Origin of the sequence: uncultured Aliiroseovarius sp. (genome assembly GCF_947497285.1) — a bacterium.
Classification (GTDB): domain Bacteria; phylum Pseudomonadota; class Alphaproteobacteria; order Rhodobacterales; family Rhodobacteraceae; genus Aliiroseovarius.
In genome coordinates this window covers 1-52,500 of record NZ_CANMFT010000004.1, presented here as the reverse complement: position 1 = coordinate 52,500, position 52,500 = coordinate 1, and the positions used below count along the sequence as shown (strand labels likewise).

The following is a 52,500-nucleotide window of genomic DNA, read 5'->3' as shown; positions in this document are numbered from 1 at the left end:
GCCAGCCCGAAGATCGTGTCATTGGCCTGTGCGATCACGTCATCTTCGTCCTTGAACTTGAACAGCGGCGCCATCGGGCCGAAAGTTTCGTCCGTGGCGACCTCCATATCACGCGTGGCGTTCTTGATGATCGTGGGTTCGAAAAACAACCCGCCTTTCTCGTGCTCCTTGCCGCCCAAAATGATCTCGCCGCCTTTCGACGTCGCGTCGGCCACGTGTTCGCGCACTTTTTGAACCGCGTCTTGCGAGATCAACGGGCCAAGGGCGATGCCTTCGTTCAGGCCGTCACCGACGGGCAGGGCGGACACGGCCTTGGCGAAGCGTTTGGCGAAATCGTCATAGACGCCTTCCTGCACATAAATCCGGTTGGCGCAGACGCAGGTCTGGCCGTTGTTGCGGAATTTGCAGGCGATGGCGCCCTCGACAGCAGCATCCAGATCGGCGTCGTCAAACACAATGAAGGGTGCGTTGCCGCCCAGCTCCATCGAGCATTTCAGCACCTGATCGGCAGCCTGACGCAGCAGGATGCGGCCAACATTGGTCGAGCCTGTGAAGGTCAGCTTGCGCACCAAGGGGTTCTCGCAGAATTCCTTGCCGATGTCCGAACTGCGCGAGCTTGGCACGATGTTGAAGACACCCGCCGGGATGCCCGCTCGGTCGGCCAGAACGGCCAGAGCCGTTGCCGACAATGGCGTTTCAGCCGCCGGACGACCCACGAAACCACAGCCAGCGGCCACAGCCGGGCCGCATTTGCGGGTGATCATCGCGTTGGGGAAGTTCCATGGCGTGATCGAGGCGACGACCCCGATCGGCTGACGGATCACCATCAGACGTTTGTCAGGTTGGTGGCCGGGGATGGTTTCGCCATAGATGCGCTTGGCCTCTTCGCCAAACCATTCGATGAAGCTGGCACCATAGGCGATTTCACCCGTGGCTTCCGCCAGCGGTTTGCCCATCTCGGCGGTCAGGATCGTGGCAAGGTCGCCCTGATTTTCCATCATCAGGTTGAACCATTTGCGCATGATGTTGGCGCGGTCTTTCGCCGTGCGCTTGGCCCATTCGCGGCCCGCCTTGTCGGCGCAATCAATGGCGCGCGCAACTTCGGCGCGGGACAGATCGGCCACTTTGGCAATCACGTCGCCGCGTGCGGGGTTCTTGACATCGAAGGTTGCGCCGTCATCGGCGTCGATCCATTCGCCGTTCACATAGGCGCGGGTTTCGACCAAGGACGGGTCTTTCAGCAAGCTTTTCAGCTCGGTTGCGTTGGCGGCCATTTTACTCTCCCATAGCTCATGTGTCGTTCGGGACTGGCCCGACCAAATCACAGGATATCTGTCATGAATCTCGACATAGCCTATGCGAACGCGGATTTCATCCCGAATGGGAAGGATTTTCCGACCAAATGGCAGAAAATGGCGGCCGACTTTCGGCGCACGCACAAGAATCTTCGGCTGGACGTGGCATATGGCGAAGAAGATGCGAAACGGTTCGATCTGGTTTTGCCGGAGACACCGCCCAAGGGGCTGGTTGTATTCGTTCACGGCGGTTATTGGATGGCGTTCGGTCGCCGCGACTGGACGCATTTGGCTGCGGGTGCGGTGGCGCGGGGGTATGCGGTGGCGCTTCCGTCTTATCCGCTGGCCCCTGAGGCGCGGATTGGCGAGATCACAAAGGCCGTCGCGTCGGCCATCGATGCCGCTGCTTCAGTGGTTGCAGGCCCAATCTATCTGTTAGGCCATTCCGCGGGCGGGCACCTAGTGGCGCGGATGAATTGCCTTGATGTGGACTTGGCGTGTCGCGACCGGATCGCGCGGATCATGCCGATCTCTCCGCTGAGTGATCTTCACCCGCTGATGCAGACCACGATGAACGAAACGCTTCACATTGACGAGGCGGAAGCGCAGGCGGAAAGCCCGGCCCTGAACGAAGGTCGCGCCGGCATTCCGACCACGGTCTGGGTGGGGGCAGACGAACGGCCCGCCTTTCTGGATCAAGCCCGCGATTTGGCGTTGGCGTGGCCAGAGGCCGATCTGGTCATCGCCCCTGACCGGCACCATTTCGACGTGATCGAACCGCTCAGCGACCCGGACAGCGACATGAACGCCGCGCTTTTGTGTTAAGCTCTAGCGGCCGAAATCTTCCAGCGCGCGGTGGTCGATGGTTTCAAGCACGGGGATCATCACGTCGGTGTCTGTGCCCTCGGCCTGGATCAGAATGCGCCCGTCGACGATGCCCGACAGCTCTCCGTCTTGGTTGAGGTATTTCATCCGCCCAACCCGTTCGAGCTTCACGCCCATCAGCCCGGCATTCGCCAGCATCCCTGACAGCGCGGTCACCATCGGGTTGTTTGCCATAATGGTGATCGAGAACTCCTCGGACCCATCCGAATAGGTCGCCTCGGCTCCGGCGCCACCGCCCAGCATGGCAAGGCCCGCGTTCATCTCGGTCGACACTTCGCGGGTCCAGCCGTCGGGTGCCTCGGGCAGGAACTTGGCAAGGTCTGCGGTTTTCATCGCCTGAAGCAATTGCTTTGCGTATTCAAGTTCTTCCAGCGTGTAGGTGATGTCGCCTTCTTCATAGGCTTTCAGGGCGCTTTGCAGCGTGTCGGTCACCTCGTCGGCAAGGGCGAGATTTGGGGCCAGCAATGTGGCCAGAGCAACGGCTTTGAACAAACGTTTCATAAGGTCCTCCTCAAGAAAATTTCTCGGTCCATGTGGGCAATGTGTCGTGTTTGGCGGGCGTTGCCGCGTAAACACCGCGGGCGATGGCACGGGCCAGACATGTGGCGGCGGCATGGCCCAGGCGCAGCGCATCAAAGCCTGCGTCGGGCAGGGCGCGTGCACCGGTGGCAGCGGCAAAGATCAGGTCTCCGTCAAAGGGCGTGTGGCTGGGATGGATCGCGCGCGCCATTCCGTCATGGGCGGCTGTGGCCAGCCGGGTGGCCTGCGCTTGAGTCAGGTCCGCATCGGTTGCGATGATTGCGATGGTGGTGTTTTCGCCCATGTGCGCCTCGGGGTGAGGTTCAATGGTTGGGTCATGCGTGCCTATACCGCGTGCGCCGAATTCACCGTTCATCTCCCACGGGGCCGCCCAGAAGGCAGGGCCGTCGCCCATTGTCACCGCGCCCAAAGCGTTTACGGCCACCAACGCGCCCACCGTTATGCCGCAGTCCAAAACCAGTGAGGCCGAGCCAAGCCCACCTTTTAGCCCGTCAACCGTCGCCCCGGTGCCCGCGCCGGTCGTGCCAAGCGCGAAGTTTGTGCTGGCAGCGTCTAGTGCTGCGCGCCCCAAAGCCTTGTAGGGGTTCTCCGCCCAGCCCTTATCGCCGCCGTTCAGAAGATCAAACAGGATTGCGCCCGGCACGATTGGCACCCGCTGGTCGCCCACCTGAAACCCGCGCCCCAGCGCGCGCAGCCCGTCCGCCACACCCGACGCTGCATCCAGCCCGAAGGCCGAACCGCCTGACAGAACCAGCGCATCGACCTGTTGCACCAGCTTGTCGGGCGCCAGCAGGGCGGTTTCCCGCGTGCCCGGCGCACCGCCCATGATATGAACGCCTGCCGTAAAGGGCGCATCGCCCACCAGCACGGTCGCGCCGGTTTTGATCACCTCGTCCTCGGCATTGCCGACCAGCAGGCCAGCGACATCAGTGATCAGGTTTCGGGGGCCGGGTTTCATCAGATGCACCGCCCGCCATCGACTTCCATCGCCACACCCGTGACCATCGACGCCTCATTCGAGCATAGGAAGCACGCCGCGTTGCCCATGTCCTCGGGGGTCGAGAACCGGCCCAGCGGGATGGTGGACAGGAATTTCGCGCGCATCTCGGGCGTGTCCTCGCCCATGAAGCTGGACAGAAGCGGCGTCTCGCCCGCCACGGGGCAAATCGCGTTGACGCGGATGCCATGCGGGGCCAGTTCGACCGCCATCGCCTTGGTCGCGGTGATCATCCAGCCTTTCGAGGCGTTATACCAATTCAGGTTCGGGCGCGGGCTGAGGCCAGCGGTCGAGGCGACATTCAAGATCGCGCCGGTGCCCGCCGCCTTCATCGACGGCACGAAATAACGGGCCATCAGGTAAACCGATTTGGCGTTGACGGCGAAGACGCGGTCGAACTCGCCCTCGTCAACCTCTTCCATCGGTTTGGGCAAATGGGTGATGCCCGCATTGTTCACGATAATGTCCACATGGCCCCAAAGCTCGTGTGCCGCACGCGCCATTTGGGCCACGCTGTCACCGCTGGAGACATCGACGTGATGGGCGACACCTTCCACCTCGGCAGCCACCGTGCGGGCCAGATCGTCGTTCAGGTCGGCGACCATCACGCGCGCACCCTCGGCTGCGAATTTGCCAACAATACCAGCGCCGAAGCCCGACGCCCCGCCGGTCACAATGGCCGTTTTCCCCTGAAGTCGCATCCGATCCCCCTTGGTTGATGAGTCAAGCTTGCGCCGATTTGGACGACGGTGCAAGTCAACCCGGCGTGGTATGCCACACCACCTGCTTCAGTCCTGCAAAGCGTGCAAATCTCTGAAGCTCGGCCTCAAGCTTTGCGTGACGAGCCACTGGCCATTGCACCCTTGGCTCAGGCCAGAACCCGACGATGCTCAACACCCCTGCCTTGCGGTCTGCCTTCAATTCAATCCGCCCGACGAAGCGGTCGCCTTCCAGCAGAGGATAGACGTAATACCCCCAGCGCCGCTTGGGCTTGGGGACGAACATTTCGTTGCGGTAATCGAAGCCGAACAGACGCTCCAACCGGGCGCGGTCGCGGATGGCCGGGTCGAACGGGTTCAGGATGCGCAGCCGCGTGGTGGGCGCGGGCAGGGTGGCGAGCCGCGTTTCGATGTCAGGATGGGCAAGTGCAGTGAGTTTGCCGCGATCGGCAGTTTCAATTTCGACCGGCACCAGTTCGGCGGCGTCACACCAGCTTTTCGCCTCACGTGCGCTCATCGCGTCCCAGAACCGACCCACCTCGCCGCTCGTGCCGAAGCTCAGCCGGTCCATCGCGGCAGAGCATAGCCAGTCGACGGCGTGAGCATCCTCGGCGGGCTCATGCGTGGGGAAAACCCGCGTGCCCAGATCATAGAACTTCACGAAATTCTTGCGGTGGCAGGTGGCAAGCTCTCCCGAATACCACATCTGATCCAGTGCTTTCTTGTGCGGCGGGCGCGCCCACATCTCTCGCTTTTCGACCTTGGTGTCGAAGGCGTGGGTGGACAATGCGCCCTCGGCTTCTATACGCTTGCGTATGTCGGCAATCTGCGCCTTGGCCAGCCCTGACTGATACCATTCATACCGCCCGACCTGCGCGCCCAGCCTGTCAAACTGCCGCCGCCAATAGGGCAGCACACGCCTGTCGATCAGGCTGGCGTCATGGGTGAAATGCTCGAAAACGTCGCGCTTGGCCAGCCGGTCCCAGATCATTCCTTCGCGGACGTTTTGATTGCGGCTCCACAGGATATGGTTGTGCGCGCGGGTCACGTTGCGGATCGTGTCGATCTGCACGAACCCCAAACGCCAAATGATCGCGTCAAGATCCAGCGCCCCGGTCGGCGTGTCGGACAGCGCGTTGGTCCACAGCCACAGGTGCCGCGCCTGCTTGTTCGAGAGTTTCAGCCGCGCGCCCATGTGTCACCCGTGCTTCGCGGCGATGGTTTTGAGTTGCGAGAAGCCGTAAAGCGCCTCGAACCCTTTTTCGCGCCCGTGCCCGGATTTTCCGACCCCGCCGAAGGGCAGTTCGACGCCACCGCCCGCGCCGTAATTGTTGATAAAAACCTGCCCCGCGCGCAGTCGTTTCGCCAGCCGCATCTGGCGCGCACCGTCAGCGGTCCAGATGCTGGCCACCAGCCCATAATCGGTGGAGTTCGCGATCTGCACGGCTTCTTCTTCGGTGTCGAACGGGATGATGACCTGCACCGGGCCGAACACCTCGTCGCGCGCCAGCGGGTGGTCTGGCGGCACATCGGCAAAAAGGGTTGGGGCCACGTAATGCCCACCTTCCGGCGCGTCTGTGATTTGCCCGCGTCCGGCCACGCGCAGGTCGCGGCCCTTCGCAAGAAACCCCTCGACGATTTCTTTCTGACGTGCCGAGATCAGGGGACCGACATTCAGATCGGCAGTCGCAGGCCCCACTTGCAAGGCGTCATAGGCCGCACCCATTCGCGCCACCACGTCATCATAGACGGCGCGCTGCACCAGCACCCGTGAACTGGCCGAGCAGGTCTGGCCCGCGTTCTGGATGCACGCGCCTACAAGAAACGGCAGGGCGGCATCAAGGTCGGCATCGTCGAACACGAGTTGAGGCGACTTGCCCCCAAGCTCCAGCGTCACGGGCACCACGTTTTGTGCGGCGGCGGCTTGCACCAAACCGCCCACGGGCACTGAGCCGGTGAAGCTGATATGCTGAACACCGGGATGGGCGGACAGGGCCGCACCCGCTTCCTCGCCCAACCCTGTGACGACGTTCAGCGCACCCTTGGGCAACCCTGCCTGTTCGGCCAGTCGCGCGAAGGCGAGCGCGGTCAGGCAGGCTTCCTCGGCGGGTTTCAACACGCAGGCGTTGCCCATCGCAAGCGCCGCCCCGACGGACCGTCCGATGATCTGCATCGGGTAGTTCCACGGCACGATATGGCCTGTGACGCCATGTGGTTCGCGCAGGGTATAGACGGTGTAGCCGTCCAGATAGGGGATGGTGTCGCCCATCACCTTGTCGGCGGCACCCCCATAGAATTCCATGTATCGCGCCAGAGCCACGGCGTCGTTCTTCGCTTGGGTCAGGGGCTTGCCCACATCGCGCGCCTCAAGCGCGGTCAACTCCTCCACGCGCGTTTCCACGAGCCGCCCGATCCGGGTCAGGATGCGCCCGCGTTCGGTTGCCGTCGTCCGGCCCCAATCGCCTTCCAACGCGGATTGCGCGGCGGTCACGGCGGCGTCGATTTCATTGGCAGCGCCGCGCCCGATTTGCGTGAAAACCTCGCCGGTCGAGGGGTCTTCGACGGGCAGGGTACGCTTGGTCTTGCGCCACGAACCGCCGATCAGGATCTCGGTCGGATCGAACCAAAGTTCTTTCATCTTAAGCCTCCTTCCACGCGGGCGGGATGACCGGCGCGGCGTTGACCAGGGTTTGCGTATAGGTGTGTTTGGGCGCGGCAAAGACGGCCTCGGTCGCGCCGTCCTCGACGATCTTGCCTGCCTTCATCACCAGCACCCGATCCGTGATCGAGCGCACGACGCCAAGGTCATGGCTGATGAACAGATAGCCCATCCCGTGACGCGCCTGAAGGTCTGCCAGCAGGTCGAGGATACCGGCGCGGATGGAGACATCGAGCGCCGACACAGCTTCGTCGAGGATGATTAGCTCGGGTCGCAAGATCAGGGCGCGGGCAATAGCGATGCGCTGACGCTGCCCACCGGAAAACTCGTGCGGATAGCGGGTCATGGTGTCAGCGTCCAAGCCGACCTCGGCCAGCGCATCGCGCACGCGGTCCCGCCAGTCTCCGGGGCGGCTTCCCAGCAGGTGAAAGGGCTCGGCGACCAGCCGTTCGACGGTCCAGCGGGGGTTGAAGCTGCCGTAAGGGTCTTGAAACACCACTTGCAGCCCGGCTCGGCGGGCGTGTGGCATGTCGGGCGCGATGGGCGTGCCATTCAGAAGGATCTCTCCGCCTTGCAGCGGTTCCAGACCCAGAATGGCGCGGCTGAGTGTCGATTTCCCGCAGCCACTTTCGCCGACTAGCCCAAGGCTTTCGCCCTTGTTCAACGTAAAACCGACCCCATCCACCGCGCGAAATTGCGGGGTCGGGCCAAACAGGTGCGTGCGAGGCAAGGGGTAGTCACGCACCGCGCTGCGCACCTCTAGCAGCGGGGTGTCTTGCGGGATGGCCTGACCGTCGGGCACATGACCGGAGGCATCCAGCAGTTGCCGGGTATATGGGTGCGACATGGTGCGAAACAGGGTTTCGGTTTCGCCCTGCTCGACGATTTCACCTTTGCGCATGACGGCGACGTGGTCGGCCATGCCGGCCACCACGGCTAGGTCGTGGGTGATCAGCAAAAGCCCCATGCCATCTTCGGCGACGAGTTCCTTCAGCAGATCAAGAATCTGCGCTTGTGTGGTCACGTCCAGCGCGGTGGTGGGTTCATCCGCGATCAGCAGATCGGGATGCAGCGCGATGGCCATGGCGATGCAAACCCGCTGCCGCTGCCCGCCCGACAGCTCGTGCGGATAGCGATCCAGTGGAAAACGGTCTTGCGGCAGGCCCACGCGGGCGAGTTTTTCGGCAGCGATGCGGTTGGCGTCGCTCCTGTTGGCGCGGCCATGGATCAACAGCGTCTCGGCCACCTGATCGCCGATGGTCTTGACCGGGTTCAGCGCCGTCATCGGTTCTTGAAAGATCATCGAGATGCGACGCCCGCGAATGTCGCACATCGCGTCTTCGTCCAGCGTCGTAAGGTCCGTGTCGTCCAGCCATATCTGGCCGGATGTGGTCATGCCGCGCGGCAACAGCCCCATCAGGGCCAGTGCCGTCATCGACTTGCCCGACCCGCTTTCGCCCACCAGCCCGACCACCTGACCGGGCGCAATCGTCAGGTCCACATCGCGCAGGATCGGAACGCCGTGGATGGACAGGGCAAGGTCTTCGATGCGGATCATGCGCGTGCCCTTCTGATCCGGGGATCAAGCAGGTCACGCAGACCGTCGCCCATAAGGTTCAGGCCCAGCACCATCGCAACGATGGCCAGCCCCGGCGCCAAGGCGAGGCGCGGGGTGGCATAGATCATCGTCTGTGCATCTGCCAGCATTCGCCCCCAACTGGGGGTCGGCGGCTGGGCGCCAAGGCCAACATAGCTCAGCCCCGCCTCGGCCAGAATGCCCAATGAAAACTGGATGGTGCCCTGCACGATCAGAAGGTTCGCGATGTTAGGTAGCACGTGTTCAAGGCTGATCCGCGCCCTGCTCTTGCCTGCGACACGCGCGGCCATGATGAAGTCTTGTGTCCAGATCGTCAGCGCACCACCGCGTGCGACACGTGCAAACACGGGGATGTTGAAAATGCCGATGGCGATGATCGCGTTGGTCGCCGACGGGCCGAAGGTCGCGGTGATCAGGATGGCGATGACCAGCGAGGGGAAGGCAAAGACCAAATCGTTGCCGCGCATGATCACCTCATCCAGCAACCCGCCCCGATGGGCGGCGGCCGTCAGACCCAAAGGCACGCCAAGCCCCATGCCGATGCCAACGGCCAGAACGGCGACGGCGATCGAGATGCGCCCGCCCTCCATCAGCATCGACACAAGGTCACGCCCGAAATGATCGGTGCCCAATAGATGCGTGGTCGACGGCGGTCTAAGCTTGGCGGCAATGTCCAAATTGGTGACGTCGTATGGGGTCCAGAGAAAGGACAACAGCGCAGCACCCAGAAAGACCGTGCTAAGGCACGCACCGATGATCAGTTGTGCGGGCAACCGGGTCATTAAGGACGCCTCCTGAGCCGCGGATCCACCAGCGCATAGGTGACATCGACCAGGAAGGTCACAAGGATCACCGCAAAGACCAACAGCATCACCACGCTTTCCACCACCACGAGGTCGCGCTGGGTGATGGCCTGAAAAATCAGTCGCCCAAGTCCGGGCAGGAAAAAGACGTTCTCGATAATGATCGCGCCGGCCAGAAGGAAACTGAATTGCAGCCCGATGATGGTCAGAACCGGGATCAGCGCGTTGCGTAGGGCGTGGCGGCGCGTGGCCTGTGCGACAGACAGCCCCTTGGCACGCGCGGTGCGGATATAGTCCTGATGCAACACGTCCAACAAGGACGACCGCATCACACGCGCCAGAATAGAGGCCTGCGGCAGCGCCAACGCAATGGCGGGCAGCGTCAGCGCCTTTAGGCCCGGGGCGACTCCATCGTCCCATCCCACAAAGCCACCCGCTGAAAACCAGCGCAGTTGAATGGCGAAGACCACGACCAGCAGCATCGCAAACCAGAAGTTGGGGATCGCGATGCCAAGCTGAGTGACCCCCATGATCGCGAAATCGGATGGTCGCCCGCGTCGCGCAGCGGCGATCATACCAACCGGGATCGCAATAACCGTCGACAGGATCAGCGCATAAAGCGCCAGCGGAAGCGAAACCTGTAACCGTTCCAGAACCAGATCGGTGACCGGCACGCGATAGGTGTAAGAGGTGCCAAAGTCCCCCGTCACCATGCCCCCGACCCACCCCAGATACCGCACAGGCAACGATCCGTTCAGCCCCAGATCCTCGCGCAGGGCGGCCACCGTTTCAGGCTGAGCGTTCAGGCCCAGCATAAACGAGGCCGGATCGCCGGGGATCACCTCGATCATGGCGAAAATCACCAGCGAGGCGACCACAAGGCTGAGGCCAAGCGACAAAGCGCGGGTCAGGACATAACGCAACATGGTCGCGAGCGTAGACGGGGGGTGGCGCGTCGGAAAGAGGTAATCGGTCCTGCGACGCTGTTAGATTTTCACCTCAACGCCGGGCAGGTTCAACGCCTTCATGAGCTCGCGCAACTCTTGGCGCGCCGCCACGTTCGAGATGTTCATCTGTCCCAGCACACCGATATCACGCAGATCTAACAGGGTCAGGCCACGCGGAAACAGTTCGCGGAAAATGACACGCTCGTTGAAGCCGGGGGCCACGCGAAATCCGATGCGTTTGGACAGGTCTTCGACCGCATCCCCCATTTTCTTTTTGTTGTGCATCATTTGCGCACCCAGACGGTTGCGCACGACGATCCAGTCGATGGGTTTTAGCCCCGCTTTGGCGCGCAGCTGGCGCGCGTTCCACACCATCTCGGAATAGACCGAGGGGCCCCGGACCTTGTTGGTGTCCGGGTCGATATGGGCCAAAAGATCGAAATCGACGAAGCTGTCATTGAGCGGCGTGATCAGCGTGTCGGCCAGTGAATGGGCCACTTGGCTCAGGCGCGTGTGCGAACCTGGGCAGTCGATCAAGATGAAATCGCAATCGGATTCAAGCGCCGCGACGGCCATCGAAAGACGCCGGTCATAGGGGTTTTCGCCCGGCTTCAGGCCAGATGGGTCCACCTCGGGCAGGTCGTGATATTCGGGCGTTGGCAGGGTGGTGCCTTCACGCTCCATCGTGATCGTGCGGTTTTGGATGAACCGCCCGAACGTCTTTTGACGCAGGTCCAGGTCCAGCACCCCAACCTTATGCCCCAAGCGCGACAAGGCTGTCGCGACATGCATGGACACGGTGGATTTGCCGGCCCCACCCTTTTCGTTTCCAACCACGATAATATGCGCCACGCCTGTATCCCCGACTGTTTGAGCAGCTTGTTATGGCGGGGACTATATGACCGATGCCGCGCGGTGGGAAGATGTTCTGCGCATTGAAATCAGGGTTGAGTCTTCAGTGCCATAGCGTTGTTTCGTGCCGTTTGCATGCTGGCGGGGTCATTTGGATGCCGGAACCCACGCGAACGCCCGGTCAAGGACGTCTGGCGCATTTTGCGTAACGGGCATTCCATGAGCCATCACAAGGGCGCGCGGCCGCCAAGATTTTATCTTGCGCACCGACTGGCGAAGTGCGGCTTTGTCACGAAATGCCATACGAAACTTTCGTGGAACCGCAGGCTCGCGCCCTGTCATCAGATCAAGGCGGGCAACAATTGCGCGCCAACCTGAATACCAGTCCTTTGGCAACTGTTGAAGAAGGTCGGTAAACAGCACGGTGCCGCTTGGGCGATGGAAAAAGACGACCTCGGTCGTGATCGCATTTCCGGCTATCACGACCTGATCCATGTGGTGCGCCCAAGCGGGGTCCGGTGTGTCTGTCAACTCGCCCGCGAACGCAATATCGGCTCGTTTCGCGGCTAGCCCGGGCGCCGCAAATGCTGTTGTTTCCGGAAAGGACGCGATCCAGTCCTGCAAATACATATGATGCAACGTGTTCGGTGCAACAAGATATCTGACAGTCCCAAGTGCGCTGAGGTCACGACGTAAGCCATCTGTCAGCGCGATCGGCGACCAAACGAACAGATCGCTTTCGTTCAACCTGATCAAGACCATCCGCGTCGGGTAATGAAACCCGGCGGCCGCGGTGATGGAAGGGCCGCCTACGAGCCAAATCTCTGGTCCAAACGGTGAGATCATCTGCGCCCTATCTTCGTCCTGTTGCCCGCAAGGCTAGGGGCGCAGATGCGGTCCTGCAACGAAAAACGCCGCCCCAGCGGAACGGCGTTTTCCTGTTTCGAAAGAGGCGTGGCTTAGAAGCCGAAGCCTTCGTATTTCGATTTGAACTTCGACACGCGGCCGCCGGTGTCCAGAAGGCGCGAGCTGCCGCCGTTCCATGCCGGGTGGGCCGAAGGGTCGATATCCAGCGACATGGTGTCGCCTTCCTTGCCCCAGGTCGATTTCATTTGCACGATCGTGCCATCGGTCATTTTGACGTCGATCATGTGGTATTCGGGATGAAGATCCTTTTTCATGGTGACGCTCCTCAGGCTTTCTTGGGCTTGTATGTGCTGTCTTCGGCGATACGGGCCGATTTACCGCGACGCGAACGCAGGTAATACAGTTTGGCACGACGCACGCGGCCACGGCGGACCACGGTGATGTTGTCGATGTTGGTCGAGTGCAGGGGGAATACGCGTTCCACGCCCTCACCGAAAGAAATCTTGCGAACGGTAAACGATCCGGCAATGCCTTCGCCGTTCTTGCGGCTGATGCAAACGCCTTCGTAGTTCTGCACACGGGTGCGCGAACCCTCGGTTACCTTGAAGCCGACACGGATGGTGTCACCGGCTTTGAAGTCGGGGATTTCATTCCCCAGGGCGGCAACTTGTTCCGCCTCGATCTGTGCGATCAGGTCCATCTGATCTTCTCCTATCATTGCTTGCGGTTGGTCCGCAAAGTTTGCTGCCGTCCAAGAGCTCCGTGTCTTCACCGGGTCCGCATATCGCGCCCGCAGGAGGTCGTCCGTCGTTTCTTCTTCAGCTTTTCGAAGGGCCTGTTGATGCAGAAGAAAACACCCGCCCAAAAGAAAAACGCCCGCGCGACTCGGAAGAGTGGCAGACGGGCGGTGTATAGGGGGTTTGAAGAAGGCAATCAAGGGTGCAAAGCACCGGGTGCAGCAACTTCGGTCGGGTTGCGAACACAGCGCCCAACGCGCCGTCGTGATGGTCAGTCAAGGGCGGCGCGACGCCAATGCTTGAAGGGTTTGATCCATTTCAAAGACTGTTTGCACCATTTGTGATGGACTTGAAAAGCACAAACGCACGTGCCGGGCAGTTATGTCCGCGCACAGCGCGTCACCCACGCGGAGTTGACCCATGGTAGACGCACACCCAGAAACCGCGGTCCCGATCGTTCCCGGTTACGCAATTTGGCCCTTCCTGTTGATTGCGTTTGGACTGGCTTGGGGGTTGGTCGCTGCCCTGATCTTGTTCACCGACACCATCACCCAACTGTTTGGCGAGGTCAGCGCAACGCATCCGCTGTTCATTCTTGCTGTCTATTCCCCGGCCATAGCGGCCTTCGCAATCGTCAGTTGGTATGGCGGATGGAGGGGGCTCAAACGCTTCTTGTCGCGCCTTCTGCTGTGGCGAGTTTCGTTGGGATGGTATGCGGTTGTCATCCTCGTAATCCCGTTGATTTTCATGGCGGGATCGCTGCTCAAGGGTAACCTGTTCACCGCGCCGTTGCCATTCACCTCGTTCAGCGCGGCGCTAAGCGCGATGGCCTTCATGTTGATCCTTGGCCCGATCGAGGAGTTTGGTTGGCGTGGCTTGGCCTTGCCGTTGCTGCAGCGCCGCTTGGCGCCGATATGGGCTGGGCTTGTTTTGGGGGCGATCTGGGCGGTGTGGCATGTGCCGGCGTTCTTTCTGGGCGGCACACCACAGAGCGCCTGGGGCATCATGCCATTCCTGATCGGATCGGTGGCGGTCAGCCTGATCCTGACGGCTTTGTTCAATGCGTCACGGGGCAGTATCTTGTTGGCGGCGCTGTTCCATTTCCAACTCAACAACCCGCTTTGGCCCGATGCGCAGCCCTATGACACGGTCTTTTTCGTCTTCGCGGCCGCAATTGTCGTCTGGGTGCAGCGCGACACGATGTTTGCCCGTGGCCAGGCTATCACCCGGGTGATCCCTGCGCCCTGAGGGCGCCGAGACCGGGTTAGCGCTGCGGGGATGGAAACCGGATTTGCGTGACGTCCACAACGAAGAACGGAAAATAGTCATCGGTGCCGAAATGGTTGCCCGCTTCGACATGGGTTGGCAGGCGAAACCCCGCAACGTCTGTAAACGACGAAAGGTATCCGCCGAAGGGCTGCAGGCGAAAGACCTTGTCGGGATTTGCGTTGCTCCATCGTGCAAAGCTGACATGCAGGGGTTGGCCATCATCGGCCACCACAATTTCCACGGTCTGCGCCAAGCTGCCATGGCGCAATGTGGCGCGGGCCGTGTCTTTGCTGACCGCTTCCCACGTGACACCGGGACCGGGCAAGAAGGTTGCGGGTGACCAGAAAAGCGCTTCGGCGGCATAGCGCCCAAACGCGGATCGCTTGTGGTCCGCATCGCCGCCCAGCCGCGCCACGGGGACCACGCCACCAACCCAGAAACGGGTCCATTTGGCGCTATCTGACCCAGATACGCGCATCACAGCGGACTTGGCTGACATCGACCAGATAAATCCCTCGGGGGCGGCCAACACCTGCTGGGCCGTCATCGCCATGTAATTGGGGGCCTCTTTTGTGCCGAGGCTGAATTTCCCCGCCATCTCAAGCTCGACCACGCGATTAAGGGGGGTTCCGTCGGCGATCGAAAACAGGAAGAACCGGCGCGCGGGGTCGGGCAGGTCTGCGACCATGTCAAAGGAAAACCGGGGTGGCGCGCTGGGTTGGAAGGCACGCAGGCGCGCTTGCTCGGCTCGATCCGCAATCCGGTCAAGCTGGCGCCATCCAATCATCGTCGCCAGCGCCAATCCAATGGCGACGGAAACCCAGAAGAACGTCATCTGCATGCGAACCTCGATATCTTGCAGGGCAGTTTTGCGTTTTGCACTCTACGGCGTTTGATAGCTCCTGCATCCGTCATGTTGAATGACATGGCTCAAGTGGGCAGCCGGGGGTTTTCTGTTCACGCCATTGCGCGGCCCCGGAACGCAAAGAAGCTGCGCCATGACGATGACGCAGCTTCCCATGCTTTGATGTCCGTGAGTGGTGTTTGGTCAGGTCAGGACGTAAGGCGCCCCAAAATCAAAGCGAGCGGATCGGAAGGTCGGCAGGTGACGTTTCAAGCCAACCTCAGGGCGCGGGGTGCACATCGCGCGTTTCTTTTGCTCCAATATGGTCAGAGCCTTGATGCGGTTCTGTTTCGCCAGAGTCTGCAGGTTCATGTCGTCCACCTTTCTTGCCGTGTTCCGGTCAGTGAAGAGATCAAGTCTTGTAAATCAGTGTGTCGCGAAAAGAGACTAATGAACGGCGGGTCGTGTTTGGCGGGGTCTTTCTGGTTGGCAACGCCGTCGGATAAGTGAGATCAAATGTCGATAACTCACCGTTGCACGCCTAAAAAAAGACACAAATTCACCTTTCTCGGTTCCCCAGAAATGGCGAGTGAAACCTAGACTTAAGTGTTGTTTTTCAGAGGTTTGGGAAACAGTAGGGCGGAAAAGCGTAGACAGTTACACTTTTCGAAACAAAGCTCGCTGCGAAGCCGCCCGCCCGACGCCATCAGCCCTTAGACGAGTCATCCGATTTGAATGCGTTTTGCAGTGCTTTCCAAAGGTCCGGGCGCCGATCTTTGGTGATCTTTTCGCTCATCTCGCGCCGCCATTTGGCAATCTTGCCGTGATGGCCCGAGGTCAGAACCTCGGGAATTTCACGCCCACGCCAGCTGGCAGGGCGGGTGTATTGCGGGTGCTCCAGCAATCCGGCTGAAAAGCTTTCCTCCTCGGTCGAGGTCTCGTTGCCAAGAACGCCGGGCAGCAGGCGCACGGTGGCGTCCAGCATGGCTTGGGCGGCAATTTCGCCGCCGGTCAGAACAAAATCGCCAAGGCTGACTTCTTCGATCTGGTATTCTTCCAACACCCGTTCATCCACGCCTTCAAAGCGACCGCACAGAATGGTCATGCCTGCACCAGCGGCAAATCGATGTGCCATGGCCTGTGTCAGCGGTTTGCCACGTGGCGACATATAAATGATCGGCCATTTCGTGCGATCTTGCGGCACACCAGCTTGCGCCATGTCGATCGCTCGCGCCAACACGTCGGCGCGCAACACCATGCCCGCGCCGCCCCCTGCGGGGGTGTCATCCACGTTGCGATGCCGGCCTTCCCCAAACGGGCGCAGGTCGATGGGGTCCAACCCCCAAAGCCCGTCTTTCAACGCCCGCCCGGTCAGGCTTTCGCCCAGAACACCGGGGAAGGCTGCGGGGAAAAGCGTGATGACTTTCGCCGTCCAAACCCCGGCAAAACGCGGCCTGTCCGTTATCAACTCGCGTGGCTTCAAAGAGGCAGAGACGCTTAGCCGGCCATGAGATTTTGGTGTATCAGACATCAGCGGTCTTTCCTTGCAAGCATCTCGTTTTTCATGTGGCGCAACGTATGCTTGGATTTGCCAGAGCGGTTCAATTCAAGAAATGCGGCCTCCAGTTCGGGGGGCTGGCCTTCGTTGGCGCGCGCCGCCCGCGGCAGTGTGGCGCAGGTCGCAGCATCCACACCGGCAAGTTCAAGAATTGCCGCCGCTGGCCCGTTGTGGTGAGTGCCATAGCTCTCCATCGCGCGGATATGCGTGGTGCAGCCGTCAAGCGCCGAGGCAATGCGCTTGGCCTCCTCCTCCAGATCAATCAGGTTTGGAAATCCCGCTCGAAACTCTTCGAATTCTACGCGCAGGTGGATCGAGCGCAGAAGATGTCCATAAACGCTGCGGATCCATGCCTCGCGTTCGCGGGTGGTGAACAGAAACTCGATCCTGACGTCAGGGCCAAAGCGTTCGCGCAGCAACTGTATCACTGTGCGGCACAGCGGTATGCCGGCGGTCTTGAAATCCTTGATGGTGCGCCTGCGCCACGTCCGGTGGCCGGGCATCACACCGCAAAAGGTTTCGCGCGACAATACGATCGTGTCGGCGTCGGGGATGTCGTCCAGAAAGGCGTGAAACGCCGCGCGAAATTTCGCCATGCGCCATGGAAACGGGCGTTGGGCAAAAACCCGCGCCCGCGCGCCTGCGCTTTTGAAATCATTCTGTCCGTAATAGGCGAAGAACGGAGCAAAGCGCGCGCGATTTTGGGCCAGATAGGATTGCAAACTGGTGGTGCCCGTCTTGTGAAACCCAGCATGCACGATCACGCGCGTCATTCGGGAAACACGCCTTCGGGCGGATCCGCGATGATCCGACCCGCTGCCAGATCGACGGTCGGCACGGCCTCTAGCGTGAAGGGCAGCAGTGCGCCGGTTTTCAGGCCGGGGCCTTGCACTTCCAGCACGTCACTTGCGCCATGGTTGTGAACGGCCGAAACCCGGCCAAGCGCGCGCCCGCCGGTGTCCAGAACGGTCAGGCCGATCAGGTCCGCATGATAGTATTCGTCATCCGGCAGCGTGGGCAGTGCGTCGCGGTCGGCAAAAAGTCTGACACCTTTCAGGGCGTCGGCATCCTCTTTCGTGCGCACGCCGTCGATCCGGGCGGCAAAGCCGTTTTTTATCGGGCGGTCGAGCACGAGGACGAATGGGCGCGCGCCGTCTTCTGACCAAAGAGGGCCATAATCTCCGATGGCTTCGGGGTCGGCACAGAAGCTTTTGACACGCACCTCGCCTTTGACGCCAAAAGCGCCTGCAATCGCGCCCACGCAAATTCGGTCGTCGCTCATTTCCCACCTATGCAAATGCCCCGATCCACAGCGCCGCCACGATCAAGGCAGCGATCCGTCATCGAGTTTCGTTCAAACAGCAACCCGGCCAGAAAGCCGGCGCCAACAATCAAGATCAACCGAAAGGGGCGAAAAAGCAAACCCATGGCACAGCTCCCTCGCGGACCCTAGCGTGTTTCAACGGGAAGCGCGCCGCGCCGCGTTTCCCAGCCTGAAAGCTCAAGCTCCGGGCGGTCGTCAACACTGTCCGGCCAGCCCAGACAAAAATAGCCAATCAACTGCCAGCCCTTGGGCACGTCAAGGTCGCGGCAAAGCCGGTCAGGGTCAAGGATCGACACCCAGCCCAGCCCAAGGCCACGCGCGCGAACGGCAAGCCAGAACAGCATGATGGCAGACACCACCGAATAGCGCCGCATCTCGGGCATGGTGCCCGCGCCCAAGCCTGCGCCCTTGTCGGTCGCCTCGTCGCAGAACACCGCCAATTGGACGGGGGCATCCTGCATTCCTGACAGCTTCAACCCGGCATAGAGCTTGGCCTTGTTGCCGGAATAACCACGCAAAGCGTCGTCGTTGGCGGCCGAGAAGTTGTCCAGCGCCGCGGCGCGGGCCGCATCGCTTTCGACGCGGATCACCCGCCATGGTTCCGACAGCCCCACCGACGGGGCCAGCAAAAACGCGTCGAGGCACTCTTGCAAGAGCGCCTCGTCCACAGGATCTGGGCGAAAGCGGCGCACATCGCGCCGCCAACGCATCAGATCTTTAAGATCCGACTGAAACGCCTTGGAAAAGGTGTGCATGTCAGATCAGCCCTGACCCGGATTTATTCTTCCGCAGTCGCTTCTTCGGCAGGTGCTTCGGCGGGCGCTTCTGCAGGGGCAGCAGCAGCTTCAGCAGCGGCAGCGGCCTTGTCAGCTTTTTCCTGCACGCGGTCTTTGGCTTTCTGACCCGGCTCACCTTTTTTAAGGTTTGCACGGTCTTTCTTGGCCAGCACACCAGCAGCTTCCAGGAAGCGCGACACACGGTCAGTCGGCTGCGCGCCTTGGTCCAACCAATACTGAATGCGTTCCATGTCCAGCTTCACACGCTCTTCCGAATCTTTCGGCAGCAGCGGGTTATAGGTGCCCAGCTTTTCGATGAAGCGGCCATCGCGCGGCATGCGCGAGTCGGTTGCAACAACGCGGTAGAAGGGACGTTTTTTCGAGCCACCACGGGCAAGACGAATTTTCATAGCCATGAGAGTTTTCCTTTTTTCTAGCTATTTGAGCGGGGCAGGGCCCCAATCATTCTTGGTGTTTCTTGTGATGCCTGATGACCTCGTCGATGACGAAGTTCAGGAATTTCTTGGCGAATTCGGGGTCCAGATTGGCGCGGCGCGCCAGGTCTTCCAGACGTTCGATCTGTTGGGCTTCGCGCGTCGGGTCCGACGGGGGCAGGTCGTGTTCGGCTTTAAGTTTGCCCACCGCTTGCGTGTGTTTGAACCGCTCGCCCAGCGTGTAGACAAGGATCGCGTCCAGCCGGTCGATCGACTGACGATGGTCATTCAAAAGCTCTGCGGCGCGGGTTGCTGCGTCGGTCATGCGTAAGCCTCCGGTGTGCCGTCTGCGTCGGGCGCGGGGTGGCGCCAAACGTCATAGCTGTCGTCTTCGTCCTCAAATCGCGGAGCGTTTGCGTCGATCACGCAGCCCAAACGTTTGGCCAGCGCGGCAGAGCGGGCATTGTCGTGATCCACGTAGCTGACGAAGCTTTGGATGTCGGTATGGCTGTAAGCCCAGTTGATGGCAGCCACGGCGGCCTCGTGGGCATACCCCTTACCCTCATGCGAATCCGACCAAAGCGACCATGCGATCTCGGGCTCGGGCCAGCCTTCGGGGCACCACGGGCCAACCCAACCGATGGGGGTTCCGTCTGCTTTGTCAGTCGCGATGAAAGGGCCATAGTCTCTTATCACCCAATGACCAATGGAGTGACCAAAGGCGCGCCAGATTGTGCGTCGCGTGTTGTCGCTCTTGGGTCCGCCGCCTACAAATTCCGCACGTGGGTTTTCCATCAGGAAATTGCGAAACGCGTCCCAATCGCCAGCTTCTGGCGGGCGCAGCACAAGGCGCGGTGTGGTGATATGATCGAAGGGCAGTTTCACGACCGGCTTACTTCTTCTTCCCAAAGCCGGACAGGCCGGGGGGCAATCCGCCACCGCCCAGACCGGGCAGACCACCCTTGGCGCCCAGTTGCTTGGCCGCTGCTTCCAGCGCTTTGGGGTCCATCGACGACGGGTCCATGCCGCCCATGTCCGGCATCCCGCCGCCCTTGCCGAACATGCCGGACATGGCTTGTTTCAGCATCTTGCCTTTGCCCATCTTGCCCATCTTTTTCATCATGTCGCCCATCTGGCGCTGCATTTTCAGAAGCTTGTTCAGCTCGGACACTTCCATGCCAGCGCCTTTGGCAATGCGCTTCTTGCGGCTGGCTTGCAGAATCTGAGGGTTGGCGCGTTCGCGCTTGGTCATCGACTGGATGAGCGCAATCTGCTGTTTCAGTACCTTGTCGTCCATGCCTGCGGCTTCGGCCTGTTTGGCCATCTTGTTCATGCCGGGCATCATTCCCATGATCCCTTGCATGCCGCCCATCTTTATCATCTGTTCCAGCTGCATCTTCAGGTCGTTCATGTTGAACTGACCCTTCTGGAAGCGCTTCATCATCCGCTCGGCCTGTTCGGCCTCGATGGTTTCCTGCGCCTTCTCGACCAGCGAAACGATATCGCCCATGCCAAGGATGCGACCGGCGATCCGCTCAGGCTCGAACGTTTCAAGCGCGTCCATCTTTTCGCCAAGGCCGACATATTTGATCGGCTTGCCGGTGACGGCGCGCATCGACAGGGCAGCACCGCCGCGTCCGTCGCCATCCATCCGGGTCAGAACGACGCCAGAAATGCCGACCTTGTCGTCGAATTCCTGCGCAACTTCGACGGCGACCTGACCGGTCAGACCATCGACCACCAGAAGCGTTTCGCGCGGGGTGACGACTTTCGAGACCTGCTCGACCTCGTCCATCAGCACTTCGTCGATGTGCAAACGACCAGCGGTGTCGAGCATATAGACGTCATAGCCGCCCATCGTCGCCTGCTGCTTGGCGCGTTTGGCGATGTCGACGGGTTTCTGGCCGGGCACGATCGGCAATGTGTCGACACCAACCTGCGTGCCGAGAATGGCCAATTGGTCCATAGCGGCGGGTCGATACACGTCAAGCGACGCCATCAGCACGCGCTTGCCGTCTTTTTCTTTCAAACGCTTGGCCAGCTTGGCGGTCGTCGTCGTTTTACCACCACCTTGCAGACCGACCATCAGGATCGGGGCAGGGGGGCTGTCGATTTTCAAAGCGCCCGGTTCACCTTCGCCGGTCAGAACCTCGACCAGCGCATCGTGGACGATTTTCACGACCTGCTGGCCGGGGGTCACGGACTTGGTGACGGCCTGGCCGGTGGCCTGTTCTTGCACTTTCTTGACGAAGTCGCGCGCGACGGGCAGTGAAACGTCGGCCTCAAGCAAGGCCACACGGACCTCACGAAGCGCAGTTTTCACGTCATCCTCGGACAGCGCACCCTGCTTCGTCAGGCGGTCAAAGACACCGGACAGGCGGTCTGACAGGCTCTCGAACATATCTCGGCTCCTTTGCCGTTTCATTTGCCCCTTAGATAAGGGGCGGGCTGCGCAAATCCAAATCTCAAACCAGTGACGCCCCTGTGGGCGCAACGCGCTGACAGGGGGCGATCCCGGCATAAGCCATGGGACCGGAAGCATAGCGACTCCCGGAGTTGGGGCGGAAATAGACCGCTTGGCCCAAGCTGTCAAGGAAAGCAGCGCAACTGGCGGCGGCCCGGCGCCAATTGACCTGTATCATGGTTGGGCGCGGCGGTGTGCCGTATCCAGAAAGGGAATGAACAACTCAAACACAGGAGCACCGAGATGTATAAGAATGTCCTCGTGCCGATCGCTCTGGATCATGAGCGCGATACCAAAGAAGCTCTCAGCATTGCGAAAGCCATCGCCGAAAAAGGCGCCAAGATCACGGCCCTTCATGTGATGGAAGAAGTGCCCGCCTATGTCGCCCAATACCTGCCCGAAGGTCAGTTGGAAGATAACGTGCAGGAACTGGCAGCACGTATGAAGGAAGAACTGGCGGGAGAGCACGATATCGACATCAAGGTGGTGTCCGGTCATGCCGGCCACGCGATTGTCGATTATGCCAAACATAACGGGGTCGATTGCATTGTCGTGGCCTCGCACCGGCCGGGTCTGACGGATTTCTTCCTTGGGTCGACCGCCGCCCGCGTTGTGCGCCACGCACCGTGCGCCGTGCATGTGTCGCGGTAATTCGCCGATAACAAAAACGTTGCCAAAGCGGGTCCTTGTGGCCCGCTTTTTCGTCCCTACATCCTTGGCAGGAAACACGGAGGAACCAGCACATGAAATGCCCGATTGACGGAACTGAACTGAAGATGTCCGAGCGTCAGGGGGTCGAGATCGACTATTGCCCTGAATGCCGGGGTGTTTGGTTGGATCGTGGCGAGCTGGATAAGATCATCGAAAAAGCGACCCCGGCGGTCGTGCTGCCTGACCCTGATCCGGTGGCCCCACCCCCGCCGCCCATGCCCGACCCGGTTGTGGCCCGCGAGCCGCGCCCGAAGCGCTATGACAAACGCGCGGATGAGGGCTATCGCAAGCGATCAGACCGCGACCGGTATCGCGACGATTATGACGATGACGATGACGATGACGACGATTATCGACATGGGCGGCGCTATAAGAAGCGCAAGCGCAAGTCGATCCTGTCCGAGATTTTTGACTTCGATTGAGACCGGGTGGGGGTGAGCCATTTCCGCCCACCCCCAAATCTCGTATTCATCTGTCGCGCGAAAGGCATTAGGCTTTCCTTACCAACAGGAGGAAGCCATGCCCAAGATCAGCAAAGCCCCCGATTATCAAACCGTTATCACCACGTTCGAGATGACGCCCGGCACCTGCCAGGATCTTCTGGACGCGCTGACGGATGCCTATCATCAATTCATATCCAAGCAGCCGGGTTTTGTGGCGGCTGGGTTGCACGTCAATGACGCCCAAACACGGATCGCCAATTATTCCCAGTGGAAACGGCGAGAAGATTTTCAGGCCATGCTGCGCACGGACGAGATGCGCGAACGCAACCGCGTCATCGCAACCCTGTGCAAAAGCTTCGAACCGGTCATGTATGACGTGTTCGAAACCTTCGACTGACCTGCGTGGAAAGGGACCCCAAATGAAAAGATCTATTGCCATTTTGGTCGCCACCCTGCTGGCGACCCCTGCGTTGGCGGAGGGTGTGAACATCCGCCCCGACATCACGTCGGTCACCGTCGATACGGCCGCCGGTCCGGTCGAAATTACCCGCAACCCCGATCAGGACAACCAAGTCACGGGGGAATGGGCGCGGACCTCGCGGCCGTGTCCGAATTTTTGCGTGCAACCGATGGTGCCCGCCCCCGGCGTGACGCCAATCGGCGAACTTGAAATGCTTGAGATGTTGCAAAACCCCGACGTGATGGTGATCGACAGCCGGGTGCCGCAAGATCACGCGGGCGGCACGATCCCCGGCGCGATCTCGATCCCGTATAATGAAGCCGCCGACCGGCTGGACGAAATGGGCTGCGAGGTTGACTTCGACGGGTTCGATTGCGAAGGCGCCAAGCCCGTCGCTCTGTTTTGCAACGGCAATTGGTGCGGTCAGTCCCCGACCGCGGCCCGGCGCATGATCGAAGCCGGCTTTCCCGCCGACAAGATCCACTATTATCGCGGCGGTATGCAGGCATGGCGGATGCTGGGCTTGACGGTGTCGGACCCGCAATAGGACAGCCCCTTGGTGCGGCAATCGACCTGTCGCACCAAGGTCGCACTGCTTGCCGCAATGCCGTGTGATCATTGACCTGCGCCCTTTCCGACCCCAGATAGGGTCAGAGCAAAGGAGAGAGCACATGTCCCACGAGACAGTATTCCGCCGTTTTACACGGATGGCCGCTGCCACGACAATGGCCGCTGCGATTGCCGTCACTTTGCCCGTTGCCGCCCATGCGCAAGAGCTGATCGGCTCATACGTGGCGTATATCGGCAAACCAGACCTTCATAACTCCAAAGGCGCGCGACTGACCCAACCATGGCAGATTCTGCGTCAGGACCGGGCGAATTTCCACCGCTTCGGCATCAGCCAACCCGGCGATGAATGGGATCCGTTCTTCGGGTCGATCAAAAACCGCGAGACCATGGAACGTATGGTCCAGAACGGCTCGATTGATGCGAAAGCCGCCCGCAACCTGATCGATGGTGGCGCGGTCGTGTTCGTGCGGATTTATGGGCAGGGCAATACCGGAACGTCAGTCACGGTGACCGTCTCGAAATAGTGCGGCCCATGCGACGGGTGGCGTATAAGGCCAGTGCCGCGCCTTCTCGCAGATAGACGCGCAACCGTTTGCGCCACGACAATTGCCCGAGCGCGGGACTTTTCACTTGCACCGACACCCCCATCTCGCGCGCGATCAGTCCGGCGCGTGGGGCGTGGTGGCGATCTGTCACCAACGTGATCTGCGCGCCCGGTGGCAATAGGGGCAGAGAAAAGCGTATGTTTTCCAATGTGTTGGATGATTGGCTTTCGCAAGAAATTGCTGATGCGGGCACGCCGGCCTGCACGCAGATCTCGTAGATCAGCTCCGCTTCGCTGACCCCGGCCTTTGGCACCCCGCCCGAGGCGACAATCTGATCAACGACCCCGCTCAGATACAGCTGCGCGGCTGTGTCGGCCCGGCGCTGTAACGCAGGCGAAGCCCCCCCGTCCGGGCGCACGGCAGCCCCCAGAACAATCGCGACACGTGTCATTCGCGATAGCTGCGGCGGCAGGCTTCGGTCGTCGCCACCGCTTTCGGTTTGAGCTTGGCGAGTTTCGCTTTCATCTGCGCCAGCTTTGCCCGCTCTTGCCCCATATCGACGGTGACCGGGGTTTCCAGTGGGTGAAACCGGGTGCGGTTGCACGGAAAAGGCCGGCGCTTTTTGTCGTAACAGACGCGGGTTTGCGTATAGGGAATCGACTGCCGGTGCAGCGCATAGCCGCGCTCTATTGTCGCTTCGGTTGTCTTGATCTGCGCTTCAAGCGCGCGGGTGTCGGCGGTGGCTTGCGCGATGCAGCGCTGCTGCGGCGTTGCGCAGGCGGCAAGCAAAAACAGCGTCGAAGCGCCTGACAGCGCACAAAAACGGGCAATGTTCAGCATTTACATGGCTCCTTTCGGTGGGCCGGTCTTGGGTCAGAAGTCTAACTTGCAACGAACGGCAGCGAAAGCACCCATGACGTGCCTGCCTGACCGGGGCGTGCGACCGGCACGCGCTTTCAAGCAGGGCGGAGGCGCAGATCGGCTTGTGCGCGGGCGCCTGCGCGGCTATCTCTGCCCGAAAGGAGCAGTGAACATGGCAAGACAAGCAGGGGCGTCCAGCGTCGAAATGGACGAACGCGAGAAATCCAAACGTATTGGCGCGCTGGCGGGTCTATGGCCGTTCATGAGCCCGTATCGCTTGTGGATATTGGCGGCGTTCTGCGCGCTTGTGTTTACCGCCGGCATTTCGCTGATCCTGCCGATTGCCGTGCGCCGGGTTGTGGACGGGTTTGGCGAGGCGACCAACCAGTTGCTCGACAAGTATTTCCTGGCCGCCCTCGTGGTCGCCAGTTTGCTCGCCGTGGGCACGGGTCTGCGCTATTATCTGGTGACCCGTCTGGGTGAACGGATCGTGGCGGACATCCGCAAGGCCGTCTTCGCCCGTGTCGTCGGCCTGAGCCCGGCGTTCTACGAGAAGATCATGACCGGCGAGGTGCTCAGCCGGATCACAACAGATACAACGCTGATCCTGTCGGTGATTGGGTCGTCTGTGTCCGTCGCCCTGCGCAACGTGTTTATCTTCTTTGGCGGGATGATCCTGATGCTGCTGACATCGGCCAAGCTGACGGGGCTGGTGCTGCTGATCGTGCCGATCGTGATTGTGCCGATCATCCTGTTGGGCCGCCGTCTGCGTATACTTGGCCGCGAAAACCAGGAATGGATCGCCAAAAGCTCGGGCAATGCGTCCGAGGCGCTGTCATCGGTGCAAACCGTGCAAGCCTTCACCCACGAGGATCTTAGCCGCGGCGAATTCGCCGGACTGACCGAGGAAAGCTTTATCTCTGCCAAGCATCGCATCGCGACGCGCGCGATCATGACGGTGATTGTCATCTCACTGATCTTTTCAGGCGTTGTGGGCGTGTTGTGGATCGGTATGCGCGACGTGACGGGGGGCAACATCTCGATCGGGGCGCTGGTCCAGTTCGTAATCTATTCCGTGATGGTCGCGGGTGCCGTTGGCGCCCTGTCCGAAATCTGGAGCGAACTGCAGCGCGCCGCAGGCGCCACGGAACGTCTGGTCGAGCTTCTGAACGCAGAGGATGCGGTCAAGGATCCGGAAAACCCGGTGACGATCACCACCCGCCCCGAAGGCGAGATTTCGTTCGAGGATGTCACTTTCCACTACCCCGCGCGACCCAATCAGGCAGCGCTTGAGGGGATATCGCTGAAGGTCGCCCCCGGCGAAACCGTGGCATTGGTTGGCCCGTCAGGGGCTGGCAAATCGACGATCATCCAGCTTATTCAGCGCTTTTATGACCCAGAAGAGGGCGCGGTGAAGTTGGACGGCATTGATCTTCGCGATATGCGCCGCGACGATTTCCGCAAATATGTAGCTTTGGTGCCGCAAGATGCGGTCATCTTCGCCGCCTCGGCACGTGAAAACATCCGCTTTGGGCGTCCCGACGCCTCTGATGCCGAGGTTGAAGCCGCCGCCCGCGCTGCTGCCGCTCACGAGTTTCTTGAAAAGCTGCCCGAAGGGTTCGACACCTATGTGGGCGAACGCGGTGTGATGCTGTCGGGCGGTCAAAAGCAACGCATCGCCATCGCACGCGCGATCCTGCGCGACGCGCCGATCCTTCTGTTGGACGAAGCGACATCGGCGCTGGATGCCGAAAGCGAACGCCTTGTTCAACACGCGGTGGATGAACTTGCGCAAGGCCGCACCACGTTGATCGTGGCGCACCGTCTGGCCACAGTGAAGAAGGCCGACCGGATCGTTGTCTTTGACGAAGGTCGCATCGTGGCCCAGGGAACACACGACGAACTCGTGGCCGAGGACGGCCTGTATGCCCGCCTCGCGCGCCTGCAATTCACCGAAGGTATGGCCTGAAATTTCCCCACAGGTGAACGTTTGCGCGCAGACCCTTGCTTGGGTAGGCTGCGGTAAGGGCGTTGTGCCATTGCCCATGCGTCACCTCGTTTTCCACGTCACGTCACTCTTGCGGGGCAGGGCATTTGCGACCATGCTGAGGGCAAATGGCCGCCCGAACACGCGGGCGCAGGGGAGGACACCATATGTATGATTTTGGCTCGATGAAGGACCGCAACGCGGTCGAGGCCGAAATGAGCTGGGACGCACGCGACAAGCCTGTCACGCTCTATCAAATGCTGGAACGCACAGCGAAGAAGTTTCCAGATCGACCGTCGGCATCGTATCAACTGACCTCAGGTCCGACTGACGCCAAGGAAACCGTGACGTGGCGGGAAATGCTGGAACGCACCTGTCAGGCGGCAAACCTGTTTCGCTCGCTTGGCATCGGCGAAAAGGATGTGGTCGCCTTCCTGCTGCCCAATTGCAACGAGACGATCTATACCTTGATGGGCGGCGCAATCGCCGGCGTCGTCAATCCGATCAACCCGCTTCTGGACGCCGAGCAAGTGTCGGGCATCCTGCGCGAAACCGGGGCCAAGGTTCTGGTCACGCTGAAGTCTTTCCCGAAAGCTGACGTGGCCCAATTGGCGGCGAAGTCCGTCGCGATGGCCCCCGATGTGCATACAGTGCTCGAGATTGACCTGAACCGTTACCTCAGCCCGCCCAAAAGCTGGCTGGTGCCGCTTCTGCGCCCGAAAAACCCGGTGACGCACAAAGCGAAGGTTCTGGATTTCGTCGCAGAGATGTCGCGCCAGAACACCACACTCGATTTTGAAGACACGCCCGAAGATCGCATTGCCGCCTATTTCCACACCGGTGGCACGACTGGCACGCCCAAAGTGGCGCAGCACAAATATTCCGGCATGGTCTATAACGGCTGGCTTGGGTCGAGCTTGCTGTTTGACGAAAACGACGTGATCATCTGCCCGCTGCCTTTGTTCCACGTCTTTGCCGTGCACGTGATCTGGATGTCGGTTCTGATGGCGGGCAGCCACTTCGTTCACCCGACACCTGCGGGCTATCGCGGGGAAGGGGTGTTCGACAATTTCTGGAAACTTGTCGAGCGCTACAAGGTCAGTTTCATGATCACCGTCCCAACAGCCATTTCTGCGTTGATGCAGCGGCCTGTGGATGCGGATGTGTCGTCGCTCAAGACAGCCTTTTCGGGGTCGGCCCCGCTGCCGATCGAGCTTTACAACCGCTTTGTTGCCGCAACCGGCGTGACGATCGTCGAAGGCTATGGGCTGACCGAGGCCACCTGCCTCGTGTCCTGCAACCCACCAACGGGCGACAAGAAGGTCGGGTCGGTGGGCGTGCCGTTCCCTTATACGGATGTGAAAATCCTGACCTGCGATGATACGGGGACCGTCTTGAAAGAGCATGACGTGGATGAGGTGGGCGAGATCTGCCTGTCCAACCCCGGTGTGTTCGCGGGCAACACCTATACAGAAGAGGCCAAGAACAATGGTCTGTTCGCCTATGACACTTACCTGCGGACCGGTGATCTGGGTCGCCTTGATGAAGATGGCTATCTGTGGATCACGGGCCGCGCCAAGGACCTGATCATCCGCGGTGGACACAATATCGACCCTGCCGAAATCGAAGAGGTTCTGGCCGGGCACGACGCGGTCGCCTTCGTCGGGGCCATCGGCCAGCCGGACAGCTATTCAGGCGAACTGCCCTGCGCCTATGTTGAACTGGTTGGCGGTGCGTCGGTCACAACCGACGAACTTATGGCCTATGCCAAGAAGCACATCCACGAGAAAGCCGCCCTGCCCAAACATATCGAGATCTTGGACGAGCTGCCCAAGACAGCGGTCGGCAAAGTGTTCAAGCCCGACCTGCGCAAATCAGCGATCACCCGGGTCTATGACAAGGCGCTGGCTGATGCGGGGCACGCGGCGCATGTGGTTGAAGTGATCGACGACAAGAAGCGCGGACTGGTGGCGCGGTTGCGCGCTACAGGCGACGTGGACCACGATGCGGTCTCGCATTGTCTGGGTGAATTTACCCGTCCGTTTGAATGGATGGACTAGGCACCGTCCTGACTTGCTTGGCCCAAATCGCCAGAGCCCGAAACCGAAAAGGCGCGCCAGAACGGCGCGCCTTTTCCATTCGTCCAGAACGCTTGGCCGGTTTAGAACCGGTAGGTTGCGCGCAGCTGAATGGTGGTAGCGTCCACATCAATGCCGCTTCCGTTGAAGTCGCTGAAGTCGTGATACAAGACTTCTGCGCCAATATTGAAGGCGCTCGTCAGGCGATGTTCGTAGCCAGCGCCGATGAAATAGCCATCGCTATCGCCCAAAGTATCGGTCGAGGCATTGGCATAGCCGCCGGTTGCATAAAGCAGCCCGTTACCCATTTTGTAACCGCCCCGTGCTTTCACACGCAGGACGTTTTCCAATTGGGCAGCCCCGGCGATATCAACGTCAGCCCAGTCATAGTCGATCCCAACGCCGACAACCCAGTTGCCCATGTCAAAATCGTAACCCGCGACGATACCGCCAATGACGCCGTCGCCTTCAAGCCCGGCCACGGACGTGCCTACATCAGCATAGCCGATCTGTGCACCGAAATAGCCGCCGGTCCAATCAGGGGTGGCGGCTGGCGCCGCCGCATAGGCCACGGTCGGTTCTTCAGCGGGGAGCTGCATGCTGCCCGCGAAGGCGGCTGTCCCTGCCAGCAAGCTGGCGACTGTGGTGATAGAGAGTTTTTTTAACATAGGTCCGATCCTTTCTCTTTGAGATGAGCCGAATACGAGACATGTCAGCCTCTGGTTCACCATATAGGGACGACGCCCCTGTTTTTTAAGGTCGTGCGCGGATGTGCGCCTAGTGCGAAATTGATACCTCACCACCAGCGTATCAGTTCATCAAACAGGGCAACCAATCACGACACTGCGAGCCGCGCTGACAAGCAAAAGAGCGCCGATTGACGCTCTTTCACCTTGGTGTTTTGGCCTAATGCAGCGCGCATTCGCACGCTGGTCGAGCGGCTAGTGAAGCTTGCCGCTCAGGTCGATGGACACGACCTGATTGTCGATCCCGTCGATTTCCATCACGCGACCGGCAGCAGCCGCGTCCAGCCCGCAGCGTTTTGCCCAACGCGGCCAGCTGGCCGGGATCAGACCCAACACGCGTGTCGCGCCAAGATCACGGGCGGATTTGGTCATCTCGGCGATCAGATAGCCATGCACCAGCCGGCGCACCCGCTGGGGTGTGTCATGGGCGACAAACACACGGCTGCTTTCCCAGATGTTTTCGGCCACCGGCGCCTCTTCATACAGAAGGTCGGATGGGATCGAGTCCAAAAGCCCCAACTGCGCGTCGCGGATCATGTAGGTGTAGATCCCACAGCGCGCTGTCGTTGGTGTCAGCCGGATACCGGCCAATATGTGACCGAATTCGTGCACCGCGACCCAGCGGCTGGCGGGCGTGTCGTATTGGTCGAACTCCATGCCCAGCGCTTCGGGCAAATCCCAGCGGTTCTGAACTATGAAACTTTGCCGTCTAGCGCGAAGTAGATTAGCAAATAACTCGCCATGGTTGTGTAGATTGGCGAAAGAAAGTGTGGTCGTCTGCATGACATCCTCCAGTTTGGTTGAAAAAAAGGGATGTTCGCTCAGGCGACAGCCGGTGCTATATCAGGCGATAGTCTTTGGCGCGTTGAATGGCCTCGGCCGAGGTGCGGGCGAACAACTTCTTTCGGGCCGAAGACAGCCGCGCCTTCAACGCGCTTTCCGAAATCCCGAGCACAGCCGCCCCGTTCGCGTAGCGTTCGCCCGAAGCCAGCACTTGCAGCGCTTCGATCTCGGCGTTCGTCAACGTATCGGGTGGCTGAGAGACATGATGCAGGCGAAGCACGATGCCGCTGATTGCGGCGATCTCTTCGTCCGTAAATTCGCGGTCCGACCGGGCGATCCCGGCCACGGTGCGCGACGAGATTTCACCACACGAGATACAGACCCCGAAGTTCAATCCGTGTCGGCCGGCCTCTGCCATAATGTGGAAGGGGTCAGGTAGGTCGATGGCGCTCCAGCGTGTGGCGCCGGTGCGTGAAATTCCCCAGGCGATCATTGGGTCACGCAGCGCATAGGCGTTGCGCGTATAATAGTCGGTCCAGCTTGCAGGATAGGTCTGGAAGGTCAGAAGCGGCGCGGCAAAACGGATGTGCAGCCCGACGAAGTATCCCGCCGGGGCCAACGTGTCCAAGTCTTCAAGCAGCGCGTCGATCGCGTGATTCCGGCTCATGGCTGAATTTTGATGACCCTAATGGTAAACTCAACCCTAAATTGCGCGAAAAAGGTTTGGGTGCAACCTTATGTCGCTTAACCTTGGGGAAATTTCCGCGCGAAAAGTCGCGATGCGACGAAAATCAGCGTTCCTGACGTCCACATGACGGATAACCCGTGGTGCCGGAAAGTCAAAACCGGAACTGGCGTCGATCCAGAAGATTGGGCGAAAAACGTGCGGGGAAACTGAAATACTGGTGCTGCTGGGGAGGATTGAACTCCCGACCTCACCCTTACCAAGGGTGCGCTCTACCACTGAGCTACAGCAGCGACCTGTTGTGGGCGGCTGAGTAGCCCTAATCCGCTTTGGACGCAAGCGCATTCTGGACCCTTTTTTTAACCTGCGTTACAGAGGGTGTCATGGAGCGTAAAAAGTCACCCCAGAAACCCTCGAATAAAGGGACCGGTCGAGATGAGCGGTTGAAGGCGGCGCTGAAGGCCAATATGGCCAGACGTAAGTCTCAGGCGCGCGCACGCGCTAATGGTGGGGCGCCTCGGGCGCGCGATAGTCAGGAAGAATAGGTGAGCAGATGGATTCGATAGTTGTGACCGGCGGTGGTGAGCTGCATGGGGAAATACCGATCGCCGGGGCGAAGAACGCGTGTCTGACGCTGATGCCCGCGACGATCTTGTCCGAAGAGCCGCTGACGCTGACCAATGCGCCGCGCCTGTCGGATATCAAGACGATGACAGAGCTGCTAAGCTCGTTGGGCGCGGAAGCGACATCAATGCAGGACGGTCAGGTCTTGGCGATGTCTTCGCACGACATCAACAACCACGTCGCGGATTACGAGATCGTGCGCAAGATGCGCGCGTCGAACTTGGTGCTTGGCCCGATGTTGGCGCGCCTTGGGCACGCGGTCGTGTCGTTGCCCGGTGGCTGTGCCATCGGCGCCCGCCCGATGGATTTGCACATCCACGGGCTGGAAAAGCTGGGCGCCCAGATCGAGCTGAAAGACGGCTACCTGCACGCCAAGGCCCCGCGTGGGCTGAAAGGGGCCGAGATTGAGCTGGCCTTTGCCTCAGTTGGCGCGACCGAAAACATCCTCATGGCGTCGACCCTCGCGAAGGGAACAACCGTCATCCGCAACGCCGCGCGCGAACCCGAGATCGTCGATCTGGCCGATTGTCTGCGCAAGATGGGGGCCCAGATCGAAGGCGATGGCACCTCTGAGATCGTCATTCAGGGTGTCGATCGTTTGCATGGGGCGACCCACCCGGTGGTCACCGACCGGATCGAACTTGGCACCTATATGCTGGCCCCGGCAATTGCAGGCGGCGAGGTGGAATGCCTTGGCGGCCGGCTTGAACTGGTCCAAGCCTTTGCCGAAAAGCTGGATGCTTGTGGCATTCAGGTGGAAGAAACCGATCGTGGCCTGAAAGTGTCGCGCAAGAACGGTCGCGTGCGCGCCGTTGATGTGACGACGGAACCGTTTCCCGGCTTCCCGACCGACTTGCAGGCCCAGATGATGGCGATGCTCTGCACGGCAGACGGCACCAGCGTGCTGGAAGAGAAGATTTTTGAAAACCGCTATATGCACGCGCCGGAACTGATCCGGATGGGCGCAGATATCGAGGTTCACGGTGGCACGGCCACAGTGCATGGCGTGAATCGGCTGAAAGGGGCGCCAGTGATGGCCACCGATCTGCGCGCGTCGGTCTCGTTGATCCTTGCGGGCATGGCTGCCGAAGGTGAAACCGTGGTCAGCCGCGTCTATCACCTTGATCGTGGCTACGAAAAAGTTGTGCGCAAGCTGTCCTCGATCGGCGCCAAGATCGAACGGATCAAGGCATGAACACCTCTTCGGACGATGCCAAGTTTGAAGATGCAGGCGAAGCCGCCCTTCGGCTAAAGGCGCTGGACGTGGACGATCTGACAGTGATGAGCGCCTTGGTGCAGGATGCGGTGTTTCCAGCGTCCGAAATCACTTGGGATGCTTCGCGCCGGCGTTTTGCGGCTTTGCTGAATCGGTTCCGATGGGAAGACAAGGACAACGCGATATTGCGTGGTCGGCCCGTCGAACGCGTGCAATCGGTGCTGTCCGTCTCGGATGTTCTAAAAGTGCAAAGCCAAGGTGTCCCGAAGGGGGACAGCGATACGATATTGTCGCTTTTGTCCTTGTCCTTCATCCCCGGAGAAGACGGCATGGGGCGCCTTGAGCTTGTATTGGCCGGTGATGGCGCGATCGCGCTTGAGGTCGAGGCGCTCGATGTCACGCTTCAGGATGTGACCCGCCCCTATATCGCCCCATCACATAAATCGCCCTCGCATCCGGAATAGCTCATGCCTCAGTTTCTGAACTCGTCTGATGCCGATTTCGAGGCGCGCTTCACCGCGCTTCTGTCCATGAAACGTGAAGACAGCCCCGAGGTGGATGACATCGTTGCCGGCATCATCGCAGACGTGCGCGCACGTGGTGATGCGGCGGTGATCGAGCTGACGTCGAAATTCGATCGGCTGGAGCTGACGCCTGAAACTTTGCGGTATTCACCCGAAGAAATCGAAGCCGAATGCGCCAAAGTGTCGGACGCCGACCGTGCGGCGCTGGAGCTGGCCGCAGATCGCATCCGCGCCTACCACGCCCGCCAAATGCCGCAAGATCAACGCTGGACGGATGATGCGGGGGCCGAGCTTGGCTGGCGCTGGTCGCCAGTGTCAGCGGCAGGGCTATATGTGCCCGGTGGGCTGGCCAGCTATCCCTCCTCGGTCCTGATGAACGCCATCCCGGCCAAGGTGGCGGGAGTCGAACGCCTTGCGATCACTGTGCCGACGCCTGATGGGGTTGCCAACCCACTGGTGCTTCTGGCCGCGCGGATTGCTGGTGTGGATGAGGTTTATCGCATTGGTGGCGCGCAGGCTATCGCCGCGCTGGCTTATGGCACCGACACCATCGCGCCGGTCGACAAGATCACCGGGCCGGGCAACGCCTTTGTCGCTGCCGCCAAGCGCCGGGTGTTCGGTAAAGTGGGCATCGACATGATCGCGGGCCCGTCGGAAATTCTGGTGATTGCCGACAGTGACAACGACCCCGATTGGCTGGCGCTGGACCTGATGAGCCAGGCCGAACATGACGAAAGCGCGCAGTCTTTGCTGATCACCACAGACGAAGCCTTCGGGCGCAGGGTGGCCGCCGCAGTGGACGCACGGCTTGAAACGCTGGAACGGCGCGAGATCGCGGGTGCTAGTTGGCGTGATTTCGGGGCCGTGATCACGGTTGCCGATCTGGATGAGGCCGCTGCCCTGTCCAACCGCATCGCGCCTGAGCATCTTGAGCTTTGTGTGGCCGACGCTGATGCGCTGTCTGACAAATGTGTCCATGCAGGTGCGATCTTTCTTGGCCAGTGGACGCCCGAGGCCATCGGTGATTATGTCGGCGGCCCCAACCACGTCTTACCCACCGCACGGTCGGCCCGGTTCAGCTCTGGCCTGTCGGTGATGGATTTCCTGAAACGCACCACGCTGTCCCGGATGACCCCTGCCGCCCTGTCCACTATCGGCGCCGCTGCCGAAACGCTTGCTATTTCCGAAAGTCTTGAAGCCCACGGCCTGTCCGTTCGTGCGCGGCTTGACGCCCTGAACGATTGACCCGCAGAGTGCCCCAATGACTAAAAATCGAATTAGCGACATCCAGATTGACGACACCGGTCTTGCCGCGCCGACCCCCGCGATCGAGCAAGAGCGCAAGGTTGCCATTTTCGACCTGCTGGAAGACAACAGCTTTCAACTGGCGCCCCGCGATGGTCTGACCCCGCCCGATGGGCCGTATCATCTGGCGCTTGCGATCCGCGAAAAGCGGCTTGTCGTGGATGCCAAGACGGAAACGGGCGACCCAGCGGCGGAATTCCACCTGTCGCTTGGACCCTTCCGTCAGGTCGTGAAGGACTATTTTGCGATCTGCGAAAGCTATTTCGATGCGGTCAAAAAGCTGCCGCCCAGCCAGATCGAGGCGATCGACATGGCCCGCCGTGGCATCCACAACGAAGGCGCGCGTGTGTTGCAGGAACGCCTTGAAGGCAAAGCCGGCATCGACATCGACACGGCGCGTCGCCTGTTCACCCTGATCTGTGTCCTTCACTGGGGGTAAGATGGGTTCGGATCTTCCCCAATCTGTGCTGTTTTGCTGCGACCACAACGCCGTGCGTTCGCCAATGGCCGAGGGGATGATGAAAGCCTTTTACGGGCACGAGATCTATGTCCAGTCCGCTGGCGTCCACAGCGAGCTTGAGATCGACGGTTTTTCCATCACGGTCTGCGCCGAAATGGGTGTGCAATTGTCCGCCCACAGGGTGCGAAGCTTCGACCAGATGGAACAATGGGGCGATGATCTGTCCAGTTTCGATCTTGTGATCGCCCTGTCTCCGGCCAGTCAACGCCGCGCCTTGGAGTTGACGCGGGTCTTCCATCTGGAGGTCGAATACTGGCCGATCCTCGACCCCACGGGCCTTGGCACTCGCCGCGAAGAAAAGCTTGCCGCTTATCGTCAGACGCGCGACCAGATCCGCGACCAGATCCTTGCCCGTTTTGGCCCACCGCGCATTGAACGCGGTGAAACCGACAGCTAATGCAGACCCGGGCCGGATTTCCCTTGAAAAACTGAAAGTTTGGCCCCATTTAGGGGGCGCTCACGGTTGGTGAGTGAAAACACAGGAGTGAACATGGCCAAGGAAGAACTGCTCGAATTCCCCGGTGTCGTGAAGGAACTCCTGCCGAATGCGACATTCCTGGTCGAGCTGGAAAACGGCCATACGATCATCGCGCATACGGCAGGCAAGATGCGAAAGAACCGCATCCGTGTTCTGGCTGGCGACAAGGTTCAGGTCGAAATGACCCCCTATGATCTGACCAAGGGTCGGATCAACTACCGCTTCAAATAAGCGGGCACGCGCATGACGCGCCCCAAGCTGATTCTGGGTTCAGGCAGCCCAAGACGGGCCGAGTTGCTGGCGCAGCTCGGCCTTGTTGCAGACGGCGTGCGGCCGCCAGACGTGGACGAAACACCGCTAAAGGGTGAGTTGCCGTTGGCCTACTGCCGCCGGATCGCCGCTGCGAAGGCGGCCGCTATGGATGTGGCGGCGGACGAGGTTGTGTTGTGCGCCGACACAACGGTCGCGCTGGGCCGCCGGATCATGGGCAAGCCCGAAGACGCAGGGCAGGCGGCAGAGTTTCTACTGGCGCTGTCAGGTCGTCGCCATCGCGTGATCACCTCGGTCGTGGTGCGCACTGCGCAACAGACATGGGCGCGCGATGTTGTGACCACCGTCAAATTCAAGCGCCTGTCTGATACAGAACTGAACGCCTATCTCGCCTCGAACGACTGGCGCGGCAAGGCTGGTGGCTATGCCATACAGGGACCAGCCGGTGCGTTCGTCACCTGGCTGCAGGGCAGCTATACGGCCGTTGTCGGGCTGCCAGTTGCCGAAACAGCCTCACTTTTGATGGCCGCCGAATATCCGCTATATGGAGACAGATCATGAAGGGCAGCGTGATTGCGCTAGACCATTACAAGGGGCGCATGGCGGCCGCGCTTGTCGTCGATGGCCAACTGGAGGATCTTCTGATCGAACCGCCTGAAGGGTTGGTGCTTCCGGGGGCCACCTATCGCGCCATCTGCGATCGCCCGCTGAAAGGGCAGGGCGGCATGATGTTGCGCTTGCCAGACGGCGAAACAGGGTTTTTGCGGCAAGGCAAGGGGCTGAAGCCGGGTCAACCTATTCTGGTGCAGGTGACGGGGTTTGCCGAAGACGGGAAAGCCGTTCCTGTGACCCAGAAACTGTTGTTCAAAAGCCGGTTTGCAATTGTGACGCCTGACGCGCCCGGCCTCAATGTCAGCCGCTCAATCCGGGATGATGACGAACGCGTGCGCCTGCTGGAAATCGCACATGAGGTGATGGAGGGCGCGGATGAAGGCTTGATCTTGCGGTCCGTCGCGACGACCGGCACAGACGACGAGATTGCAGATGACATCGCGCAGATGCTCGACTTGGCGCGTGTCGTGCGTGGCGATGGCGACGGTCAGAACCCGGAACTATTGTTCGACGGTGCGGATGCACATCTTCACGCCTGGCGGGAATGGCCGAAACCAGACCAGTTGGACAGTGCTGAGGGCTCGTTTGACCGCCACGGCATCGTCGACATGATCCAAGAGGCCCGTCGCGCGCGTGTCGCGCTGTCTGGTGGCGCCAGTGCCTTTGTCGAGCCGACCCGCGCCTTGGTTGCCGTCGATGTGAACACCGGCGGCGATACAAGCCCGGCCGCAGGGCTCAAGGCCAACATCGCCGCGGCCCGCGCGCTGCCGCGTGCCCTCAGGTGCCGCGGGTTGGGTGGCCAGATTGTCGTTGATTTTGCCCCAAGCCCGAAAAAGGATCGCCGCCAAATCGAGCAGGTTCTGCGCACCGCGTTCCGGGCCGATGGGATCGAAACGTCACTTGTCGGGTGGACGACGCTTGGGCATTTCGAGTTGCAGCGCAAACGCGAACGTATGAGCCTGCGCGCCTGTCTGGAGGGTCTTGAATGAGCTGCCCGATTTGTAAGAAACCGACCGTCGCAACCTACCGACCCTTCTGTTCCCGGCGCTGTGCGGATGTGGATCTTGGGCGTTGGTTCAATGGCTCTTATGCAGTTCCGTCCGAAGCACCCGAGGACCTCGAGGACGCTGCAGACGCGCTTGCCAAAGAGCCGCGCGAAGAAACTGATCGCTCGCACTGAGAAACCTGCATTTTACCTCTGGACACCATCTACCCCCCCGTCTACAAACCCGCCACCCGAACGAAGAAACGTTCACCCGTGCCCGGGTAGCTCAGGGGTAGAGCAGTGGATTGAAAATCCTCGTGTCGGTGGTTCGATTCCGCCCCCGGGCACCATTTTTCTGAATAGAAATCCGGATGGCTGGTTTTTCGCGCTTGGGCGTCTGGCCAAGCGCTTGTGACGTTCGCGATGCGTTGGTTGCGTCAGGCGCTGATTTCTGCAGCCAAGGCGTTTCGGGCGACGGCGCGGGCGTTTGGAAGGTCGTTTTCTTCGGCGCGGGTCAGGGCTTGATCGGCGGGCAAGCCATGTGCAAGCCAGTGTTCGACCAGGCAGATTTGCAAAGCTGCCTCGTCCACGTCAAGGCGCAACGCCAGATCCCAGTGCGCGCGAAGGTCACGCTTAATCAGGCTATTGCTGGGCAGGTGAAACCCCTCCATCGGAACGACCTGTGTCGCGCAACCCACTCGACCTTTTCGCAGTTCTTTCCCGATACGAAAGCCGGGCTTTCGGTTCAAAAACACTTCTGTTTGCAGTTGACAGTTGGGTTGAATATTAATTAACATGTGAAGTAATAATATGTATATGGACTTCCGGACCTCTGATGAGGATCGGCAATGGAAGGCGGTCTGCGTGAGTGAACTGAAGGCAAATATCGACAAACTGGCCGGTTATCTTGATCGGTTTCGCGACAGCGGCATCCCGAACCGGATCGGTGGTGTTGATTGCGCAGGGGCTGGCGGAACCTTCGCGACACACTCGCCCGTCGACAAAAGCTGGATATGTGACGTGGCTCATGGCACCGAAGCCGACATTGACGCCGCCGCACAGGCCGCGCACGCAGCCTTTGCCAATTGGCGCGATATGCCAGCGGTTGAGCGGCGCAAGATCCTTTTGAATGTCGCAGACGGGATCGAAGCGCGCGCCGAGGAAATCGCCCTGTGCGAATGCTGGGACACCGGGCAAACCCTGCGTTTCATGTCCAAAGCTGCACTGCGCGGGGCCGAGAACTTTCGCTATTTTGCCGATCAGGTGGTGCAATCGCGTGACGGCCAGCATCTGAAGTCTCCGACCCTGATGAACGTGACGACGCGCGTGCCCATTGGCCCTGTCGGCGTTATCACCCCGTGGAACACGCCCTTCATGCTGTCGACGTGGAAGATCGCGCCTGCTCTGGCGGCAGGCTGCACCGTCGTTCACAAACCGGCCGAAGCGTCCCCGCTGTCCGCCCGCCTGCTGGTCGAGATTGCCGAAGACGCTGGCCTGCCCCCTGGTGTGCTGAACACGGTGAACGGGTTTGGCGAGGGTGCGGGCAAAGCCCTGTGCGAACACCCGCTGATCCGTGCGATTGCGTTCGTGGGCGAAAGCCGCACGGGGTCGCTGATCACAAAGCAGGGGGCGGATACGCTGAAGCGTAACCATCTGGAATTGGGCGGTAAAAACCCTGTGGTCGTCTTTGACGACGCCGATTTGGATCGAGCGCTGGATGCGGTGATCTTCATGATCTATTCGATCAACGGCGAACGCTGCACGTCGTCCTCTCGCCTGTTCGTTCAGGACACCATTCGCGAGGCATTCGAGGCGAAGTTGGTGGAGCGGGTGAACAACATCAAGGTCGGCCACCCTCTGGACCCGGCCACCGAAATCGGGCCGCTCGTCACAGAAGAGCATTTCAACAAGGTCACCTCCTATTTCGACATCGCGCGCGAAGATGGCGCGACCGTGGCGGCCGGGGGAAAGACAGTCGGTGATCAGGGCTATTTCGTGCGCCCCACGCTGTTCACCAATGCCACCAATGACATGCGCATCGCGCGCGAGGAAATCTTCGGCCCCGTCCTGACCTCAATCCCGTTTTCGACCGAGGACGAGGCGCTCGCGATGGCCAACGACACCCAATACGGGCTGACCGGCTATCTGTGGACCAACGACCTGACCCGCGCACTGCGCTTCACGGACAAGTTGGAAGCGGGTATGATCTGGGTGAACTCGGAAAACGTGCGCCACCTGCCGACGCCGTTTGGCGGGGTGAAAGCCTCGGGCATCGGGCGCGATGGTGGCGATTGGTCTTTCGAGTTCTATATGGAACAAAAGCACATCGGTTTCGCCACCGGGGATCACAAGATCATGCGACTGGGTGCCTGACACGGCCCCGACAGAAGGAAACGACCCAATGGGACAGATTGTCCAAGCTGCCAAAATCACCCACGTGCCCAGCATCTGGATGTCGCACACGATGGAGCAATACAAAGGCATTCGCCAGCCCGCCATAGATGGCTATGCCAAGCTGCGCCAAGACGCGATTAATCGCGGGGTCGAGACGTTCATCATCTTCGACACTCATTGGATCACCAATCAGGGCTTTCACCTGAACGCCAAGCCGCATCACAAGGGGCGCTTCATCAGCCACGAACTGCCCCACATGCTGGCGGATATGGAGTTCGACTATCAGGGCGATAGCGAATTGGCGGCGTCGATCCTGTCGGTGCTGGAGGAACGGGGCGAACGGGCCATGGGCCATGCGCAGCCCGATCTGGGTATGGAATACGGCACGCTTCTGCCGATGCATTTCATCAACGAGGGCGTGAATGCCTGCGTGCTGCCGGTGGCAGTGAACCAGTTTTCGTCCATCGAGGAAAACCGCCGTTGGGGCGCTGCGATTGCCGAAGGTATCCGCCGGTCGGACCGCAAGGTCTCGGTGCTTGCGTCTGGCTCGCTGAGCCACGATTTCACGCCGAATGAACGCTCGGTTGACGGGCTGAACTCCGTGAATGGCGAGTTCAATCGCCAGATGGATTTGCGCGTGCTGGAGCTTTGGGAGAACGGTAAGTGGGCAGAGTTCCTCGACCTGCTGCCGGACTATGCGGTCAAATGCACCGGCGAGTGTGCGATGAACGACACGGCGCTGTTGTTCGGCGCGCTGGGCTGGAAGGATTACGAGGGCGAGATCGACATCTACACCCCGTATTTTGGCAGTTCCGGCACCGGTCAGGCCAATATCAGCTTCTCGGTTCAATAGGATTTCACCATGAAATTTGCGACCTTTACCGCCGATGGCGAAAGCTTCTACGGCGCGGTCATGGATGCAGGCGCGGTGGCGTTGTCGCCCGACTTTCCGCACTGGCCCACGCTTTACGACGCGATTGCAGCGGGCGGGTTGGATGATCTGGCACAGGCCGCGCAGGGCCGCGCGGTGACGCATAAAGACTTCGCCTATGACATGGTGATGCCCAACGCGCCCCGCATCCTGTGCGTCGGCGTGAACTTCCCCGACCGCAATGCAGAATACAAAGACGGCAGCGCGCAGCCGAAATACATGTCGCTGTTTCCCCGCTTTGCCAGCGGCTTCACCGGCCACAACCAACCACTCATCCGCCCGCCGGAAAACCATACGTTGGATTATGAAGGCGAGGTGGCGATTGTCATTGGCAAGGCAGGCAGGCGCATTCCGGCGGTGGATGCCTACGACCATATCGCGGCGCTGACACTCTGCAACGAAGGCACCATCCGCGATTGGGTGCGGCACGCGAAATTCAATGTGACGCAAGGCAAGAACTGGGACCGGTCTGGTGCCATCGGGCCGTGGCTGGTTCCGTTCACCGACGCCGACCAATTGGACAAAGCGCGCATTCAGACGCATGTGAACGGAGAGCTTCGCCAAGACGACACGCTTGACCGCATGATGTTCCCGATCCGCGAGGAAATCGCCTATATCTCGACCTTCATGACCCTTCAACCCGGCGATATCATCGTGACCGGAACGCCCACCGGGGCAGGGGCGCGGTTCGATCCGCCGCGCTATCTTGCGCCCGGTGATGTGGTCAAGGTCTCGGTGGAAGGTATCGGCACCCTGCGCAATACAGTTGAGGACGAAGCGGTATGACGCCGAACGACCACGCCACCGCAGCTGCCGATTTGCTGAACGCCGAACGGACGGGCCGACAGATTGGCCTGCTGTCCCTGCGCCACCCGGATATGGGCATGGACGACGCCTATGCGGTGCAAAACGCGATCTATCGCCAGAAACTGGCCGAGGGGCGGCGCGTGATCGGGTGGAAGATCGGCCTGACCTCGAAAGCCATGCAATACGCCTTGAACATCGACATCCCGGACAGTGGGATATTGTTCGATGACATGCTGTTTGACCATGGCGGGTCTATTCCCAAAGGCCGCTTCATCCAACCTCGCATTGAAGTCGAGATTGCCTTTGTGATGAAGGTCGCGCTGGGTGGTGCGAAGGTGACGCGCGATGACGTGATTGCGGCCACGGACTATGTCGCCCCGTCGCTCGAAATCCTCGACACGCGGATCAGGCGGGTGGACCCGGACACAGGCAAGGCCCGGACCGTCTTCGACACGATCAGTGACAATGCAGCCAATGCGGGCGTCGTGTTGGGTGCGGACCGTCACCCGGTTGAAGCCTTTGATCTGCGCTGGGTCGGCGCGCTGACCTTCCGCAATGGCGAGATTGAAGAGACTGGACTGGGTGCGGGCGTGCTGAATGACCCGGTCGAAAGCGTTGTCTGGTTGGCCCGCCGCATGGCGCAATACGGCCAAAGCATCGAGCCGGGGCAGGTGATCTTGTCGGGCAGCTTCATCCGCCCTGTCGAATGCCCACCCGGCACCGATATTCACGCCGATTTCGGGTCGTTCGGGTCGGTTGATATCCGCTTCGACGGTTAGACGCCGCATTTGCACGCGCGGTTGGCGCTTCTGGTTGCGCGGCGCTGTCCGTGGCAGGATAGTTCAGGTCCAACGCCACCGGAGAGACACTCGTGAAGCTGCGCTTTGATCATGGGCCGGACGATACGCCCTGTCAGTTCGACACGCCCCAGCGGCTGATCGTGGCGCAGGACGCCTGCGACGTTGCCCGCGCGTTGGATGATCTGGACGCGGCGCGTGCGCAAGGGGCGTGGGTGGCAGGGTTTGCGAGCTATGAGCTTGGCTATGCTCTGGAACCACGGCTTGCCCCTTTGATGCCCAAGACCCGACGCCTGCCGCTTCTGCAGTTTGGCGTCTATGACGACCCGTGCCTGCCCGTGGCTGTCGCGCCCGGCCCTGCGCAACTGTTGGATTTGCGGCCCGACTGGTCAGACGCGCGCTATGCGACCGCGTTCCAGCGCGTGCATGACTATATCTGTGCGGGCGATACCTATCAGGTGAACCTGACCTTTCCGATACACGGCACAGCGTCAGGCCGGCCGCAAGCGATCTATGCGGCACTGGCGGGTCTGCAACCCGTGCGCCACGGCGTGTTGGTCGAGGCCGAGGGTCTGCCCACGATCCTGTCGCGCTCGCCCGAACTGTTTTTCCGCACAAACGCGATTGGCCAGATCGAGACGCGCCCGATGAAAGGCACCCAGCCGCGCAGCGCCGACCCGATCGAGGATGCGCGCCGGGTGCAATTCCTGCGCAGTGACGAAAAAAACCAGGCCGAAAACCTGATGATCGTGGACCTTCTGCGCAACGACATCTCGCGGATTTGCGAGGCCGGAAGCGTTTGCGTGCCGGAGCTTTTCACGGTGGAAAGCTATGAAACCGTGCATCAAATGACCTCGCTTGTGCGTGGACAGATGCAGCCGGGTACGGGACTGAGCGATATCTTCCGGGCGCTGTTTCCCTGTGGGTCGATCACCGGCGCACCCAAACTGCGGGCGATGGAGATCATTGCGGAACTGGAAGACACGCCGCGCGACATCTACTGCGGCACCATCGGCTGGGCCGCGCCGGATGGGCGGTCTGACTTCAACGTGGCGATCCGCACGTTGATGGTGGAAAATGGCGACGTGACGCTGAATGTGGGCGGTGGCGTGGTCTATGACAGCACAGCCGCATCCGAATACGAGGAAGCTTTGTGGAAAGCGCGCTTTGCGATGCAATTGATGACGACACCACGCTGAACAGGCGTTTCTGTTGCACCGGATAAGGCTGTTCATCGGTGCGCAGGGCACTGATCAAACCTGCCGCGGTATTCATTGGAGAAAGTGGTGGGGGGAAGTGGTGGGCGACCTTGGAATCGAACCAAGCGTGCGTCTCCGCGAGGGAGTTACAGTCCCCTGCCACACCTTGCGGCCTGTCGCCCACTAAGCCCCGCGCATTGCGCCGAACGTGGGGCTGATTATCCCGCCCGCGCGAAAGGGTCAACATGAAAATTCGCCCAAATGCCGCCCATCTGCCCTTGTCTCGCCGCGACAATCGCCGCATTGTCCGGGCCTTGCGAAAAGAAGGGCTGACGGCATGACGAAAAAGCCGAAATGGGTGGTTCAAAAGGAAAAGGCGCGCCGCGATGCTGCGTCGGAAACGGTGTGGCTTTTCGGGCTGCATGCGGTGCGCGATGCATTGATGAACCCGAACCGCGAGCGCCTTCGCCTTGTCGTCACCAAAAATGCCGCCGACAAGCTGGCCGAGGCCATCACTGCTTCTGGCATGGAACCCGAAATGGCGGATGCGCGGAAGTTTCCGGCACCGCTCGATCCCAACTCGGTGCATCAGGGGGCAGCGCTTGAGGTCAAACCACTGGCATGGGGCAATTTCGCCGAACGCGTCATGGGCGGCGCGGGTGGGCTTCCCATAGTTGTGTTGTTGGACCGGGTGACAGACCCACACAATGTCGGTGCGATCTTGCGATCCGCCGAGGTGTTCGGCGCAAGTGCCGTGATCGGCACCGCCCGCGGATCAGCGCCGGAAACGGGCGCGCTGGCCAAAACCGCGTCGGGCGCGTTGGAGCGCCAACCCTATCTGCGCATCCGCAATCTGGCCGACACGATGGTCGAGTTGCGCGAAATGGGTTTCGTCATCCTGGGCCTGGATGGGGAGGCCGAGGAGAGCCTGGACGCAGCACTTGATGCCCAGCCCGACCGCCCCGTCGCGCTGGTTCTGGGGGCTGAAGGTCCGGGGTTGCGGGACAAGACGAAAGCCACCTGCGACCAACTGGTCAAGGTCCCTTTCGCGCGCGATTTCGGGTCACTCAATGTGTCGAACGCAGCAGCGGTGGCGTTGTTTGCCACGCGAAAAACGCGTTAGCGGTCAGTGGTGCAACACAAACAAACTTGCCGCGGTCGGTCACACGCGAGACCTGACCAGTGTTGCACCTTTGTTCACAGTTTGTTGAGCGGCCCTTTTCAAACCCGCCCCCCACCATATTTGTTAACCGAGACCGGGCTGTGGAACGCCCGCAATCTCATTTCACTGTCCCTCGTTCCACCAACTTGCGCCCGGCTCTTTTTAGACCGGGCGCATTTTTGTGCTCTGCTGTTGGAATGTCGCCAATGCGAGGTTATTTGTTAGCCATGACACAGACTGACACAGACGCCCGCCTGAAGCACATCCTGACCACAACCCGCGTGATCGGGCTGGTTGGGCTTTCCAACAATCCAGCCCGCGCCAGCCACGGGGTCGCAAGGTTTCTGGCGGACAAGGGATACCGCGTCATTGGCGTCAATCCGGGGTTGGCTGGCAAAGTGATGTTCGGTGAAACGGTTGTGGCCACTGTGGCTGACTTGCCTGCTGATACGGACATGGTCGACCTTTTTCGCCGCTCAGACGCGGTCGAACCGATTGTGGATGCGGCGCTTGCGGCGCTTCCGGCCTTGAAAACGGTTTGGATGCAGTTGGGTGTTGAGAATGCTCAAGCCCGCCGAAAGGCCGAAGCGAAGGGAATAACTGTGGTGGAAGACCGCTGTCCGAAAATAGATTATCCACGCCTGTTCGGGGATGCGCCGCTCGCGGCTCTGATCGCCTGAGGTTGGCCTCGGCGCAACCTAGCGTTTGCGGGCCACTTTTTCTGCGATGCCCGAGGTGCCCTCACGCCGCTCAAGTTCGGCCAGCACGTCAGCCAACGCAACATCGCGCGCGGCCAACATGACCAGCAGGTGATACAGAACGTCCGCGGCCTCGGCGGTCAGGTTTTCGCGGTCACCTTTGACGGCGGCAATGATGGCCTCAACCGCTTCTTCACCGAACTTCTCGGCGCATTTTTCAGGGCCTTTGGCCAGCAGTCTTGCGGTCCACGAGCTGTCAGGGTCCGCGCCTTTGCGCACTTCGATGGTGGCGGCGAGTGTGTCGAGTATGCTCATGTCAACCTCATTGGGATGCCTGCGGCGGCCATGTGTTCCTTGGCCTCGCGGATTGTGTAGTCCCCGAAGTGGAAGATTGATGCCGCCAGCACGGCGGAAGCGCCACCTTCGGTCACACCTTCCACAAGGTGATCCAGATTGCCCACGCCGCCGGACGCGATCACTGGCACGTGCACAGCGTCCGAAATGGCGCGGGTCAGGGGCAGGTTGAAACCTGCGCGAGTGCCGTCGCGGTCCATCGAGGTCAGCAGGATCTCGCCCGCGCCTTTGGCTTCCATCAGCTTGGCGAATTCGACTGCATCAATTGGGTCGCCGTTTGCGTCCAGCGCGGGTTTGCGGCCCCCATGGGTGAAGATGCCCCATTTTCCGGGGGCAATCGTCTTGGCGTCGATGGCCACCACGATGCACTGGCTGCCGAACCGGTCAGCTGAGCGGGCGATCACGTCCGGGTCGGCCACCGCGGCCGAGTTGAAGCTGACCTTGTCGGCCCCTGCCAAAAGCAGATCGCGCACGTCGTCTGGGCTGCGCACGCCGCCACCGATGGTCAGCGGCATGAAGCATTGTTCCGCCGTGCGGGTGGCCAGATCATACATCGTCCCGCGATTTTCATGCGTGGCTTTGATGTCGAGGAAGCAAAGCTCGTCCGCCCCGGCGGCATCATAGGCGCGTGCCTGTTCCACAGGGTCGCCCGCGTCGATCAGATCGACGAAATTGACGCCTTTCACCGTGCGGCCCTCGGCCACGTCTAGGCAAGGTATGATGCGGGTCTTCAGCATTTTCTGCGCGGTCCTTGGCTGATCACGGTTTATTTTATTTGTTCAAGCCCCAACTGGCCAGAGCATTGTCGCGTTCGAACCTGATTTAAAGGAATTGCCCCATGATGAAACTCACCCTTGCAACACTTGTGTCGATGGTCGCGTTGCCGGCGATGGCAGAGATTGTGAAAGTGCCCGCATCCGGCACCGTTCCTGACACGATGGATGCTTTGGAAGCCGCCGTCGGAACCGCAGGCGCAACCGTGTTCGCGCGTGTCGATCATGCTGGCGGGGCTGCGTCGGTGGATATGGAGCTTGGGGCTTCGCAGCTTCTGGTGTTCGGAAACCCCAAACTGGGCACGCCTGCGATGCAGGATGACCCGCTGGCCGGGTTAATGCTGCCGCTGCGGGTGCTGGTGTATGAGGACAGCGACGGCGCGGTCTGGCTTGCCTACGAAGCCCCCGCCGACATGCTGGTGGAATTCGGCATCGCAGGTGACGCGCCCTATGTCGGCACGATGACCGGCGCGCTGGACAAGCTGACTGCGGCGGCTGCCGGGGGCTAGAGCGCGGCCAGGGCTTCCTTCAAATCAATCGCGCCGTCGTAAAGCGCCCGGCCCGAGATCGCGCCGTTCAGGGATGCACCGCAATCGCGCAACGCAATGAGGTCAGCCAGAGAGCTGACGCCACCGCTTGCGATCACCGGGATTGAAACCGCGCGGGCGAGGGCGGCGGTGGCGTCCACGTTCGGGCCTTGCATCGCGCCGTCTCGGTTGATGTCGGTATAAATGATGGCTGCGACGCCTGCATCTTCAAAGGATTTGGCAAGGTCGGTGACCATCACGTCGGTTTCTTCGGCCCAGCCCTTGGTGGCAACGCGACCGTTGCGCGCGTCGATCCCTACGGCAACCTTGCCGGGGAAGGCGCGGGCCGCTTCGCGCACGAGGTCCGGGTTTTCGACGGCGACTGTGCCAAGGATCACGCGGGCAAGGCCCTTTTCGATCCAGGTTTCGATTGTCGCCATGTCGCGGATGCCGCCACCCAGCTGGGCGGGGACGTCGATGGCGGCAAGGATCGCTTCGACCGCCGCGCCGTTCACCGGTTCACCTGCGAAAGCTCCGTTCAGGTCGACAAGGTGAATCCACTCGCAGCCCGCATCCTGAAATGCCCGCGCCTGAGCTGCCGGGTTGTCGTTGAAGACGGTGGCCGCCTCCATCTCTCCGCGCAGAAGGCGCACGCACTGGCCGTCTTTCAGGTCGATGGCGGGATAGAGGATCATGGCAGGCTCCGATGTTTGGTGCTTTTGGTGCTTTTTGCACGGAAGTCGCGGCTTGCCAAGCCGCCCCTCCCGTCACGTCACACTTGCCATAAACCGTTTCTCGGGGTCAGGATAATTGCAAATTCAGGGAGGATTGAATGAAACGTATGGTTATGGCGCTTGCGCTGAGTGTTGGAATGGCGGCGCCTGCTTTGGCGGATGCTGTTGAAGGGGTCTGGAAAACGCAGGTGGATGACGGGGCATATGCCCACGTGACCGTTTCGCAATGCGGCGCGGCGCTGTGTGGTGTGATCTCGCGCACCTTCAATGCCAGCGGCGAATACAAGTCCGAGAATATCGGCAAGAAGCTGGTCTGGGATATGCAACCCAACGGCGGCGGCAAGTATTCCGGTGGCAAGATTTGGCAGCCTTCAACGGGCAAGGTCTATAAGTCGAAGATGCAGATGTCAGGCGAGTCGCTGAAAGTGTCGGGCTGTGTGGGACCGATCTGCAAAAAGCAGAGCTGGACGCGTGTGAAGTAAGCTGGTTGGACCGGCACGGAAAGGGGCGCCCGTTGCGGCGCCCTTTCTTATGGGGTCCAGCTGAGGAAGTTTGCAATCATCCGAAGCCCGGCGGCCTGGCTTTTTTCCGGGTGGAACTGCATGCCGATCAGGTTGTCGCGGCCCACAATGGCCGTGATGTCGCCTGCGTAGTCGCAATGCGCCAGCCGATGCGCGATATCATCCACCACGAAATGATAGGAGTGCACGAAATAGGCGTGGTCGCCCGTTTTGACACCGTCCAGCACCGGGTGCGTCTGGTCGATCACCAGATCATTCCAGCCCATATGGGGCACTTTCAGCTTTGGGTCTGACGGGGTGATCTTGCGCACATGGCCCTTGATCCAGTCAAACCCATCCGTGTCCTGATATTCGTGGCTGACCGTGGCCAACATCTGCATGCCGACGCAAATCCCCATGAAGGGACGAGCTTGCTGGATCACGGCCTCTTCCAGCGCCTCATAGATGCCACGATGGTCCGACAATTGCTGACGGCACGCCGGGAACGCGCCGTCACCGGGCAGCACGATCCGGTCGGCGCGCGCTACGTCCTCGGGCTTCGTGGTGACGATCACCTCACCTGCATTCGTTTCCGCCGCCATGCGTTGAAACGCTTTTTCGGCCGAGTGCAGGTTGCCGCTGTCATAGTCGATGATCACGGTCAGCATGTCTGTCTCCGGGTGGGGTGGGCGCTACAGCGCGCCTTTGGTCGAGGGGATGGCGTCCGCTTTGCGCGGATCGGTTTCAACGGCCAAACGCAACGCGCGGGCGACGGCCTTGAAGCCGGCCTCGGCCACGTGGTGGGCGTTGAAGCCGTGCAACTGGTCCACATGCAGCGTGATGCCGCCATGGGTCGCCAGCGCCTGAAAGAACTCGCGCACCAGCTCGGTGTCGAACGTGCCGATCTTTGGGGCGGCGAACGCCATGTTCCACACCAGATAGGGGCGGCCGGACAGATCAAGCGCGGCCCGCACCTGCGCGTCATCCATCGGCAGGTGACATTCGCCGTAGCGACGGATGCCCTTCTTGTCGCCAAGGGCTTCGGTCAGGGCTTGCCCCAGCGCGATGCCGGTGTCTTCGACCGTATGGTGGTCGTCGATGTGCAAATCGCCTGTGGCGCGCACCGTCATGTCGATCAGTGAGTGGCGCGACAACTGGTCCAGCATGTGATCGAAGAATCCCACGCCGGTCTGGTTGTCATAGCTGCCGGTTCCGTCGAGATTGATCTCGACCGAAATCTCGGTTTCCGCAGTCTTGCGGGTGATCTTTGCGCGCCGCATGAAGATGTCCTTTTTCTGCCTTGGCCTTCTTATAGGCGCGGGCGGCGCAGCAGGAAAGGCGTCAAATCGAACGGTGCGTCTGCTGTGGCTTTCACGCTTGGGCATCCCTTTCCCAGCCATGCTTAGGTCGCATTGCGGGAATGCGGAATTGTCGTTTGAAGTCAGGGGTGAAGATACGATCTAGTTCATGTCAACGCTTCGAACGGCATCAAGCAAACGAACTTGGTGCAAATCGTTCAATGCGCGCCGATTGGGCTTTGAGTGAAAAAGCTGATCGATTGATAGAATTTGGAGACGATGACGATGACTAGTTTTGACGCCACGAAAAAAACCTCGATCTTTGGACGCCTTGTTGCCTGGGCCAAAAAGGCAAACGACTTCACAAAGCGCGAGCAAACGAGCCTTGTCGCACACCGTGACATGTGGCTGGGCAAACGCAGCCCCAAGCTTGAAAAAGTTGTTTCTCACTACAGCTATTGATCAGCACAAACGCAGTGTGCGCCGCATCAGGCGCGCGCTTTGCGTGCTAGGCTGAAGCCCGAAGGCATAGGCGGTGTTCAATCGCCTGCCGCTGCGGGTGGCGAGACGTTCATTTCCAACTCGGTCGGCATGGATTGCCGGATGTCATCAGCCAAACCGTCGATCTGAATGTCGTTAGTGCGATCGACCAAGGCAACCAGGGCGAATTCCCCATCTGCGAAACGACTGGCCATGGTCAGGCGTTGATAACTGATCGGGGTCAGAACCTTGTCAGCGCCCTGTTCGATCTGCGTATGGATGTGATCCAGCCGGATACCCCGCGTGGTTGCGATGTCTTCGAATGGTTTTGCCATCAGGCTGTTGAATCTTACGCCCCCCAGAAGGGTTTCCGCCGCTTTTCCGACCGTCGAACGATAGATCTGCCAGCCGAACCACGTCGCATAGGATGATTTTTCGCCGACCTCGGTGCAAATCCATTCGCCTGTCGCGCCATTTCGCCGGAAGACCATCAGATACGGGCGAAGCGGGCCAAACGCCGGGCTTTCCAGATCACCTTCGCTGTCCGCCCACGCGTGAAAGCCGAATTTCATCAACGCCGATCCCTTGTCCCAGATTGCCGTCAACGGGTGCTGTTGCAGGTGATAGGGGACGGGGCCGGCCTGAAAGTCCAGAAACAGCAGTTCGTCAACATGCCTGCTTTCGTCGCGCAGCCATGCATTGCTGCGAGCAATCAGCTCTTCTGCTTCGCGCAAGGCCTCTTTGCCGGTTTTGGTCAGCACATACTGGCGGTTCTCAAAGGCGAACAGCGGGCCGTTCTTGTGCTTTTCAAGCGTTGCGATGTGCCGGCGCACGGTTTGCCGGGTGCTTCCCAGGTCTTTTACAGTGTGCGACAAGTTCAGGCTGCGGGCGAGTGACACGAAAGACCTCAGCATCTCGAACAATAGGGGCGGTGTCTCTCGATTGTTCATTCGTGTTCCCGCTAAATTGTGATCAAACTGTTTCTCGCGGCAGGCTTTGGGCGTCCGCCATCAGAAGGTTGTTCAAAAAAGCCTTTCTTTTCAAGCGCTATTCAGGATTGGGTGCAAAGATCATCCATTTAATGTGTATTCTTGCACCACAACAGTTCATCCCTAACCAGTTGGGTCGAAAGTGCTTTCCTGACACTCTCTTTTAACGTGAAACAATTTATTGGTGAAGTAATGGTCCATCCTGTTGATGTCCATGTTGGTAAAAAAATTCGAGAAGTGCGTTTGTTGCGCGGGCTGACGCAGGTGAACGTCGCCGAGCAATTAGGCCTGTCCTTTCAGCAATTGCAGAAATACGAAACCGGTTATAACCGCGTTTCAGCCAGCAAGATGTTCGAAATCGCACAGCTTTTGAGGGTCGAGCCCGGGTATTTCTTTGAAGGGCTGCCCAGTGCGGATGATGTTGAACGCGAGGCGATGGATGAACGCACCGCGAAGGCTGCGCAGGCCCTGTCTTCCATTTCGGATGAAAAAGTGCGCAACCAAATTCAGTCTATGATCCACGAACTGGCCAATCGCGACACTCTGAAAAGCGCCTGAACGGGCGGATCGCGAAGCCAGACATAGATCTTTGGAAGAGGGCGCCTTCAAGCGCCCTTTTTTGCATGCGCAAAGGCTGGGCGATATGGCGCGGATGGCCCGTGTCGTGTGATGATCAGAAAATCTGTCCCATTGGAGCGGGCGAGGCGATTCGAACGCCCGACCCTAACCTTGGCAAGGTTATGCTCTACCCCTGAGCTACGCCCGCATCCTGATGGGTGTGTTCAGCCATTTGGCCGAACCGGGTGACCGATTGGAGCGGGCGAGGCGATTCGAACGCCCGACCCTAACCTTGGCAAGGTTATGCTCTACCCCTGAGCTACGCCCGC

Annotated in this window: 65 protein-coding genes and 5 tRNA genes (1 of these 70 only partly in view); 30 read left to right on the top strand and 40 right to left on the bottom strand. The window is 60.4% G+C overall.

Annotated elements, in window-relative coordinates; translation table 11 throughout:
- Nucleotides 1–1,274 carry the 5' portion of an NAD-dependent succinate-semialdehyde dehydrogenase gene (locus tag Q0864_RS08070; protein ID WP_298567779.1) on the bottom strand. Its footprint begins 205 nt before the window's first position, so only the first 1,274 of its 1,479 coding nucleotides appear in the window; the start codon lies at nucleotides 1,272–1,274; its stop codon lies off the left edge, out of view.
- 63 nt (nucleotides 1,275–1,337) lie between these two features.
- Here Q0864_RS08070 and Q0864_RS08065 point away from each other — a divergent pair, with 63 nt between their 5' ends.
- Entirely contained in the window at nucleotides 1,338–2,120 is a 783-nt protein-coding gene (locus tag Q0864_RS08065; RefSeq protein WP_298567776.1) for an alpha/beta hydrolase, read from the top strand.
- Nucleotides 2,121–2,123: 3 nt separating this feature from the next.
- Here the strand turns inward: Q0864_RS08065 and Q0864_RS08060 are convergent, their stop codons facing one another.
- The 12 genes from Q0864_RS08060 to rplS all read right to left on the bottom strand — a co-directional run bounded on the left by Q0864_RS08060 (nucleotide 2,124) and on the right by rplS (nucleotide 12,861).
- Complete coding sequence (locus Q0864_RS08060) at nucleotides 2,124–2,681, bottom strand: hypothetical protein (protein WP_248369752.1); 558 nt, start codon at nucleotides 2,679–2,681, stop codon at nucleotides 2,124–2,126.
- Nucleotides 2,682–2,691: 10 nt separating this feature from the next.
- The gene (locus Q0864_RS08055) at nucleotides 2,692–3,678 is read right to left on the bottom strand and encodes a P1 family peptidase (RefSeq protein WP_298567772.1); all 987 of its coding nucleotides are present in this window, start codon (nucleotides 3,676–3,678) and stop codon (nucleotides 2,692–2,694) included.
- Complete coding sequence (locus tag Q0864_RS08050) at nucleotides 3,678–4,418, bottom strand: SDR family oxidoreductase (RefSeq protein WP_298567769.1); 741 nt, start codon at nucleotides 4,416–4,418, stop codon at nucleotides 3,678–3,680. The genes Q0864_RS08055 and Q0864_RS08050 overlap by 1 nt, the downstream gene beginning before the upstream one ends.
- A 55-nt stretch (nucleotides 4,419–4,473) precedes the next feature.
- Nucleotides 4,474–5,631 carry a crosslink repair DNA glycosylase YcaQ family protein gene (locus Q0864_RS08045; protein WP_298567766.1) on the bottom strand — a complete coding sequence of 386 codons (1,158 nt, stop codon included), beginning with the start codon at nucleotides 5,629–5,631 and terminating at the stop codon, nucleotides 4,474–4,476.
- Nucleotides 5,632–5,634: 3 nt separating this feature from the next.
- Nucleotides 5,635–7,074, bottom strand: coding sequence for an aldehyde dehydrogenase family protein (locus Q0864_RS08040; protein ID WP_298567763.1), 1,440 nt, complete (start codon nucleotides 7,072–7,074; stop codon nucleotides 5,635–5,637).
- A gap of 1 nt (nucleotide 7,075) precedes the next feature.
- Complete coding sequence (locus Q0864_RS08035) at nucleotides 7,076–8,653, bottom strand: dipeptide ABC transporter ATP-binding protein (RefSeq protein ID WP_298567760.1); 1,578 nt, start codon at nucleotides 8,651–8,653, stop codon at nucleotides 7,076–7,078.
- Nucleotides 8,650–9,465 carry an ABC transporter permease gene (locus Q0864_RS08030; protein WP_298568813.1) on the bottom strand — a complete coding sequence of 272 codons (816 nt, stop codon included), beginning with the start codon at nucleotides 9,463–9,465 and terminating at the stop codon, nucleotides 8,650–8,652. Before Q0864_RS08030 ends, Q0864_RS08035 begins: the two co-directional genes overlap by 4 nt.
- 8 nt (nucleotides 9,466–9,473) lie before the next feature.
- A complete protein-coding gene (locus Q0864_RS08025) occupies nucleotides 9,474–10,421 on the bottom strand; it encodes an ABC transporter permease (protein ID WP_298567757.1) in 948 nt (315 codons plus the stop codon).
- Nucleotides 10,422–10,481: 60 nt separating this feature from the next.
- Nucleotides 10,482–11,294: a division plane positioning ATPase MipZ gene (locus tag Q0864_RS08020; RefSeq protein WP_298567754.1), complete on the bottom strand. Its 813-nt coding sequence runs from the start codon at nucleotides 11,292–11,294 to the stop codon at nucleotides 10,482–10,484.
- A gap of 147 nt (nucleotides 11,295–11,441) precedes the next feature.
- Nucleotides 11,442–12,140, bottom strand: coding sequence for a DUF4336 domain-containing protein (locus Q0864_RS08015; protein WP_298567751.1), 699 nt, complete (start codon nucleotides 12,138–12,140; stop codon nucleotides 11,442–11,444).
- A 113-nt stretch (nucleotides 12,141–12,253) separates the two neighbouring features.
- Entirely contained in the window at nucleotides 12,254–12,475 is a 222-nt protein-coding gene (gene rpmE / locus Q0864_RS08010) for a 50S ribosomal protein L31 (protein ID WP_298567747.1), read from the bottom strand.
- Nucleotides 12,476–12,486: 11 nt separating this feature from the next.
- Nucleotides 12,487–12,861, bottom strand: a complete 375-nt coding sequence (gene rplS / locus Q0864_RS08005; RefSeq protein ID WP_298567745.1) for a 50S ribosomal protein L19 — start codon at nucleotides 12,859–12,861, stop codon at nucleotides 12,487–12,489.
- A 457-nt stretch (nucleotides 12,862–13,318) separates the two neighbouring features.
- Between rplS and Q0864_RS08000 the strand changes: the two genes are divergently transcribed.
- Entirely contained in the window at nucleotides 13,319–14,146 is an 828-nt protein-coding gene (locus Q0864_RS08000; protein ID WP_298567743.1) for a CPBP family intramembrane glutamic endopeptidase, read from the top strand.
- Between the two features lie 16 nt (nucleotides 14,147–14,162).
- On the opposite strand, the gene Q0864_RS07995 is transcribed toward Q0864_RS08000, so the two are convergent.
- From Q0864_RS07995 to ffh, 11 genes are all read right to left on the bottom strand, one after another.
- Nucleotides 14,163–15,008, bottom strand: coding sequence for a DUF6544 family protein (locus Q0864_RS07995; protein WP_298567740.1), 846 nt, complete (start codon nucleotides 15,006–15,008; stop codon nucleotides 14,163–14,165).
- A gap of 207 nt (nucleotides 15,009–15,215) precedes the next feature.
- Nucleotides 15,216–15,383, bottom strand: a complete 168-nt coding sequence (locus Q0864_RS07990) for a hypothetical protein (RefSeq protein ID WP_298567737.1) — start codon at nucleotides 15,381–15,383, stop codon at nucleotides 15,216–15,218.
- 334 nt (nucleotides 15,384–15,717) lie between these two features.
- On the bottom strand, nucleotides 15,718–16,542 hold the full coding sequence (gene trmD / locus Q0864_RS07985) for a tRNA (guanosine(37)-N1)-methyltransferase TrmD (protein ID WP_298567734.1): 825 nt from the start codon (nucleotides 16,540–16,542) through the stop codon (nucleotides 15,718–15,720).
- Nucleotides 16,542–17,342: a hypothetical protein gene (locus Q0864_RS07980; protein ID WP_298567732.1), complete on the bottom strand. Its 801-nt coding sequence runs from the start codon at nucleotides 17,340–17,342 to the stop codon at nucleotides 16,542–16,544. Before Q0864_RS07980 ends, trmD begins: the two co-directional genes overlap by 1 nt.
- Entirely contained in the window at nucleotides 17,339–17,851 is a 513-nt protein-coding gene (gene rimM, locus Q0864_RS07975; protein WP_298567730.1) for a ribosome maturation factor RimM, read from the bottom strand. Before rimM ends, Q0864_RS07980 begins: the two co-directional genes overlap by 4 nt.
- Nucleotides 17,848–17,997, bottom strand: a complete 150-nt coding sequence (locus Q0864_RS07970; protein ID WP_298567727.1) for a hypothetical protein — start codon at nucleotides 17,995–17,997, stop codon at nucleotides 17,848–17,850. Before Q0864_RS07970 ends, rimM begins: the two co-directional genes overlap by 4 nt.
- Nucleotides 17,998–18,018: 21 nt before the next feature.
- Complete coding sequence (bluB, locus tag Q0864_RS07965) at nucleotides 18,019–18,648, bottom strand: 5,6-dimethylbenzimidazole synthase (protein WP_298567724.1); 630 nt, start codon at nucleotides 18,646–18,648, stop codon at nucleotides 18,019–18,021.
- 23 nt (nucleotides 18,649–18,671) lie between these two features.
- Nucleotides 18,672–19,085 carry a 30S ribosomal protein S16 gene (rpsP, locus tag Q0864_RS07960; protein WP_298567720.1) on the bottom strand — a complete coding sequence of 138 codons (414 nt, stop codon included), beginning with the start codon at nucleotides 19,083–19,085 and terminating at the stop codon, nucleotides 18,672–18,674.
- 46 nt (nucleotides 19,086–19,131) lie between these two features.
- Entirely contained in the window at nucleotides 19,132–19,428 is a 297-nt protein-coding gene (locus Q0864_RS07955; protein WP_248369787.1) for a chorismate mutase, read from the bottom strand.
- Entirely contained in the window at nucleotides 19,425–19,988 is a 564-nt protein-coding gene (locus Q0864_RS07950) for a GNAT family N-acetyltransferase (RefSeq protein ID WP_298567715.1), read from the bottom strand. Before Q0864_RS07950 ends, Q0864_RS07955 begins: the two co-directional genes overlap by 4 nt.
- A gap of 7 nt (nucleotides 19,989–19,995) precedes the next feature.
- Nucleotides 19,996–21,504, bottom strand: coding sequence for a signal recognition particle protein (gene ffh, locus Q0864_RS07945; RefSeq protein WP_298567712.1), 1,509 nt, complete (start codon nucleotides 21,502–21,504; stop codon nucleotides 19,996–19,998).
- Nucleotides 21,505–21,810: 306 nt separating this feature from the next.
- Here ffh and Q0864_RS07940 point away from each other — a divergent pair, with 306 nt between their 5' ends.
- The 5 genes from Q0864_RS07940 (at nucleotide 21,811) to Q0864_RS07920 (ending at nucleotide 24,275) form a co-directional block, all read left to right on the top strand.
- On the top strand, nucleotides 21,811–22,218 hold the full coding sequence (locus Q0864_RS07940; protein ID WP_298567709.1) for a universal stress protein: 408 nt from the start codon (nucleotides 21,811–21,813) through the stop codon (nucleotides 22,216–22,218).
- A 92-nt stretch (nucleotides 22,219–22,310) separates the two neighbouring features.
- The gene (locus Q0864_RS07935) at nucleotides 22,311–22,700 is read left to right on the top strand and encodes a zf-TFIIB domain-containing protein (RefSeq protein WP_298567707.1); all 390 of its coding nucleotides are present in this window, start codon (nucleotides 22,311–22,313) and stop codon (nucleotides 22,698–22,700) included.
- 97 nt (nucleotides 22,701–22,797) lie between these two features.
- On the top strand, nucleotides 22,798–23,118 hold the full coding sequence (locus Q0864_RS07930) for an antibiotic biosynthesis monooxygenase family protein (RefSeq protein ID WP_248369797.1): 321 nt from the start codon (nucleotides 22,798–22,800) through the stop codon (nucleotides 23,116–23,118).
- A 22-nt stretch (nucleotides 23,119–23,140) separates the two neighbouring features.
- Nucleotides 23,141–23,728, top strand: coding sequence for a rhodanese-like domain-containing protein (locus Q0864_RS07925; RefSeq protein ID WP_298567702.1), 588 nt, complete (start codon nucleotides 23,141–23,143; stop codon nucleotides 23,726–23,728).
- A 124-nt stretch (nucleotides 23,729–23,852) separates the two neighbouring features.
- Entirely contained in the window at nucleotides 23,853–24,275 is a 423-nt protein-coding gene (locus Q0864_RS07920; RefSeq protein WP_298567698.1) for a hypothetical protein, read from the top strand.
- On the opposite strand, the gene Q0864_RS07915 is transcribed toward Q0864_RS07920, so the two are convergent.
- The gene (locus Q0864_RS07915) at nucleotides 24,253–24,747 is read right to left on the bottom strand and encodes a YdcF family protein (protein WP_298567695.1); all 495 of its coding nucleotides are present in this window, start codon (nucleotides 24,745–24,747) and stop codon (nucleotides 24,253–24,255) included. The genes Q0864_RS07920 and Q0864_RS07915 overlap by 23 nt on opposite strands.
- A complete protein-coding gene (locus tag Q0864_RS07910) occupies nucleotides 24,744–25,136 on the bottom strand; it encodes a hypothetical protein (RefSeq protein WP_298567693.1) in 393 nt (130 codons plus the stop codon). Before Q0864_RS07910 ends, Q0864_RS07915 begins: the two co-directional genes overlap by 4 nt.
- Before the next feature lie 193 nt (nucleotides 25,137–25,329).
- Between Q0864_RS07910 and Q0864_RS07905 the strand changes: the two genes are divergently transcribed.
- Nucleotides 25,330–27,126 carry an ABC transporter transmembrane domain-containing protein gene (locus tag Q0864_RS07905; RefSeq protein ID WP_298567692.1) on the top strand — a complete coding sequence of 599 codons (1,797 nt, stop codon included), beginning with the start codon at nucleotides 25,330–25,332 and terminating at the stop codon, nucleotides 27,124–27,126.
- A gap of 185 nt (nucleotides 27,127–27,311) precedes the next feature.
- Nucleotides 27,312–29,204, top strand: a complete 1,893-nt coding sequence (locus tag Q0864_RS07900) for an acyl-CoA synthetase (RefSeq protein ID WP_298567690.1) — start codon at nucleotides 27,312–27,314, stop codon at nucleotides 29,202–29,204.
- 101 nt (nucleotides 29,205–29,305) lie between these two features.
- On the opposite strand, the gene Q0864_RS07895 is transcribed toward Q0864_RS07900, so the two are convergent.
- From Q0864_RS07895 to Q0864_RS07880, 4 genes are all read right to left on the bottom strand, one after another.
- Nucleotides 29,306–29,890 carry an outer membrane beta-barrel protein gene (locus tag Q0864_RS07895; RefSeq protein WP_298567687.1) on the bottom strand — a complete coding sequence of 195 codons (585 nt, stop codon included), beginning with the start codon at nucleotides 29,888–29,890 and terminating at the stop codon, nucleotides 29,306–29,308.
- 273 nt (nucleotides 29,891–30,163) lie between these two features.
- Nucleotides 30,164–30,751 (bottom strand): acyl-homoserine-lactone synthase, encoded by a 588-nt coding sequence (locus Q0864_RS07890; protein WP_298567684.1) that lies wholly within the window; start codon nucleotides 30,749–30,751, stop codon nucleotides 30,164–30,166.
- 55 nt (nucleotides 30,752–30,806) lie between these two features.
- Nucleotides 30,807–31,418 (bottom strand): autoinducer binding domain-containing protein, encoded by a 612-nt coding sequence (locus Q0864_RS07885; RefSeq protein WP_298567681.1) that lies wholly within the window; start codon nucleotides 31,416–31,418, stop codon nucleotides 30,807–30,809.
- A gap of 236 nt (nucleotides 31,419–31,654) precedes the next feature.
- Nucleotides 31,655–31,729 (bottom strand) — tRNA-Thr (locus tag Q0864_RS07880).
- A gap of 260 nt (nucleotides 31,730–31,989) precedes the next feature.
- Between Q0864_RS07880 and murA the strand changes: the two genes are divergently transcribed.
- From murA to Q0864_RS07830, 10 genes are all read left to right on the top strand, one after another.
- Nucleotides 31,990–33,255: a UDP-N-acetylglucosamine 1-carboxyvinyltransferase gene (gene murA, locus Q0864_RS07875; RefSeq protein WP_298567678.1), complete on the top strand. Its 1,266-nt coding sequence runs from the start codon at nucleotides 31,990–31,992 to the stop codon at nucleotides 33,253–33,255.
- Nucleotides 33,252–33,740, top strand: coding sequence for a DUF2948 family protein (locus Q0864_RS07870; protein ID WP_298567676.1), 489 nt, complete (start codon nucleotides 33,252–33,254; stop codon nucleotides 33,738–33,740). Before murA ends, Q0864_RS07870 begins: the two co-directional genes overlap by 4 nt.
- A gap of 3 nt (nucleotides 33,741–33,743) precedes the next feature.
- Complete coding sequence (gene hisD, locus Q0864_RS07865; RefSeq protein WP_298567674.1) at nucleotides 33,744–35,045, top strand: histidinol dehydrogenase; 1,302 nt, start codon at nucleotides 33,744–33,746, stop codon at nucleotides 35,043–35,045.
- A gap of 16 nt (nucleotides 35,046–35,061) precedes the next feature.
- A complete protein-coding gene (locus Q0864_RS07860) occupies nucleotides 35,062–35,544 on the top strand; it encodes a UPF0262 family protein (protein ID WP_298567672.1) in 483 nt (160 codons plus the stop codon).
- A 1-nt stretch (nucleotide 35,545) separates the two neighbouring features.
- Nucleotides 35,546–36,022, top strand: coding sequence for a low molecular weight phosphatase family protein (locus tag Q0864_RS07855; protein ID WP_298567669.1), 477 nt, complete (start codon nucleotides 35,546–35,548; stop codon nucleotides 36,020–36,022).
- A gap of 93 nt (nucleotides 36,023–36,115) precedes the next feature.
- On the top strand, nucleotides 36,116–36,334 hold the full coding sequence (gene infA, locus Q0864_RS07850) for a translation initiation factor IF-1 (protein ID WP_008186030.1): 219 nt from the start codon (nucleotides 36,116–36,118) through the stop codon (nucleotides 36,332–36,334).
- Nucleotides 36,335–36,346: 12 nt separating this feature from the next.
- Complete coding sequence (locus Q0864_RS07845; protein WP_298567667.1) at nucleotides 36,347–36,934, top strand: Maf family protein; 588 nt, start codon at nucleotides 36,347–36,349, stop codon at nucleotides 36,932–36,934.
- Complete coding sequence (locus Q0864_RS07840) at nucleotides 36,931–37,974, top strand: ribonuclease E/G (protein ID WP_298567663.1); 1,044 nt, start codon at nucleotides 36,931–36,933, stop codon at nucleotides 37,972–37,974. Before Q0864_RS07845 ends, Q0864_RS07840 begins: the two co-directional genes overlap by 4 nt.
- Nucleotides 37,971–38,165: a DNA gyrase inhibitor YacG gene (yacG, locus tag Q0864_RS07835; protein WP_298567660.1), complete on the top strand. Its 195-nt coding sequence runs from the start codon at nucleotides 37,971–37,973 to the stop codon at nucleotides 38,163–38,165. The genes Q0864_RS07840 and yacG overlap by 4 nt, the downstream gene beginning before the upstream one ends.
- Nucleotides 38,166–38,245: 80 nt before the next feature.
- A tRNA-Phe gene (locus Q0864_RS07830) sits at nucleotides 38,246–38,320 on the top strand.
- Nucleotides 38,321–38,407: 87 nt separating this feature from the next.
- Here Q0864_RS07830 and Q0864_RS07825 read toward each other — a convergent pair.
- Nucleotides 38,408–38,719 (bottom strand): hypothetical protein, encoded by a 312-nt coding sequence (locus Q0864_RS07825; RefSeq protein ID WP_298567657.1) that lies wholly within the window; start codon nucleotides 38,717–38,719, stop codon nucleotides 38,408–38,410.
- Between the two features lie 115 nt (nucleotides 38,720–38,834).
- Between Q0864_RS07825 and hpaE the strand changes: the two genes are divergently transcribed.
- From hpaE to Q0864_RS07800, 5 genes are all read left to right on the top strand, one after another.
- Nucleotides 38,835–40,343 carry a 5-carboxymethyl-2-hydroxymuconate semialdehyde dehydrogenase gene (hpaE, locus tag Q0864_RS07820; protein ID WP_298567655.1) on the top strand — a complete coding sequence of 503 codons (1,509 nt, stop codon included), beginning with the start codon at nucleotides 38,835–38,837 and terminating at the stop codon, nucleotides 40,341–40,343.
- 28 nt (nucleotides 40,344–40,371) lie between these two features.
- Complete coding sequence (gene hpaD / locus Q0864_RS07815; RefSeq protein ID WP_298567653.1) at nucleotides 40,372–41,217, top strand: 3,4-dihydroxyphenylacetate 2,3-dioxygenase; 846 nt, start codon at nucleotides 40,372–40,374, stop codon at nucleotides 41,215–41,217.
- Nucleotides 41,218–41,226: 9 nt separating this feature from the next.
- Nucleotides 41,227–42,081 (top strand): fumarylacetoacetate hydrolase family protein, encoded by an 855-nt coding sequence (locus tag Q0864_RS07810; RefSeq protein ID WP_298567650.1) that lies wholly within the window; start codon nucleotides 41,227–41,229, stop codon nucleotides 42,079–42,081.
- The gene (gene hpaH, locus Q0864_RS07805; protein WP_298567647.1) at nucleotides 42,078–42,881 is read left to right on the top strand and encodes a 2-oxo-hept-4-ene-1,7-dioate hydratase; all 804 of its coding nucleotides are present in this window, start codon (nucleotides 42,078–42,080) and stop codon (nucleotides 42,879–42,881) included. The genes Q0864_RS07810 and hpaH overlap by 4 nt, the downstream gene beginning before the upstream one ends.
- 92 nt (nucleotides 42,882–42,973) lie before the next feature.
- Complete coding sequence (locus tag Q0864_RS07800; protein WP_298567644.1) at nucleotides 42,974–44,098, top strand: aminodeoxychorismate synthase component I; 1,125 nt, start codon at nucleotides 42,974–42,976, stop codon at nucleotides 44,096–44,098.
- Nucleotides 44,099–44,196: 98 nt separating this feature from the next.
- On the opposite strand, the gene Q0864_RS07795 is transcribed toward Q0864_RS07800, so the two are convergent.
- Nucleotides 44,197–44,280 (bottom strand) — tRNA-Tyr (locus tag Q0864_RS07795).
- A gap of 155 nt (nucleotides 44,281–44,435) precedes the next feature.
- On the opposite strand from Q0864_RS07795, the gene rlmB reads away from it, so the two are divergent.
- Nucleotides 44,436–45,221, top strand: coding sequence for a 23S rRNA (guanosine(2251)-2'-O)-methyltransferase RlmB (gene rlmB / locus Q0864_RS07790; protein WP_298567640.1), 786 nt, complete (start codon nucleotides 44,436–44,438; stop codon nucleotides 45,219–45,221).
- A gap of 266 nt (nucleotides 45,222–45,487) precedes the next feature.
- Nucleotides 45,488–45,940, top strand: coding sequence for a CoA-binding protein (locus Q0864_RS07785; RefSeq protein WP_298567637.1), 453 nt, complete (start codon nucleotides 45,488–45,490; stop codon nucleotides 45,938–45,940).
- Between the two features lie 18 nt (nucleotides 45,941–45,958).
- Here the strand turns inward: Q0864_RS07785 and Q0864_RS07780 are convergent, their stop codons facing one another.
- A complete protein-coding gene (locus Q0864_RS07780; RefSeq protein WP_298567634.1) occupies nucleotides 45,959–46,273 on the bottom strand; it encodes a phosphoribosyl-ATP diphosphatase in 315 nt (104 codons plus the stop codon).
- A complete protein-coding gene (hisF, locus tag Q0864_RS07775) occupies nucleotides 46,270–47,049 on the bottom strand; it encodes an imidazole glycerol phosphate synthase subunit HisF (protein ID WP_298567632.1) in 780 nt (259 codons plus the stop codon). The genes Q0864_RS07780 and hisF overlap by 4 nt, the downstream gene beginning before the upstream one ends.
- Before the next feature lie 101 nt (nucleotides 47,050–47,150).
- On the opposite strand from hisF, the gene Q0864_RS07770 reads away from it, so the two are divergent.
- Entirely contained in the window at nucleotides 47,151–47,594 is a 444-nt protein-coding gene (locus Q0864_RS07770; RefSeq protein ID WP_298567629.1) for a DUF302 domain-containing protein, read from the top strand.
- Here the strand turns inward: Q0864_RS07770 and hisA are convergent.
- On the bottom strand, nucleotides 47,591–48,307 hold the full coding sequence (gene hisA / locus Q0864_RS07765) for a 1-(5-phosphoribosyl)-5-[(5-phosphoribosylamino)methylideneamino]imidazole-4-carboxamide isomerase (RefSeq protein ID WP_298567626.1): 717 nt from the start codon (nucleotides 48,305–48,307) through the stop codon (nucleotides 47,591–47,593). The two genes, Q0864_RS07770 and hisA, sit on opposite strands and share 4 nt — an antisense overlap.
- A 137-nt stretch (nucleotides 48,308–48,444) precedes the next feature.
- Between hisA and Q0864_RS07760 the strand changes: the two genes are divergently transcribed.
- The gene (locus Q0864_RS07760) at nucleotides 48,445–48,828 is read left to right on the top strand and encodes a DUF2147 domain-containing protein (protein WP_298567623.1); all 384 of its coding nucleotides are present in this window, start codon (nucleotides 48,445–48,447) and stop codon (nucleotides 48,826–48,828) included.
- A 47-nt stretch (nucleotides 48,829–48,875) separates the two neighbouring features.
- On the opposite strand, the gene hisH is transcribed toward Q0864_RS07760, so the two are convergent.
- Together hisH and hisB are read right to left on the bottom strand one after the other, a co-directional pair.
- Nucleotides 48,876–49,514, bottom strand: a complete 639-nt coding sequence (gene hisH / locus Q0864_RS07755; RefSeq protein WP_298567620.1) for an imidazole glycerol phosphate synthase subunit HisH — start codon at nucleotides 49,512–49,514, stop codon at nucleotides 48,876–48,878.
- A gap of 24 nt (nucleotides 49,515–49,538) precedes the next feature.
- Nucleotides 49,539–50,126, bottom strand: coding sequence for an imidazoleglycerol-phosphate dehydratase HisB (gene hisB, locus Q0864_RS07750; RefSeq protein WP_298567617.1), 588 nt, complete (start codon nucleotides 50,124–50,126; stop codon nucleotides 49,539–49,541).
- Between the two features lie 303 nt (nucleotides 50,127–50,429).
- On the opposite strand from hisB, the gene Q0864_RS07745 reads away from it, so the two are divergent.
- Nucleotides 50,430–50,606 (top strand): hypothetical protein, encoded by a 177-nt coding sequence (locus Q0864_RS07745; RefSeq protein WP_298567614.1) that lies wholly within the window; start codon nucleotides 50,430–50,432, stop codon nucleotides 50,604–50,606.
- Nucleotides 50,607–50,683: 77 nt separating this feature from the next.
- Here the strand turns inward: Q0864_RS07745 and Q0864_RS07740 are convergent, their stop codons facing one another.
- Nucleotides 50,684–51,574, bottom strand: coding sequence for a LysR family transcriptional regulator (locus Q0864_RS07740; RefSeq protein ID WP_298567611.1), 891 nt, complete (start codon nucleotides 51,572–51,574; stop codon nucleotides 50,684–50,686).
- A 141-nt stretch (nucleotides 51,575–51,715) separates the two neighbouring features.
- Here Q0864_RS07740 and Q0864_RS07735 point away from each other — a divergent pair, with 141 nt between their 5' ends.
- The gene (locus tag Q0864_RS07735; protein WP_298567608.1) at nucleotides 51,716–52,171 is read left to right on the top strand and encodes a helix-turn-helix transcriptional regulator; all 456 of its coding nucleotides are present in this window, start codon (nucleotides 51,716–51,718) and stop codon (nucleotides 52,169–52,171) included.
- 133 nt (nucleotides 52,172–52,304) lie between these two features.
- Here the strand turns inward: Q0864_RS07735 and Q0864_RS07730 are convergent.
- Both Q0864_RS07730 and Q0864_RS07725 read right to left on the bottom strand, forming a co-directional pair.
- A tRNA-Gly gene (locus Q0864_RS07730) sits at nucleotides 52,305–52,379 on the bottom strand.
- Between the two features lie 46 nt (nucleotides 52,380–52,425).
- A tRNA-Gly gene (locus Q0864_RS07725) sits at nucleotides 52,426–52,500 on the bottom strand.

What these genes read in the sequence shown, in the direction of transcription:
- Q0864_RS08065 (WP_298567776.1), top strand. Translation starts at nt 1,338, where the DNA reads ATGAATCTCGACATAGCCTATGCGAACGCGGATTTCATCCCGAATGGG.
- Q0864_RS08060 (WP_248369752.1), bottom strand. Translation starts at nt 2,681, where the DNA reads ATGAAACGTTTGTTCAAAGCCGTTGCTCTGGCCACATTGCTGGCCCCA.
- Q0864_RS08055 (WP_298567772.1), bottom strand. Translation starts at nt 3,678, where the DNA reads ATGAAACCCGGCCCCCGAAACCTGATCACTGATGTCGCTGGCCTGCTG.
- Q0864_RS08050 (WP_298567769.1), bottom strand. Translation starts at nt 4,418, where the DNA reads ATGCGACTTCAGGGGAAAACGGCCATTGTGACCGGCGGGGCGTCGGGC.
- Q0864_RS08045 (WP_298567766.1), bottom strand. Translation starts at nt 5,631, where the DNA reads ATGGGCGCGCGGCTGAAACTCTCGAACAAGCAGGCGCGGCACCTGTGG.
- Q0864_RS08040 (WP_298567763.1), bottom strand. Translation starts at nt 7,074, where the DNA reads ATGAAAGAACTTTGGTTCGATCCGACCGAGATCCTGATCGGCGGTTCG.
- Q0864_RS08035 (WP_298567760.1), bottom strand. Translation starts at nt 8,653, where the DNA reads ATGATCCGCATCGAAGACCTTGCCCTGTCCATCCACGGCGTTCCGATC.
- Q0864_RS08025 (WP_298567757.1), bottom strand. Translation starts at nt 10,421, where the DNA reads ATGTTGCGTTATGTCCTGACCCGCGCTTTGTCGCTTGGCCTCAGCCTT.
- Q0864_RS08015 (WP_298567751.1), bottom strand. Translation starts at nt 12,140, where the DNA reads ATGATCTCACCGTTTGGACCAGAGATTTGGCTCGTAGGCGGCCCTTCC.
- rpmE (WP_298567747.1), bottom strand. Translation starts at nt 12,475, where the DNA reads ATGAAAAAGGATCTTCATCCCGAATACCACATGATCGACGTCAAAATG.
- rplS (WP_298567745.1), bottom strand. Translation starts at nt 12,861, where the DNA reads ATGGACCTGATCGCACAGATCGAGGCGGAACAAGTTGCCGCCCTGGGG.
- Q0864_RS08000 (WP_298567743.1), top strand. Translation starts at nt 13,319, where the DNA reads ATGGTAGACGCACACCCAGAAACCGCGGTCCCGATCGTTCCCGGTTAC.
- Q0864_RS07995 (WP_298567740.1), bottom strand. Translation starts at nt 15,008, where the DNA reads ATGCAGATGACGTTCTTCTGGGTTTCCGTCGCCATTGGATTGGCGCTG.
- Q0864_RS07990 (WP_298567737.1), bottom strand. Translation starts at nt 15,383, where the DNA reads ATGAACCTGCAGACTCTGGCGAAACAGAACCGCATCAAGGCTCTGACC.
- trmD (WP_298567734.1), bottom strand. Translation starts at nt 16,542, where the DNA reads ATGTCTGATACACCAAAATCTCATGGCCGGCTAAGCGTCTCTGCCTCT.
- Q0864_RS07980 (WP_298567732.1), bottom strand. Translation starts at nt 17,342, where the DNA reads ATGACGCGCGTGATCGTGCATGCTGGGTTTCACAAGACGGGCACCACC.
- rimM (WP_298567730.1), bottom strand. Translation starts at nt 17,851, where the DNA reads ATGAGCGACGACCGAATTTGCGTGGGCGCGATTGCAGGCGCTTTTGGC.
- Q0864_RS07970 (WP_298567727.1), bottom strand. Translation starts at nt 17,997, where the DNA reads ATGGGTTTGCTTTTTCGCCCCTTTCGGTTGATCTTGATTGTTGGCGCC.
- bluB (WP_298567724.1), bottom strand. Translation starts at nt 18,648, where the DNA reads ATGCACACCTTTTCCAAGGCGTTTCAGTCGGATCTTAAAGATCTGATG.
- rpsP (WP_298567720.1), bottom strand. Translation starts at nt 19,085, where the DNA reads ATGGCTATGAAAATTCGTCTTGCCCGTGGTGGCTCGAAAAAACGTCCC.
- Q0864_RS07955 (WP_248369787.1), bottom strand. Translation starts at nt 19,428, where the DNA reads ATGACCGACGCAGCAACCCGCGCCGCAGAGCTTTTGAATGACCATCGT.
- ffh (WP_298567712.1), bottom strand. Translation starts at nt 21,504, where the DNA reads ATGTTCGAGAGCCTGTCAGACCGCCTGTCCGGTGTCTTTGACCGCCTG.
- Q0864_RS07940 (WP_298567709.1), top strand. Translation starts at nt 21,811, where the DNA reads ATGTATAAGAATGTCCTCGTGCCGATCGCTCTGGATCATGAGCGCGAT.
- Q0864_RS07935 (WP_298567707.1), top strand. Translation starts at nt 22,311, where the DNA reads ATGAAATGCCCGATTGACGGAACTGAACTGAAGATGTCCGAGCGTCAG.
- Q0864_RS07930 (WP_248369797.1), top strand. Translation starts at nt 22,798, where the DNA reads ATGCCCAAGATCAGCAAAGCCCCCGATTATCAAACCGTTATCACCACG.
- Q0864_RS07925 (WP_298567702.1), top strand. Translation starts at nt 23,141, where the DNA reads ATGAAAAGATCTATTGCCATTTTGGTCGCCACCCTGCTGGCGACCCCT.
- Q0864_RS07920 (WP_298567698.1), top strand. Translation starts at nt 23,853, where the DNA reads ATGTCCCACGAGACAGTATTCCGCCGTTTTACACGGATGGCCGCTGCC.
- Q0864_RS07915 (WP_298567695.1), bottom strand. Translation starts at nt 24,747, where the DNA reads ATGACACGTGTCGCGATTGTTCTGGGGGCTGCCGTGCGCCCGGACGGG.
- Q0864_RS07910 (WP_298567693.1), bottom strand. Translation starts at nt 25,136, where the DNA reads ATGCTGAACATTGCCCGTTTTTGTGCGCTGTCAGGCGCTTCGACGCTG.
- Q0864_RS07905 (WP_298567692.1), top strand. Translation starts at nt 25,330, where the DNA reads ATGGCAAGACAAGCAGGGGCGTCCAGCGTCGAAATGGACGAACGCGAG.
- Q0864_RS07900 (WP_298567690.1), top strand. Translation starts at nt 27,312, where the DNA reads ATGTATGATTTTGGCTCGATGAAGGACCGCAACGCGGTCGAGGCCGAA.
- Q0864_RS07895 (WP_298567687.1), bottom strand. Translation starts at nt 29,890, where the DNA reads ATGTTAAAAAAACTCTCTATCACCACAGTCGCCAGCTTGCTGGCAGGG.
- Q0864_RS07890 (WP_298567684.1), bottom strand. Translation starts at nt 30,751, where the DNA reads ATGCAGACGACCACACTTTCTTTCGCCAATCTACACAACCATGGCGAG.
- Q0864_RS07885 (WP_298567681.1), bottom strand. Translation starts at nt 31,418, where the DNA reads ATGAGCCGGAATCACGCGATCGACGCGCTGCTTGAAGACTTGGACACG.
- murA (WP_298567678.1), top strand. Translation starts at nt 31,990, where the DNA reads ATGGATTCGATAGTTGTGACCGGCGGTGGTGAGCTGCATGGGGAAATA.
- Q0864_RS07870 (WP_298567676.1), top strand. Translation starts at nt 33,252, where the DNA reads ATGAACACCTCTTCGGACGATGCCAAGTTTGAAGATGCAGGCGAAGCC.
- hisD (WP_298567674.1), top strand. Translation starts at nt 33,744, where the DNA reads ATGCCTCAGTTTCTGAACTCGTCTGATGCCGATTTCGAGGCGCGCTTC.
- Q0864_RS07860 (WP_298567672.1), top strand. Translation starts at nt 35,062, where the DNA reads ATGACTAAAAATCGAATTAGCGACATCCAGATTGACGACACCGGTCTT.
- Q0864_RS07855 (WP_298567669.1), top strand. Translation starts at nt 35,546, where the DNA reads ATGGGTTCGGATCTTCCCCAATCTGTGCTGTTTTGCTGCGACCACAAC.
- infA (WP_008186030.1), top strand. Translation starts at nt 36,116, where the DNA reads ATGGCCAAGGAAGAACTGCTCGAATTCCCCGGTGTCGTGAAGGAACTC.
- Q0864_RS07845 (WP_298567667.1), top strand. Translation starts at nt 36,347, where the DNA reads ATGACGCGCCCCAAGCTGATTCTGGGTTCAGGCAGCCCAAGACGGGCC.
- Q0864_RS07840 (WP_298567663.1), top strand. Translation starts at nt 36,931, where the DNA reads ATGAAGGGCAGCGTGATTGCGCTAGACCATTACAAGGGGCGCATGGCG.
- yacG (WP_298567660.1), top strand. Translation starts at nt 37,971, where the DNA reads ATGAGCTGCCCGATTTGTAAGAAACCGACCGTCGCAACCTACCGACCC.
- hpaD (WP_298567653.1), top strand. Translation starts at nt 40,372, where the DNA reads ATGGGACAGATTGTCCAAGCTGCCAAAATCACCCACGTGCCCAGCATC.
- Q0864_RS07810 (WP_298567650.1), top strand. Translation starts at nt 41,227, where the DNA reads ATGAAATTTGCGACCTTTACCGCCGATGGCGAAAGCTTCTACGGCGCG.
- hpaH (WP_298567647.1), top strand. Translation starts at nt 42,078, where the DNA reads ATGACGCCGAACGACCACGCCACCGCAGCTGCCGATTTGCTGAACGCC.
- rlmB (WP_298567640.1), top strand. Translation starts at nt 44,436, where the DNA reads ATGACGAAAAAGCCGAAATGGGTGGTTCAAAAGGAAAAGGCGCGCCGC.
- Q0864_RS07785 (WP_298567637.1), top strand. Translation starts at nt 45,488, where the DNA reads ATGACACAGACTGACACAGACGCCCGCCTGAAGCACATCCTGACCACA.
- Q0864_RS07780 (WP_298567634.1), bottom strand. Translation starts at nt 46,273, where the DNA reads ATGAGCATACTCGACACACTCGCCGCCACCATCGAAGTGCGCAAAGGC.
- hisF (WP_298567632.1), bottom strand. Translation starts at nt 47,049, where the DNA reads ATGCTGAAGACCCGCATCATACCTTGCCTAGACGTGGCCGAGGGCCGC.
- Q0864_RS07770 (WP_298567629.1), top strand. Translation starts at nt 47,151, where the DNA reads ATGATGAAACTCACCCTTGCAACACTTGTGTCGATGGTCGCGTTGCCG.
- hisA (WP_298567626.1), bottom strand. Translation starts at nt 48,307, where the DNA reads ATGATCCTCTATCCCGCCATCGACCTGAAAGACGGCCAGTGCGTGCGC.
- Q0864_RS07760 (WP_298567623.1), top strand. Translation starts at nt 48,445, where the DNA reads ATGAAACGTATGGTTATGGCGCTTGCGCTGAGTGTTGGAATGGCGGCG.
- hisH (WP_298567620.1), bottom strand. Translation starts at nt 49,514, where the DNA reads ATGCTGACCGTGATCATCGACTATGACAGCGGCAACCTGCACTCGGCC.
- hisB (WP_298567617.1), bottom strand. Translation starts at nt 50,126, where the DNA reads ATGCGGCGCGCAAAGATCACCCGCAAGACTGCGGAAACCGAGATTTCG.
- Q0864_RS07745 (WP_298567614.1), top strand. Translation starts at nt 50,430, where the DNA reads ATGACTAGTTTTGACGCCACGAAAAAAACCTCGATCTTTGGACGCCTT.
- Q0864_RS07740 (WP_298567611.1), bottom strand. Translation starts at nt 51,574, where the DNA reads ATGAACAATCGAGAGACACCGCCCCTATTGTTCGAGATGCTGAGGTCT.